At 62.9% G+C, this 57,216-nt stretch carries 52 protein-coding genes (1 of these 52 cut by a window edge); 22 read left to right on the top strand and 30 right to left on the bottom strand.

Going from position 1 to position 57,216, the window contains the following annotated elements; translation table 11 throughout:
• A protein-coding gene (locus G3N95_RS28080) for a mandelate racemase/muconate lactonizing enzyme family protein (protein WP_205973348.1) crosses the window boundary here: on the top strand, positions 1 to 1,153 show its 3' portion. The gene continues 65 nt to the left of window position 1, outside the view; only the last 1,153 of its 1,218 coding nucleotides appear in the window; the start codon falls outside the window, past its left edge; the stop codon is at positions 1,151 to 1,153.
• 55 nt (positions 1,154 to 1,208) lie between these two features.
• Positions 1,209 to 2,876 (top strand): GMC family oxidoreductase N-terminal domain-containing protein, encoded by a 1,668-nt coding sequence (locus tag G3N95_RS28075; RefSeq protein WP_205973347.1) that lies wholly within the window; start codon positions 1,209 to 1,211, stop codon positions 2,874 to 2,876.
• A gap of 84 nt (positions 2,877 to 2,960) precedes the next feature.
• Here G3N95_RS28075 and G3N95_RS28070 read toward each other — a convergent pair whose 3' ends face one another.
• Positions 2,961 to 3,554, bottom strand: a complete 594-nt coding sequence (locus G3N95_RS28070; RefSeq protein WP_205973346.1) for a YigZ family protein — start codon at positions 3,552 to 3,554, stop codon at positions 2,961 to 2,963.
• Between the two features lie 316 nt (positions 3,555 to 3,870).
• Here G3N95_RS28070 and G3N95_RS28065 point away from each other — a divergent pair, with 316 nt between their 5' ends.
• Complete coding sequence (locus G3N95_RS28065; protein WP_241018992.1) at positions 3,871 to 4,221, top strand: DUF4258 domain-containing protein; 351 nt, start codon at positions 3,871 to 3,873, stop codon at positions 4,219 to 4,221.
• Positions 4,222 to 4,230: 9 nt separating this feature from the next.
• On the top strand, positions 4,231 to 4,665 hold the full coding sequence (locus G3N95_RS28060; protein ID WP_205973345.1) for a helix-turn-helix domain-containing protein: 435 nt from the start codon (positions 4,231 to 4,233) through the stop codon (positions 4,663 to 4,665).
• Positions 4,666 to 5,029: 364 nt separating this feature from the next.
• Here the strand turns inward: G3N95_RS28060 and G3N95_RS28055 are convergent, their stop codons facing one another.
• The 4 genes from G3N95_RS28055 to G3N95_RS28040 form a co-directional block, all read right to left on the bottom strand.
• Positions 5,030 to 5,236, bottom strand: a complete 207-nt coding sequence (locus G3N95_RS28055) for a hypothetical protein (RefSeq protein ID WP_205973344.1) — start codon at positions 5,234 to 5,236, stop codon at positions 5,030 to 5,032.
• Between the two features lie 341 nt (positions 5,237 to 5,577).
• On the bottom strand, positions 5,578 to 5,802 hold the full coding sequence (locus tag G3N95_RS28050) for a hypothetical protein (protein WP_205973343.1): 225 nt from the start codon (positions 5,800 to 5,802) through the stop codon (positions 5,578 to 5,580).
• 177 nt (positions 5,803 to 5,979) lie between these two features.
• Positions 5,980 to 6,264 (bottom strand): hypothetical protein, encoded by a 285-nt coding sequence (locus tag G3N95_RS28045; protein WP_205973342.1) that lies wholly within the window; start codon positions 6,262 to 6,264, stop codon positions 5,980 to 5,982.
• 91 nt (positions 6,265 to 6,355) lie between these two features.
• The gene (locus G3N95_RS28040) at positions 6,356 to 6,625 is read right to left on the bottom strand and encodes a hypothetical protein (protein WP_205973341.1); all 270 of its coding nucleotides are present in this window, start codon (positions 6,623 to 6,625) and stop codon (positions 6,356 to 6,358) included.
• Positions 6,626 to 7,019: 394 nt separating this feature from the next.
• On the opposite strand from G3N95_RS28040, the gene G3N95_RS28035 reads away from it, so the two are divergent.
• Positions 7,020 to 9,146: a serine/threonine protein kinase gene (locus G3N95_RS28035; RefSeq protein WP_205973340.1), complete on the top strand. Its 2,127-nt coding sequence runs from the start codon at positions 7,020 to 7,022 to the stop codon at positions 9,144 to 9,146.
• A 42-nt stretch (positions 9,147 to 9,188) separates the two neighbouring features.
• Here G3N95_RS28035 and G3N95_RS28030 read toward each other — a convergent pair whose 3' ends face one another.
• Positions 9,189 to 11,090 carry an SUMF1/EgtB/PvdO family nonheme iron enzyme gene (locus G3N95_RS28030; protein ID WP_205973339.1) on the bottom strand — a complete coding sequence of 634 codons (1,902 nt, stop codon included), beginning with the start codon at positions 11,088 to 11,090 and terminating at the stop codon, positions 9,189 to 9,191.
• A 262-nt stretch (positions 11,091 to 11,352) separates the two neighbouring features.
• Between G3N95_RS28030 and G3N95_RS28025 the strand changes: the two genes are divergently transcribed.
• From G3N95_RS28025 to G3N95_RS27985, 9 genes are all read left to right on the top strand, one after another.
• A complete protein-coding gene (locus G3N95_RS28025) occupies positions 11,353 to 11,778 on the top strand; it encodes a DUF4399 domain-containing protein (RefSeq protein WP_012403145.1) in 426 nt (141 codons plus the stop codon).
• Positions 11,779 to 11,844: 66 nt separating this feature from the next.
• Complete coding sequence (locus G3N95_RS28020; RefSeq protein WP_205973362.1) at positions 11,845 to 12,270, top strand: DUF4399 domain-containing protein; 426 nt, start codon at positions 11,845 to 11,847, stop codon at positions 12,268 to 12,270.
• Positions 12,271 to 12,592: 322 nt separating this feature from the next.
• Entirely contained in the window at positions 12,593 to 12,862 is a 270-nt protein-coding gene (locus G3N95_RS28015; RefSeq protein ID WP_205973338.1) for a hypothetical protein, read from the top strand.
• A gap of 354 nt (positions 12,863 to 13,216) precedes the next feature.
• Positions 13,217 to 14,626, top strand: a complete 1,410-nt coding sequence (locus G3N95_RS28010; RefSeq protein WP_205973361.1) for an efflux transporter outer membrane subunit — start codon at positions 13,217 to 13,219, stop codon at positions 14,624 to 14,626.
• A gap of 248 nt (positions 14,627 to 14,874) precedes the next feature.
• Positions 14,875 to 17,433 (top strand): FHA domain-containing protein, encoded by a 2,559-nt coding sequence (locus G3N95_RS28005; RefSeq protein ID WP_205973337.1) that lies wholly within the window; start codon positions 14,875 to 14,877, stop codon positions 17,431 to 17,433.
• Complete coding sequence (locus G3N95_RS28000) at positions 17,411 to 18,784, top strand: HlyD family efflux transporter periplasmic adaptor subunit (RefSeq protein ID WP_205973360.1); 1,374 nt, start codon at positions 17,411 to 17,413, stop codon at positions 18,782 to 18,784. The genes G3N95_RS28005 and G3N95_RS28000 overlap by 23 nt, the downstream gene beginning before the upstream one ends.
• A 98-nt stretch (positions 18,785 to 18,882) precedes the next feature.
• Positions 18,883 to 19,635 carry a peptidylprolyl isomerase gene (locus tag G3N95_RS27995; RefSeq protein WP_205973336.1) on the top strand — a complete coding sequence of 251 codons (753 nt, stop codon included), beginning with the start codon at positions 18,883 to 18,885 and terminating at the stop codon, positions 19,633 to 19,635.
• 34 nt (positions 19,636 to 19,669) lie between these two features.
• Positions 19,670 to 22,726, top strand: a complete 3,057-nt coding sequence (locus G3N95_RS27990) for a peptidase domain-containing ABC transporter (protein WP_205973335.1) — start codon at positions 19,670 to 19,672, stop codon at positions 22,724 to 22,726.
• A complete protein-coding gene (locus G3N95_RS27985; RefSeq protein ID WP_205973334.1) occupies positions 22,723 to 24,075 on the top strand; it encodes a sigma-54 dependent transcriptional regulator in 1,353 nt (450 codons plus the stop codon). The genes G3N95_RS27990 and G3N95_RS27985 overlap by 4 nt, the downstream gene beginning before the upstream one ends.
• Positions 24,076 to 24,099: 24 nt before the next feature.
• On the opposite strand, the gene G3N95_RS27980 is transcribed toward G3N95_RS27985, so the two are convergent.
• Positions 24,100 to 24,870, bottom strand: coding sequence for a protein phosphatase 2C domain-containing protein (locus G3N95_RS27980; RefSeq protein ID WP_205973333.1), 771 nt, complete (start codon positions 24,868 to 24,870; stop codon positions 24,100 to 24,102).
• A 5-nt stretch (positions 24,871 to 24,875) separates the two neighbouring features.
• Entirely contained in the window at positions 24,876 to 25,160 is a 285-nt protein-coding gene (locus G3N95_RS27975) for a hypothetical protein (RefSeq protein ID WP_205973332.1), read from the bottom strand.
• 451 nt (positions 25,161 to 25,611) lie between these two features.
• On the opposite strand from G3N95_RS27975, the gene G3N95_RS27970 reads away from it, so the two are divergent.
• Both G3N95_RS27970 and G3N95_RS27965 read left to right on the top strand, forming a co-directional pair.
• Positions 25,612 to 26,142, top strand: a complete 531-nt coding sequence (locus G3N95_RS27970) for a lecithin retinol acyltransferase family protein (protein ID WP_205973331.1) — start codon at positions 25,612 to 25,614, stop codon at positions 26,140 to 26,142.
• Positions 26,143 to 26,222: 80 nt separating this feature from the next.
• The gene (locus G3N95_RS27965) at positions 26,223 to 26,465 is read left to right on the top strand and encodes a hypothetical protein (protein WP_205973330.1); all 243 of its coding nucleotides are present in this window, start codon (positions 26,223 to 26,225) and stop codon (positions 26,463 to 26,465) included.
• Positions 26,466 to 26,537: 72 nt separating this feature from the next.
• Here G3N95_RS27965 and G3N95_RS27960 read toward each other — a convergent pair whose 3' ends face one another.
• The 3 genes from G3N95_RS27960 to G3N95_RS27950 form a co-directional block, all read right to left on the bottom strand.
• Positions 26,538 to 26,789, bottom strand: a complete 252-nt coding sequence (locus G3N95_RS27960) for a DUF2866 domain-containing protein (RefSeq protein WP_205973329.1) — start codon at positions 26,787 to 26,789, stop codon at positions 26,538 to 26,540.
• A 373-nt stretch (positions 26,790 to 27,162) separates the two neighbouring features.
• The gene (locus G3N95_RS27955) at positions 27,163 to 27,492 is read right to left on the bottom strand and encodes a hypothetical protein (protein WP_205973328.1); all 330 of its coding nucleotides are present in this window, start codon (positions 27,490 to 27,492) and stop codon (positions 27,163 to 27,165) included.
• A 39-nt stretch (positions 27,493 to 27,531) separates the two neighbouring features.
• Positions 27,532 to 29,274, bottom strand: coding sequence for a hemagglutinin (locus tag G3N95_RS27950; RefSeq protein WP_205973327.1), 1,743 nt, complete (start codon positions 29,272 to 29,274; stop codon positions 27,532 to 27,534).
• A gap of 429 nt (positions 29,275 to 29,703) precedes the next feature.
• Here G3N95_RS27950 and G3N95_RS27945 point away from each other — a divergent pair, with 429 nt between their 5' ends.
• Positions 29,704 to 31,317, top strand: a complete 1,614-nt coding sequence (locus G3N95_RS27945; protein ID WP_241018990.1) for a tetratricopeptide repeat protein — start codon at positions 29,704 to 29,706, stop codon at positions 31,315 to 31,317.
• A 30-nt stretch (positions 31,318 to 31,347) separates the two neighbouring features.
• On the opposite strand, the gene G3N95_RS27940 is transcribed toward G3N95_RS27945, so the two are convergent.
• Together G3N95_RS27940 and G3N95_RS27935 are read right to left on the bottom strand one after the other, a co-directional pair.
• Positions 31,348 to 33,084 (bottom strand): penicillin-binding protein 2, encoded by a 1,737-nt coding sequence (locus G3N95_RS27940; RefSeq protein WP_205973325.1) that lies wholly within the window; start codon positions 33,082 to 33,084, stop codon positions 31,348 to 31,350.
• Between the two features lie 300 nt (positions 33,085 to 33,384).
• The gene (locus G3N95_RS27935; protein ID WP_205973324.1) at positions 33,385 to 34,926 is read right to left on the bottom strand and encodes a methyl-accepting chemotaxis protein; all 1,542 of its coding nucleotides are present in this window, start codon (positions 34,924 to 34,926) and stop codon (positions 33,385 to 33,387) included.
• Between the two features lie 1,115 nt (positions 34,927 to 36,041).
• Here G3N95_RS27935 and aepX point away from each other — a divergent pair.
• The 3 genes from aepX to G3N95_RS27920 are packed head-to-tail and all read left to right on the top strand — an operon-like array spanning position 36,042 to position 40,020.
• Positions 36,042 to 37,748 (top strand): phosphoenolpyruvate mutase, encoded by a 1,707-nt coding sequence (gene aepX, locus G3N95_RS27930; RefSeq protein ID WP_205973323.1) that lies wholly within the window; start codon positions 36,042 to 36,044, stop codon positions 37,746 to 37,748.
• Complete coding sequence (aepY, locus tag G3N95_RS27925; RefSeq protein WP_205973322.1) at positions 37,745 to 38,929, top strand: phosphonopyruvate decarboxylase; 1,185 nt, start codon at positions 37,745 to 37,747, stop codon at positions 38,927 to 38,929. Before aepX ends, aepY begins: the two co-directional genes overlap by 4 nt.
• Entirely contained in the window at positions 38,929 to 40,020 is a 1,092-nt protein-coding gene (locus G3N95_RS27920) for a 2-aminoethylphosphonate aminotransferase (protein ID WP_205973321.1), read from the top strand. Before aepY ends, G3N95_RS27920 begins: the two co-directional genes overlap by 1 nt.
• Here G3N95_RS27920 and G3N95_RS27915 read toward each other — a convergent pair.
• Positions 40,017 to 40,967: a LysR substrate-binding domain-containing protein gene (locus tag G3N95_RS27915; protein WP_205973320.1), complete on the bottom strand. Its 951-nt coding sequence runs from the start codon at positions 40,965 to 40,967 to the stop codon at positions 40,017 to 40,019. The genes G3N95_RS27920 and G3N95_RS27915 overlap by 4 nt on opposite strands.
• A gap of 410 nt (positions 40,968 to 41,377) precedes the next feature.
• Here G3N95_RS27915 and G3N95_RS27910 point away from each other — a divergent pair, with 410 nt between their 5' ends.
• Both G3N95_RS27910 and G3N95_RS27905 read left to right on the top strand, forming a co-directional pair.
• Positions 41,378 to 42,133, top strand: a complete 756-nt coding sequence (locus G3N95_RS27910; RefSeq protein WP_205973319.1) for an EAL domain-containing protein — start codon at positions 41,378 to 41,380, stop codon at positions 42,131 to 42,133.
• A gap of 74 nt (positions 42,134 to 42,207) precedes the next feature.
• Entirely contained in the window at positions 42,208 to 42,510 is a 303-nt protein-coding gene (locus G3N95_RS27905; protein WP_241018989.1) for a hypothetical protein, read from the top strand.
• Positions 42,511 to 42,590: 80 nt separating this feature from the next.
• Here the strand turns inward: G3N95_RS27905 and G3N95_RS27900 are convergent, their stop codons facing one another.
• The 16 genes from G3N95_RS27900 to G3N95_RS27825 all read right to left on the bottom strand — a co-directional run bounded on the left by G3N95_RS27900 (position 42,591) and on the right by G3N95_RS27825 (position 57,211).
• On the bottom strand, positions 42,591 to 43,820 hold the full coding sequence (locus tag G3N95_RS27900; protein ID WP_205973318.1) for a porin: 1,230 nt from the start codon (positions 43,818 to 43,820) through the stop codon (positions 42,591 to 42,593).
• Between the two features lie 107 nt (positions 43,821 to 43,927).
• On the bottom strand, positions 43,928 to 45,433 hold the full coding sequence (locus G3N95_RS27895; protein ID WP_205973317.1) for an aldehyde dehydrogenase family protein: 1,506 nt from the start codon (positions 45,431 to 45,433) through the stop codon (positions 43,928 to 43,930).
• Between the two features lie 24 nt (positions 45,434 to 45,457).
• Complete coding sequence (locus tag G3N95_RS27890; RefSeq protein ID WP_205973316.1) at positions 45,458 to 46,012, bottom strand: cytochrome c; 555 nt, start codon at positions 46,010 to 46,012, stop codon at positions 45,458 to 45,460.
• Complete coding sequence (locus tag G3N95_RS27885; protein WP_205973315.1) at positions 46,009 to 46,506, bottom strand: cytochrome c; 498 nt, start codon at positions 46,504 to 46,506, stop codon at positions 46,009 to 46,011. The genes G3N95_RS27890 and G3N95_RS27885 overlap by 4 nt, the downstream gene beginning before the upstream one ends.
• Positions 46,503 to 47,048, bottom strand: a complete 546-nt coding sequence (locus G3N95_RS27880; RefSeq protein WP_028369511.1) for a methylamine dehydrogenase light chain — start codon at positions 47,046 to 47,048, stop codon at positions 46,503 to 46,505. Before G3N95_RS27880 ends, G3N95_RS27885 begins: the two co-directional genes overlap by 4 nt.
• Before the next feature lie 41 nt (positions 47,049 to 47,089).
• Positions 47,090 to 47,716 (bottom strand): methylamine dehydrogenase accessory protein MauD, encoded by a 627-nt coding sequence (gene mauD, locus G3N95_RS27875; protein ID WP_201651100.1) that lies wholly within the window; start codon positions 47,714 to 47,716, stop codon positions 47,090 to 47,092.
• Complete coding sequence (locus G3N95_RS27870; RefSeq protein WP_205973314.1) at positions 47,713 to 48,279, bottom strand: MauE/DoxX family redox-associated membrane protein; 567 nt, start codon at positions 48,277 to 48,279, stop codon at positions 47,713 to 47,715. The genes mauD and G3N95_RS27870 overlap by 4 nt, the downstream gene beginning before the upstream one ends.
• A 7-nt stretch (positions 48,280 to 48,286) precedes the next feature.
• Positions 48,287 to 49,444: an amine dehydrogenase large subunit gene (locus tag G3N95_RS27865; protein WP_205973313.1), complete on the bottom strand. Its 1,158-nt coding sequence runs from the start codon at positions 49,442 to 49,444 to the stop codon at positions 48,287 to 48,289.
• Between the two features lie 219 nt (positions 49,445 to 49,663).
• Positions 49,664 to 51,382, bottom strand: a complete 1,719-nt coding sequence (locus G3N95_RS27860; RefSeq protein ID WP_205973312.1) for a tetratricopeptide repeat protein — start codon at positions 51,380 to 51,382, stop codon at positions 49,664 to 49,666.
• Between the two features lie 94 nt (positions 51,383 to 51,476).
• Positions 51,477 to 51,800: a hypothetical protein gene (locus G3N95_RS27855; RefSeq protein ID WP_205973311.1), complete on the bottom strand. Its 324-nt coding sequence runs from the start codon at positions 51,798 to 51,800 to the stop codon at positions 51,477 to 51,479.
• 67 nt (positions 51,801 to 51,867) lie between these two features.
• Positions 51,868 to 52,830, bottom strand: coding sequence for a vWA domain-containing protein (locus tag G3N95_RS27850; RefSeq protein ID WP_205973358.1), 963 nt, complete (start codon positions 52,828 to 52,830; stop codon positions 51,868 to 51,870).
• Between the two features lie 8 nt (positions 52,831 to 52,838).
• Positions 52,839 to 53,399 carry an MxaK protein gene (locus G3N95_RS27845; RefSeq protein WP_205973310.1) on the bottom strand — a complete coding sequence of 187 codons (561 nt, stop codon included), beginning with the start codon at positions 53,397 to 53,399 and terminating at the stop codon, positions 52,839 to 52,841.
• Positions 53,396 to 54,394, bottom strand: coding sequence for a vWA domain-containing protein (locus G3N95_RS27840; RefSeq protein WP_205973309.1), 999 nt, complete (start codon positions 54,392 to 54,394; stop codon positions 53,396 to 53,398). The genes G3N95_RS27845 and G3N95_RS27840 overlap by 4 nt, the downstream gene beginning before the upstream one ends.
• Positions 54,391 to 55,296, bottom strand: coding sequence for a hypothetical protein (locus tag G3N95_RS27835; RefSeq protein WP_205973308.1), 906 nt, complete (start codon positions 55,294 to 55,296; stop codon positions 54,391 to 54,393). Before G3N95_RS27835 ends, G3N95_RS27840 begins: the two co-directional genes overlap by 4 nt.
• The gene (locus tag G3N95_RS27830; protein ID WP_205973307.1) at positions 55,293 to 56,195 is read right to left on the bottom strand and encodes a DUF58 domain-containing protein; all 903 of its coding nucleotides are present in this window, start codon (positions 56,193 to 56,195) and stop codon (positions 55,293 to 55,295) included. The genes G3N95_RS27835 and G3N95_RS27830 overlap by 4 nt, the downstream gene beginning before the upstream one ends.
• Complete coding sequence (locus G3N95_RS27825; protein ID WP_205973306.1) at positions 56,192 to 57,211, bottom strand: MoxR family ATPase; 1,020 nt, start codon at positions 57,209 to 57,211, stop codon at positions 56,192 to 56,194. The genes G3N95_RS27830 and G3N95_RS27825 overlap by 4 nt, the downstream gene beginning before the upstream one ends.
• Positions 57,212 to 57,216: the final 5 nt, after the last annotated feature.

Below are 57,216 nucleotides of genomic sequence, written 5' to 3'. Positions count from 1 at the left end.
CTGGATCTTCGTGAAGCTCAAGACGGACTGCGGTATTGAAGGCATCGGCGAAATCTATTCGGCGACGTTTCATCCGAATGCGATGGGCCCCATCATCGACGATGTGTTCTCGCGTTATCTGCTCGACAAGGACCCGCACCACGTCGAACGCCTGTGGCGCGAAGCGTATTCGAGCGGCTTCACGCAGCGCCCCGATCTGACGATGATGGGCGTCGTGAGCGGCCTCGAAATGGCGTGCTGGGACATCATCGGCAAGGCGGCGAACAAGCCCGTGTACGAGCTGCTGGGCGGCCGCGTGCATGAGCGGCTGCGTTCGTACACGTACCTGTATCCGAAGAACCGTCGCGGCGAATACGACTACGACGATCCTGATCTCGCTGCCGAATGCGCGGCGGAAAACGTCAAGCGCGGCTTTACGGCGGTGAAGTTCGACCCCGCCGGTCCTTACACCGCCTACTCGGGCCATCATCTGTCGCTCGAAGTGATGGACCGTTGCGAGACGTTCTGCCGCAAGGTGCGGGAAGCCGTGGGCAGCAAGGCCGATCTGCTGTTCGGCACGCATGGGCAGATGGTGCCCGCGTCGGCGATCCGTCTTGCAAAGCGACTCGAAAAGTACGACCCGCTGTGGTTCGAAGAGCCCGTGCCGCCGGGCCAGCACGATGCCATGGCGGAAGTCGCGAAACACACGAGCATTCCGATTTCGGCAGGCGAGCGCCTCACCACGAAGTACGAATTCCACAAGCTGCTGGAAGCGGGCGGCGCGTCGATCCTGCAACTGAACGTGGCGCGCGTCGGCGGTCTGCTCGAAGCAAAGAAAGTGGCGACGCTCGCCGAGGTGTACTACGCGCAGATCGCGCCGCATCTCTACAACGGTCCCGTCGGCGCGGCCGCCAGCATCCAGCTCGCGGCGTGCACGCCGAACTTCCTGATTCAGGAAAGCATCGGTACGTGGGGCGGTTTCCACGCGGAAGTGCTCAAGACGCCGATTCGCTGGGAAGACGGCTACATCATTCCGTCGACGGAACCGGGTCTCGGTATCGAACTGAATATGGAAGTCGTGCAGCAGCACACGCCGTACACGGGCGAACGTCTGCATCTGCAGATGGCGTCGAAGCCCTCCGACGTGAAGGATCTCGCGCCCGCCAAAGGCTAAAGCGCGAACGGCCTCAACGTATTCCACGTATTGGACGCCTGCGGGCGAATAGAGCATGAATTACGACTACATCATCGTCGGTGCGGGATCTGCGGGCTGCATTCTCGCCAACCGTCTGTCGGCGTCGGGCCAGTACTCGGTGCTGCTGCTCGAAGCGGGCCGGGCCGACGATTCGTTCTGGTTCAAGATTCCGGTGGGTTTCACGAAGACGTACTACAACGAAACCTATAACTGGATGTACTACAGCGAGCCGGAGAAAGAACTCGACAACCGCTCGCTGTATTGCCCGCGCGGCAAGGTGCAAGGCGGCTCCGGCTCGATCAACGCGATGATCTACGTGCGCGGCCAGGCAAAGGACTACGACGACTGGGAGCAGGCGGGCAATAGCGGATGGTCGTATCGCGACGTGCTGCCGTATTTCCGCAAGCTGGAATCGCATCCGCTCGGCAACACCGAATACCACGGCGCGAATGGTCCGATCGGCATTTCGCCGATGAAGGATGCCGTGCATCCCATTTGCCACGTGTTTCTCAAGGGTTGCGAGCAGGCAGGCTACAAGCGCACCGACGACTTCAACGGCGCGCAATTCGAAGGTGCGGGTATTTACGACGTGAATACGCGTAACGGTCAGCGTTCGTCGAGCAGCTTCGAGTACCTGCATCCCGTGCTGGATCGCAAGAACCTGACGGTCGAGCGCGAAGTGCTCGTCACACAGGTGCTGTTCGACGCGAACCGACGCGCGACGGGCGTCGTCGTCAAGCAGAACGGCAGCGTGCGCCAATTCACGGCGATGCGCGAAGTGATTCTGTCGGCGGGGGCTGTCGATACGCCGAAGCTGCTGCAACTGTCGGGCGTCGGCGACAGCGCGCTGCTTGCGGAACATCGTATTCCGCTCGTGCGTCATATGCCTGCTGTCGGAAGGAACCTGCAGGATCATCTTTGCGTGAGCTTCTACTATCGCGCGAACGTGGCGACGCTGAACGACGAGATGCGGCCGCTGCTGGGCAAGATCAAGCTCGGTTTGCAATACCTGCTGACGCGCAAGGGTCCGCTGGCGATGAGCGTGAATCAGTCTGGCGGATTCTTCAGAGGCAGCGAGAACGAGGCATTGCCGAATCTGCAGCTCTATTTCAATCCTCTGTCGTACCGCATTCCAAAGAGCAACAAGGCGAGCCTCGAACCGGAACCGTATTCGGGCTTCCTGCTGTGCTTCAATCCTTGCCGTCCGACCAGTCGCGGCTCAATCGAGATCGCGTCGAACCGCGCGGAAGATCCCGCGAAAATCCGCATCAATGCGCTGACGACGCAAAAGGATATCGACGAGGCGATTCAGGGTTGCGAACTGGTGCGCAAGATCATGTCGACGGCGGCGCTCAACGAGATCACTGTCGAAGAGATTTCGCCGGGCCCGCAAGTGAACGATCGCGAGAGCTTCCTGCAGTACTTCCGCGAGCAGTCGGGTTCGATCTATCACCTGTGCGGTTCGTGCGCGATGGGACCGGACGATCAGACCTCGGTCGTCGACGAGCGTCTGCGCGTGCATGGCATGTCGGGGTTGCGGATCGTCGATGCATCGATCTTCCCGAACATCACGTCAGGCAATATCAATGCGCCGACGATGATGGTCGCGGAAAAGGGTGCAGAGATGATCCTCGAAGACGCACAGGCAGCGGCGGGCGCGCAAGCGCTGGAATCGGCGAAGGTGTTTGCTGCTGCGCACTGAACGCTCGAAGATCGAAGACGGCTGAGAACGGCCGCGTGCGGGGAGTACTTCTCCGGCACGCGGCCGTTTTGTTTTTTGGTTCGCTCAGGCAGACTCAGGGAAAATGGCGCGCCCTTGTGTGATGTCGCGCAGCGCTTCGCGGGCGTTATCAATTGCAGTGACGGGCATGCGTATCGTCAATTGCACACTCATGCCATACGCGCTCGCTTCGAGCACGTGATTCTCCTGCTCGATCCAGCGGCGCACGCGTGCTTCGTCGGGATAGCCGATCTCGACTTCCAGCGTCGCAAGCGCGATCCGCTCGACACGCGGTGCGTCCTGTAGCGCCGTTGCAATCGCATCCGTGTAGGCGCGTACGAGGCCGCCCGCGCCGAGCTTCACGCCGCCGTAATAGCGCACGACAGCGGCCAGCACGCCGTCCAGATCGTGATGACGCAGCACTTCGAGGATCGGGCGCCCTGCGGTGCCGGACGGCTCGCCGTCGTCCGACATGCCGGACTGGCCGCCCGCCAGCAATGCCCAGCAGACATGCGTGGCCGCCGGATGCGCTTCGCGCAGACGTCGCAGTTCGTCCATCGCGGCGTCGCGGTCGGCGACGGGGATCGCGTAGGCGATGAAGCGGCTTTTGCGGATTTCGAGCTCTGCCTGGAGCGCGGAGGGAAGAGTGAAGGTCGGCAAGGCGGCGAGCGTCGTGAGGTCGGTTCGGGTCTGGGCCGCTATCTTAGCGGATGGGCATGCGCAGCCCTATTTTGACGCATCCGGAAAGAGTCCTTTGTTAACTTGCGTAATGACGCAACGGGCGCCCTGGCTGATAATGCATCGCATGGCGGATCTAGCTCTGGCTGGGGCGATGCCGGACTCCTCATCCGGCGCGATCCGTCTCCTTCTACGTTCGATCCCGGCCTGTTGCGCGGCGTGTCGTTCTGCGCGCGCCAGTTCGTTGGCGGGTAAAGCGCGAAGCATTTCACTACCCCTTTCGTCAGTGAAGTTCCCCTTGCCTTCTCTTGCGCTACCCATAATAATTATGGGTATATCGATCCAGCCCATTCCGCTCAAGCTAAACGACGCCAACCTCCAACGGTTGATCCGTGAAGCGGCAGCCGATACGGCGCGCGTATTCTTCTGCAAGCACGCGAAGCAGCGGATGAAGCAGCGCAGGATCACGCCGACTCAGATCTACGATTGCCTTCGGCGCGGCGCAGTGTCAGAGCCGGCGCATATGAATTTGCATGGGAGTTGGCAATGCACGCTCGTCTGGCGTCATGCCGGCGACGATGTATCAGTTGCCGCAGCGCTGGAGCGCGACGACGAAGGCGATTGGATCGTAGTTGTCACGGTGTTTTGAGGAACGGCCATGTACCACTACACAGAAGCAGGGCTACAAAACGTGTGGCTGGCAAACGGCTACAACGTAAGGAAGACAAAGTACGGCGAGGCGGTATCGATCGAAGATGCGGATGGACTCCATCGCGCCATCGGGCGCAAGCTCGCGTGCAAGAGCTATCTGACAGGAGCCGAGTTTCGGTTCCTGCGCAAAGAGTTAGATCTCTCTCAGCACCGTCTGGCAGATTTGTTGGGGACGACTGAGCAGACAGTTGCTCTTTGGGAAAAGCGAGGCAAAATCCCGAAGACCGCTGACCGGATGTTTCGTGCCATTTACCTCGAAACGGTAGACGGCAACGTCAAGCTGAAAGAGTTGATCGAGCGTATCGCTAACCGGGATCGCAAGGTTGAAGAAAAGATGATCTTCCAGGACACGGACGCCGGCTGGTTCCCAAAAGCCGCCTGATCGAAACCGCCTCATGGGCGGTTTTTTTGTTTTGGGACCGTCGCAGCACTCGGTAGTGGAAAATGCGGCAGCCCACGCGATAGGGACCCATTGATGTCTCCGCGAAAGTCGCTATGTTTCGGTGAGGTTTCTTTCTAGCAGAGTGCTCATGCGGGCATGCAGTGCTTCAGTCCTGGCGATGCGCATTTCCGCTCCGGTGTTGGTGACGTCGCTCTTGCGATAACGCTTTTGCTGTGACGGCAGCGCGTCTGTAGCGCCCATGAAGATTACGCATGCAGATGCGTCAAGTTGGCAGGAGCCGAGGCGGCGCACAAGGTCTCTCCAGCCACGACAAACAAGAGAGACCTCCTGCACGACGCGCCGCTCAGATCATCGTCCCCTTGATCCGTCCTTCGAAAATAGCGCAGTTGATGCCGAAGTCATCGACGGTACCTGGCCGTGTGCCATCGACAGTCACGGCAACGCTCGCTCCACCGACGATGCGTTTCATCTTTTCCGGCGTCAGTGCGGTCTCATTCCGTTCGAGATCGGTAGGCGCGGGTAGATCCTTGATGATGACAGTGGCTTTCATGGCAGTTCTCCTGATGCGGGTTTGACGAGCACGATTCGGCGCTCGCTTTTCATGCCGCAACGCATATGCCGATTTGAAGCCGCAATGTGCGTCAGCACACATTGCGCTTCAAAAGCGCCGCCACATAAGGGAATAACGCGCGGGGCCGACGTGTATACGCAGGGTTGACCGGGATAGCAACGAGAAAGTGTTGGCGAGGGCCGCACCGCTACACGCGCAGAGTTGGCGGAATAAAACAGACGCGCTGGGGAGTCGGGCGGTTTGCTCTAGCGGGCGTGGACACGCAAGCACATGCCGCCAGCCATCAGGCAAGCGGCATATGACGAGAAGCGAGACAGCTGTTATTTGCGCAACAGGCTCTGCGGCGGTATGCGTTCGTCGACGGGCTGGCGTGCGGCCGTCGGGAAGCCCACGGGATAGTCGACGACGCGCGTCGCCGCCGGCAACGCCTGCGCGGTGACGCCGAAGAAGCGTCCACCCGTTCGTGCGCCGCCGACGATGGCGGTCATGGCCGCGCGATCGAGTTCGACGCTTTCGGGAAGATCCTTGATGATGAGCTTGGGCATGGCCGTTCCAGAAGAAATATCGCGTAGTGCCGTCGCGACCGATGTGCGCTTCGATCGATGACGGCAACGCGTAGGACTCGAACAACCAGTATAGGTAATTCAGGCTCGCTGCGGTGTGGGCTGGCGAGCATTGCGGACGCTGTGCGGAGGCCCCCGGTCCTCCACGACAGCGCGCTGTCACACCAGAGCGTTCGTATTGGCCACAAGCTTCGGGCTGAGGTTGATGCTCGGCAGCTTCACGCCGGGGCCGACGATGCTGCCGTTCAGCGTTTCGACGTTGATGAACTGCGCCTGCGTGATGTTCTGGTTGATGCCGATGTTGACGTTGGCGACGGGGCCGAGGCCCGCGAGCCACGAGTTGCCGGTCAGGCCGGGCGTTCCCGTACCGCCCGACACGGCGGACATTTCGTGGCGGCCGAGCGTGCGCTGGCCGTCGATATCGCGAATCATGATGGACGACATAATCGTTCTCCAAGGAAATAGGTTGGCAGCTGTTTGCCCGGAAGCGCCGGACAAGTGGCGCTCCCGGTCCCCGTCGACTGCGTGTGGTGTCTTACGAAACGGTGACGTTGTTGTTCGCCTTCATCGTCGGCTTGATCGTGGTCGGCAGGTGCGAAACGAAAGCGTTGTTGTTGTCGCTCACGTTGTCGATATTCAGGCCTTGATTTACAAGTTGCTGGGCGCTGACCGTCTTGCTGTTGTCGAAGTCGAATTTGAGGCTGGGGAAGTACGGGTAGCTAACGAAGCCACCGCGAACGGCCTTCATGGCCTTGCTGTCGAGTTGTTCGGTAACGGACAGGTCTTTGATCATCAGTGCGCTCATGACAGTTCTCCTAAGAGGGAAGCGAAGGTTCGCTAAGGTGTTTCGGTTTGGGTTCGAGCATCTTGTCTGCTCGAGCCTCACTAACGCATAGGCTGTGCCAGTCATGCGAGCAGGTCGGCGAAAAAATGCGCAAGCCTTGCTGCACAAGGCTTCGCGATACAGAGGGTGTTTGGGGCAGAGCGCTTCGAGCCAAAGCGGTACCGGAAAGCTGATGGCGAGCGGCCAACTGAGCGCTCGAAGCTGTTGGATGCATCGCGACACATGACACCCGCCGTGTCGCGGGCCAATCCTGGTTTGCGAAAGGCATACGTGCGGGCTACTATCGAACGAGCACATGTAATTGGTTACGACAGGGAAATTCTTCGATCAACGGGAGCTGCAGCGCTTTGAACACATGGCCAGCCTTGCGCACGTGATTCGGGACTTTCAGAGCGGCGCGCTTACGCAGGACGCGTTCGTCGCTCAACTCGACAGCACGCTCACAACGGAAGGTGTCGGCTCGGCTCGTCTGCTCGAAATACTCGGCGAAGCGCAGGTCAGGAAGCCGTTGCCTCCCGATCTCTACGCGGAAGTGCGCCGCCGTATCGAACAGATGCCCGTGTCGCATCTTGCCGCGGCGGGCGGCGAGGAAACGCGCATGCAGACGGTGCCCGAGCATCTCGTCTCGCCGCCGCCGGGCCGCACGAATGACGTGCCCGCCTCGAACCTGGATCAGGTGAAGGGCACGGGCGATACGCTGAACAACCGCTTCGTGCTCGAAGAATGTCTGGGTGTGGGCGGCATGGGCACCGTGTACAAGGCGCTCGATCTGCGCAAGCTCGAAGCGTCGGACCGCAAGCCATACCTCGCGATCAAGGTGCTGAATACGCAGTTCCGCGGCAACCCCAAGTCGCTGATCGCATTGCAGCGCGAAGCGCGCAAGGCGCAGGTGCTCGCGCATCGCAACATCGTCACCGTCTACGACTTCGACCGCGACGGCGCGATCGTCTATCTGACGATGGAGTATCTGTCCGGCAAGCCGCTCAGCCAGATACTGCGCACGCCGGATTTCAAGGGCATGCCCGTTCAGTCCGCGCTGCCGATCGTCCGCGGCATGTCGAGCGCGCTCGCGTATGCGCACGAGCGCGGCTTCGTGCATTGCGACTTCAAGCCCGCCAACGTGTTCCTCACCGACACGGGCGAGGTCAAGGTCATCGATTTCGGCATCGCACGCGTGTTTCAGCGTCCCGAGGAAGAGAGCGATGCCACCGTGTTCGATCCGGGCAGCCTCGGCGCGTTGACGCCTGCGTATGCGAGCCCGGAAATGCTCGAACATCTCGAGCCCGATCCGCGCGACGACATCTACGCGCTTGGCTGCATCACCTACGAGTTGTTGACCGGCCGTCATCCGTTCGACCGTCAATCGGCGACGCAGGCACGCGCGTCGAATCGCCAGCCGCAGCGGCCGGACAACCTGGGCAACCGTCAATGGCGCGCATTGCGCGCGGCACTGGCATTCGATCGCAAGGCGCGTACGCCGACGGTGTCGCGCTTCGTCGAAGAGTTCGGTGCGCAGGAGCGTGCGTCCGCGTCGAAGTCCACGGGGAGCACCGATCGCACCGGCATGCTGATGAAGTCCGGTGTGGCGGGACTCGCGCTCGCGTGCGCGGCGGGCGGCGCGCTGTACTTCTATCGCGCGTCGCGGACGCTCGAACAGGAGAATGCAACGCAGCAGACGAGTGCCGCGTCCGATGCGGGTGGATCACAGGTCGGCGGCGCGACCCCTGTGCAGCCCATCACGCCTGTCGTGCCGTCGAAGCCTGAAGTCGCGTCCGCGCCGCCCTCCAGCACGCCAGCGCCGCCGGCGCCTCCGACACTCGCGGCCGTCACCTCGGCGCTCGCGTCGTTACCGTGTTCGGCGCTCGCCTCGCAGATCCAGGATCGCGCGGTACAGGTGCGCGGATTCGTGCCGCAGCATGGCGAAGCGCAAGTCAACGAGCGTCTCGGAACCCTGCCCGGCGTTGCGTCGACGAAGGTCGACGTGCAGCACGTGAGCAGCGACAAATGCGACGTGCTCAAGCAACTCGGCTCGTACTGGACGCATAACTGGCAGGCGGGACACATCGCGTCGCTGACGGCGCGCATGCCAAATGGCGTGCTCACCGAGGGCGATCCGCTCGTCGTCGATGTCAGGACGCCGGGCTACGACTCGTATGTGAACATCGATTATTACGTGCTCGACGGCAGTGTCGTGCATATGGTGCCGGGGCCGCGCGTGTCGGGGAATCAGGCGCCCGCGAACTACTCGGCAACTGTGGGCAGCGGCGGGGACTGGATCATTTCGAAGCCGTTCGGACAGGAGATGGTCGTCCTGCTGATCACGCCTGCACCGCTATTCGATGCGCCGCGTCCCGAAAGCGAATCGCGTGCGGACTATCTGCGCGCACTCGATGCACGGCTCAAACAGCTTGCCGCCAAATACGGCCAGGACCATATCGTCGCGGACTTCGCGCAGATCACGAGCAAGGCGCGCGCGCATTGAGAAAGCCCGCGCCGATCTGCTCGGGCTTCTCGTCAGATCACGTCACTTGAGTTCTTTCACGACGCGAAAGCCGTCTTGCGACTGACGCACGCTCTGGCTGTACTTGAAGCGCGTCGACGTCAGCATGTAGTCACCGCCTTCGCGCCATGAGCCGCCGCGAATCACGCGCATGTTGCAGCCCGGCGCGTCCCACGCATGGCCGTCATTGGGCGCGCCCTGGTATGAGTTATGCCAGCAATCGCCGACCCATTCCCACACGCTGCCGTTCATGTCGTGCAAGCCATTCGGATTCGCCGCGTAACTGCCCACCGGCTCAGGCGCCTCCTTGTGATACGGATCGCCGCAGTCCTTGCAATTGGCCATGCCTTTGCGCATCGAGTCGCCCCACCAGTACTTCGTCGTCGTGCCGGCACGGTCCGCGTATTCCCATTCGGCTTCCGTCGGCAGACGATACGTCTTGCCCGTGACCTTGCTCAGCCATTTTACGTAGGCCTGCGCATCGTCCCAACTGAGATCGCGCGCGGGTGCGTTCTTCACGGAATTGCTTTCCGTTGCCAGCTTCGGGCATCCGTTGACGTCCGCGCAGGCGTTCCATTGCTCGACGGTCACTTCGTATTTGCCGATCGCGAACGGCGCTGAAATGGTCACGCGATGCGGCGGCTTCTCGGAGGGATCGTCGGAATTGCTGCCCATCGTGAAGGAGCCCGCCGGTAGCGAGACCATCATGGGGCATGCCGCGCAGTCCTTGCTCTCGCCGCCAGCGGCTGCGTGCGCGGGCGCCGGCGTGGGTGCCGGAGCAGGCGTTGCAGCGGCCTTAGGCGCGGCTTGCGGAGCGGGCGCTGGTGCAGGCGTTGGCGCCGCAGCAGCAGGGTGCGGCGGCGCGGATGCGGGCGCCGCGTGCGTCGCAGGCGGCGCTGTCTGCCCGGAGGCCTTGAGCCTGTCGATACGCGCCTTCGCGAGCGTCGCAAAGCGGCCATTCGGATACGCCTTCAAATACGCTTCATAGTCGCTCGCGTAATTGCTGTCCTTGATCGATTCCCAGAATGTCAGTTCATATTGCTCGTTGCTGTCTTTAGGCAAGATGCCGCGGCTGTTCAATGCAACAACCAGGTTCGCCTGATCGTCGGCTTGCATCGGCTGATCGACCGAAGCGAAAACACGCAGGGGTTCCGTCAACGACGACGCGGACCACGGGCGTTGCACGCCGTCTGTTTCTTCCGTGACGCGTCGCGCTACGTGAGCGAACATCGTGTCGACGGGTTCATCCGGCGCACGGTGCATTTCACGCAGCCATGCGCCCGTGAAGATGCCATGACGGGTTCCATCGGCGGCCTCGCCGCCTTGCGCCGTCGCGTATGCAATCAGGGTTTGCGCGGGCAAAGACGTCGTGAGGCGGGCGGGCTCGAATGGTTGCGTAAGACATGCATCCAGCACCATCAGATTGAGTGCATGTGCGCGCGGCGCGGCGAGTGTGTCGAACACGCTCGACAGGTCGATGCTGTCCGTCATCAACGTGGCCGGCGCATGCGTATCGGCGGAAGTGGATGCCAGTCGCGTGTTGGCTCCCGCCTGAAAGCCGTGGCCCGCGAAATAGAACAGGGCGATGCCGCCCGGCTGCAAGCGGCGGCGGAAATCGGCGAGTGCGTCACGCATCTGCTGTGCGCTTGCATCGGTGCGAAGCACGACATCGAAGCCTTGCGCGCGCAACATATCGGCGACGCTTTGCGCATCGCGCGATGCATTGGGCAACGCGCCAAAAGAATAGCTCGCGTTGCCGATCACGAGCGCGACCTTGCGTGTCTCCGTTTCAGTGCGGCCGCTCAGCGCATCGTTTGCAGCAATATGGGAAGTGGCATCGCGCGCGCCGTGCGGCAGCGTTTGCGCGTCGGCTCCTCGCATCTGGAGTGCCCCGATCATGCATACCAGCAGGAGTTTTCGCCACATTTTCAGATCCTGGTTGTTCTGGAAGTTCTGGACAGAACCTCGTCATCGGACGAAGCGGCTCGATCATGATCGTTGCCGTTCGCCATGCAGCCCGACACTCGCGATACCGTTGTCAGGCACCCCATCGCGCAGATCACCCTTACAAAAGATAGCACGCAGTGAGAACGTCAGAAGGTTAACGAGCATGGCGTATCTTTTTGACAAGTTACGTCCTAAGCTAAAACGGAAGCAAGCAGCACAGACCCTCCCTGGGAGATGCGCAATGCAAAGAAGAATAAGGCTCGCGGCTATCGGCGCGCTCTTTCTCGCTTCGGCGCAGGTATTGGCAGGCCCGACGCCTTCGCCGCCCGGCGCGGAGACGTACATCATCTGGCCGGCGGACGGCACCGTCATTACGGGCGGCAAGCTCTGGGTGCGAATGGGCTTGCGCAATATGGGCGTGTGTCCTAAAGGCGTCAATGTGCCGAACACGGGACATCATCATCTGCTGATCGACACGGACCTGCCGCCGATGGATCAGGAAATTCCCTCTGACCGGAATCACCTGCATTTTGGCGCAGGCGAAACGGATGCGCGCATCGAACTGCCGCCCGGCAAACATACGCTGCAACTGCTGCTCGGCGACTTCAACCACGTGCCGCACAATCCGCCCGTCTATTCGAAGAAGATCACCATCATCGTGAAGTGAGCACGCGTGCGCGCATGCGCCTGCATGCCCGGCGCGCACCACGCAAGACGGAGAGCATCAGCCATGATCAGGAACGTTGTTGCCGCTGCGGCGCTTGCCGCTCTCGCTTCGATGAATATGGCGTTCGCCGGGCCGACGCCGGCACCCAAGGATGCCCACGCCTATATCGGCTATCCGAACGACGGACAGGTCGTGCCCGCCAACAAGCCGTTTCGTGTGTGGTTCGGCTTGCGCTACATGGGCGTCGCGCCCAAGGGCGTCAAGTATGCGAACACAGGCCACCATCATCTGCTGATCGACACGGACTTGCCGCCGATGGACCAGGAGATTCCATCGGATCGCCAGCATCTGCATTTCGGTGCGGGCGAAACGGAAACGACGATTACCTTGCCGCCCGGCAAGCACACGCTCCAGTTGCTGATGGGCGACGAAAATCACATTCCGCACGACCCGCCGGTCTATTCGAAGAAGATCACAGTGATCGCAAAGTGAACGAACGTGTGTGCTCAATAGCCGAGTGTTTTAGCGCTGTTTTCATGCATGTTCCCGGTGATGTCTTTAGCAATCCAACAGTTTCGCGTCGAATGTTGGCCGTACGACGGCACCTGGTGGTCTGATCAAAGCCCATGAAATTCGTATGCGCAAATGCGGTCTGACTCACAACCCAATGGCAGCAAGGCTTCGCAGGTTTTTCGCGGTTCTGGCAGGGCAATTGGCACAGCCTATGCGTTAGTAAGGCTCGAGCAGACAAGATGCTCGAACCCAAACCCGAAACACCTTAGCGAATCTTCGCTTCCCTCTTAGGAGAACTGTCATGAGCGCACTGATGATCAAAGACCTGTCCGTCACCGAAGAACTCGACAGCAAGTCGATGAAGGCTGTCCGCGGCGGCTACCTCGCCTATCCGTACTTCCCGAGCATCAAGCTCGACTTCGACAACAGCAAGCACGTCGACGCACAGCAGCTGATCTCGCAGCAAATGAACATCAGCAACGTGAGCGGCAACAACAACGCGTTCGCGGAAGGCCTGGACACGACGATCAAGCCCACGATGACGGCCAACAACAACGTCACCGTGCACTAAGCACACGGCGTTATCCGCGGAGGTTCAGACCAGCCTCCGCGGGCTTCCTCAACGGTACGGAAGCAATCTGCATCACACGTCGTCAAAAAGATCGAAAAGCCAATCGTCCTGTCCACACGACCGCCGCGTCACCGCACGCATTCCACGCCGAACGAAATCCACCGACATCGATAGAGATGCCGCGCTGGACGTGCTTTACTTGAAAGGCGCGCTCTGCACGTGCAGTACAGCCGGGAAAGATCGGAGAATATCGTGTCTGCGTTGCCTGATTCGTTCGTCGCCTGCTGTTCGAACTTCGACTCGCCGGCCCGCCGTCACGCGGATGTCCGTCGCGAAGGGCAGCGCAAGCGTTCCATCGTTGCCGTTGCACGCGCATTCAGTGCCGCTGCCGCTTGCGCGGCGTTGCTCGCGGGCTGCGTCGACGTTCATATGGCCGACTACAAGCGTCCCGACACACCCGCCAAGGCAGCGTGGTCCGACAAGACGGGCTCGCTCGTTTCGCCCGCCGACACCATCGTGCCCGACTGGTGGAAAGGCTTCCAGGACCCGTATCTGGATGACTTGATCGCCAAGGCGATTGCAGGCAATTTCGACATCAAGGTACTGGCCGCGCGCATCGACGTAGCGGGTGCGCAGATCGGCGAAGCGAAGGCGGGCGCACTGCCTACGGCGGATCTCGGCGCAGGCGCCAATTTCCAGAAAGTGACGGGACAGCCGTTCACGAAGCAGTACAACGTGGCGGGCCAGGTGAACTGGGACATCGACATCTGGGGCAAGGTCGAAAAGGGCGTGCAGGCGCAAAAGGCCGAATTCCACGCAACGGAAGCCGACTGGCGCGCGGGCTATCTCGAGCTGGTGTCGAATGTGGCGAGCACGTATTTCCAGATTCTCCAGTTCGACGACCAGATCGTCGCGCAACAGAAAATGGTCGACGAGAACCGCACCATTCTGTCGATCTTCGACGGCCAGAGCCGTAACGGCCTGATTCCGAAGACGCAGGTGATGCGCCAGCAGGCAGAGGTCAATCGTCTAACCAAGGATCTGCTCGATCTGCGCCGTTCGCGCAGCCTTGCGAATAACGCGCTGTGCACGCTGATCGGCGTGCCGGCGGGCGAATTCACCGTGCCCGTCGGACACCTGCAGCAGCGCGTGCAATTGCCGCCCGTGCCGGGTGGACTGCCTTCGCAATTGCTGTCGCGCCGGCCCGACATCGTTGCATCCGAATTGCGCGTGCTCGAAGCGTACAACCTCGTCGGCGAAGCAAAGCTCGCGCAACTGCCGACCATCAGCCTGACGGGACATGGCGGTACGGCGAGTTTCGCGCTGTCCGATATGCTGAAGTCATTCACGTTCGGCTTCATGCCGAGCATCAATATTCCGCTGCTGGATCCGAGCGTGCGGGCTCACGTGAAAACGACGGAAGCGCAGACGACGGTCGCCGAGCAGCAATACCGGCAAACCGTGATGGGCGCATTCGAAGAAGTCGAGAACGCACTCGTCAATCTGGATTCGCACAAGCAGCAGCGTGTCGAATTGCAACAGGAAGTACAGCGCCTGAGCGTCGTCAATGAGCAGATGCAGTCGCAATTGCGCGAAGGCATCGTGTCGCAACTGGAAGTGTTCGAAACGGAACGCACGCTGCTTCAGGCGCAACTCGATCTGCTGACGAATCACCAGCAAATACTGTCAGACACGGTACAGCTTTATAAGGCGCTCGGTGGCGGCTGGCCCGCGGTCAATGTGCAGGCTCAAGTGAAGGAATGAAGCGACGCAGCGGAACAAGGCCAAAAGCCACGGCTGGAAAACGCTGGCACGGTTCTTAAAGGAAGGCTCAAGGAACCGCTTGCCGTATTCGACCGCATTAGCCGTACCCATAATTGACTAACACCATGCGTGACTTAAAATTCCTGATTAGCCGCTCATATCGTCAGAGGAGCGGCTGCGTCGAATACGCCTTGGTCGCCGCGCCTGTTGAACGCTCTGTTCGTGTCCACGCTTAGTGATGCAAAGAGATGAATCCCGGCGAAGCTCCGATTGCTGAGATGCGGGCGGCTCTGGACAAGGAGTTCGATGTCCTGCTGCTGCCCGTCTCGCACGCGTCCCTCGGCCCCATCCGCATCGTCGACGATCTGTTCGCGATCGGCCGCAGCGAGGCGCCGTTTGCCGACTATCCGCGCGATCTGATCACGCGGCTTTCGCGGCGTCACGCGCGCATCTTTAGCGAGCATGGCGCGGTCTATGTGGCCGATCTCGACAGCAAGAACGGCACGACCGTCAACGGCATTGCCGTGCGGCAAACGCCGTCGCGCGTGCGCGCCGGCGACGAGCTGTGCTTCGGCGGCGACCTGACGTATCGCGTTGCAATCGAGCCGCGCCCGTTCAGTTCCGCCTCTGCACGCGGCGTACAGCATCTGACGCTGACGCTCGAGCCACAGCGTATCGATCTGGGGCTGGAGCCGATCGACATCAGCGCGTTTCCGTTCCTCGTCAGCAAGACGGACGAGCTTTTCGCGCGTTATAAGGACCGTTATCCGCATCAGGTCAATTACATTTCGCGGCGACACGCGCACATCTTTTTGAAGAGCGGCGAGCCGTGGATCGAAGATCTCGGCAGCACCAACGGCACGTTCGTCAATCACAAGCGTCTCGGCGAATCGGCGGTCGCGCTGCAAAACGGCGACACGATTGGATTTGGCGGCGATTATTTCGTCTATCGGGTAGCACTGGCGAAATCGTTCGAAATCGAGCCTACCGTGACCCAGATGACGCCGCCCGCCGCCGCGCTGGGCGTGCCCGTGAGTGCCGTACCCGCAGCACCTGCAGCACCTGCGATGGCGATGCCAGCCGAAGATCCCGACAAGACGACCTTCGTCGGCGCGGCGCACTCGTTTCTCGACATCTTCTGCGTCGATCGCGCGTTGCAGCGCGAAGACGAAGTCAACGAGAACGCGCCGCCTTTGACGCCGGATGAGTCGACCGAAACGCAGGCAGGCCGTCCGCGCCGCCGCTGGCAACTGGTGATGCGCGAAGTGATGCGCACGTTCGCTGGCGGCGACCGCACGACGGTGCATCGCATCGGCTGGGGAGGTCTGGCGGTGCTTGTCGTCGTCGCAGGCCTTGCCGTCATACTTTACATGCGCGGTGCGGCGGAACGCGAAGTGAAGAACCTGCTCGCGGCGGGCGAATACGAAGAGGCGGCGGATGCGGCCACATCGTCGTTGCGACGTCATCCCCTCAGCGATGCAATCCGGACGCTCGCCAGCGAGGCATTGATGAAGGCGCGCGCGCCCGGCTGGCTGGCGGCGTTGCAGGCGAAGCAGTTCGATCGTGCCGCGGCGCTGATCGAAGGCATGCGCGCGTCGAGCGGGAACAACCCCGATGCGCTCGCGCTCATCGATCAGCTGAAGTGGGTCGGCGACCTGGAGAGTTTCGTCGTCGGCCGTGGCGGTCCCGATGCCCCCATTCGCATCTATAGCGATGAAGGGCGCATCTCCAATCTTTTGAAACGCTGGAACGACGACGCGAAAGGACATCAGCGGATACTCGATCGCATCGCGTCGTATGTGCCCGAATTTACCGAGCCCTATGCATTGGCGATGAGCCATCTGCGCAAGCTGCAAAGCGACGATTCGGTGTACCTCGCCGCGATCGAGCGTCTCAATTCGACCATCGCGACGGAACTGGCGGGTGATAAGCCGGATGCACTGCCCGCCGTGCTCGACGACTATGCGCAGCGCTATCCGCGTCTCGCCGGACTCGACGTGGCGAGAGCAGACCTGCGCCAGTACACGGATATCTTCAACGAAATGACGGCGCGTCACCTCACACCGCTGCTGCCGCTGATGAAACACGCGAACTTCAGGACGCCGCCGTTTCAGGCGCAGTACAGGCAGTTGAGCGAAAGCCGTCTGCCTTCCGCCGATGTGATCGCGAGGCACGACGCAGCGAGCGCCGCATGGCAAAGCGGCGACAGCCAGCAGGCGCTGGCCGCGTTGCAGTCGATGCCGGTCGGTCCGTGGTCCGATGTGATCGCCGCCGAACTCGCGCACAAGAAAGCGCTGCTCGATCAGTTCACCGACCTGCAGAAGAACCGTGGTTCAGGCGATCGCGACGACAAGCTGCTGTCCTTTTACGCCAGTCTCGACCCCGTCGAAGATGCGTACTACGTGCGTGCCGTTCAGGGCGATGTCAACGCACTGCGCGACAAGGCGCTGGCCCGCGCGCAAGACCTGATCAACCGGGCGCAGACAGCGTGGCGGCAGTATCGCGCGAATGGATCGATCGGCGGCACGCAGCGGCTGGAGTCGGGTATCTCCGATGGTTTTCGCAATCAGGCGCGCCTGCTGTCGGGCGCGAACACGTCGGCACAACAGGGCATGCGCGTGTATACGCAACTGAAGGCGCCGCATCCGGACGGTTCGGACAAGTTGCTCGACGACATCGACGCGGAAACGCAATTGCAGCGCCGCTCGCTGCAGGAACTGCGGATGGTGCTCGAGCCGGGCTTGCTCAAATCCAAACTCGCGTTGATTGGAGGCAGTGACGAAAGTGAAGCGCGACAATCACCCTAAGCCGCTCTACGAAGCGCTCGAAGATCACAGCGCCGAGGGCGTGGAGATTCTCACGGCGGAACCCGTGCGCATCGCGCAGGCGCTCGTGCTGGCGATGGTCGGGCTCGTCGTCGCGGGTCTGTTGTGGTCGTTCTTCGGGCGCGCGGACGTGATCGTCACGGCGCAGGGCACGCTCGCGCCGGAATCGGACGTGCGGCGCATCTATGCGCCTATCGACGGCGAACTCACCGACCTGTATATCGCCGAAGGGCAGCCGGTTTCGAAGGGCGACGTGCTCGCGCGGATCAACGCGCGCGGAGCCATCGAAGCGGCCACCAATGCGCTCCAGGCACAGCTGAAACTCGAAGACGCCGAGCGCGAGTGGAAAGAGTTTCCGCAGAAAAAAGAACTGATGGAACGCAAGGCGGCCGCGCTTAAGGATCAGCTCGAAGTCGAAGAGCGTCTGCACGAAAACCGCATTTCCGAAGGGACGACGAAGCTCGCCGAAGGCCAGAAAGCGCAACTGGAAGAAGCGCGCAGCACGCTCGACAACGCGCGCCGCGCACGCGATGCGGCGCGCCAGGAAGCGGACAAATACGCGCGCCTGTTCGCGCAGCCCGGCGGCGGCGGTGTCGCCGAGTTGCAGGTGGAGGCGAAGCGCAATACCTACATGGAAGCGGAAAACGCGTACCGTGTCGCGCAATCGCGACTCACCGAACTCGACTTCAAGCTGAGTCACGAATATGCAGAAGCGAACGCGCAACTCGAAACGAGCGGCCAGCAGGCCACGACGCTGCAGCTTCAATACGATGATTTGATCCGCGACATCACCAGCACGGAAGAGAAGCTGCGCCTGCAATTGCAGACGGCGCGCCTCGTGGCCGAAGCCGCCGCGCGCATCCGCTTCGAGAACATCGACAAGGACAACTTTCTGCTGATACTCGCGCCGACTTCGGGCGTCATCACGGATGTCACGTCGACGCAAACGGGCGACAAGATCCAGGCGAATGCGCCGCTCGGCGGCATTGCGCCGAAGGACGCGCGCCCCGTTCTGAAGATCGAGATTGCCGAGCGCGACCGCGCGTTCCTGCACGAAGGCATGACCGTCAAGCTGAAATTCAACGCGTTCCCGTATCAGCGCTATGGTCTGATCAACGGCACGCTCGCGTACATCTCGCCGGCGACCAAGCCGTCGGGGCAGGACAAGCAGCCTGTCTATGAAGGCCGCGTTCAACTCGACAAGAACTACTACCAGATCGCAGAAAACCGTTATCCGCTGCGTTACGGCATGACGGCGAGTGCCGAAATCGTCGTGCGCGAACGGCGATTGATCGATCTGGGGCTGGACCCGTTCAGGCAACTGGCCGGATAGGTGGACCGTTATCTGAATGCGCTGCATCGCAAGCTTGACCACGAGTACAACCGCCAGCCCGCCTGTTCGTTCGGGCCACCACTAGAGGAGCGGACGAGATGACCGCGATCGTACGAATCGATGATGAAGTCGTGGATGTCGGCGAATTCATACGTCTACTGAAACTCACGGGCCAGTTCGAGAGCCTGATCGAGCAGATGGTGCGCGACAAGCTGGCCGTGCACGCCGCGAAGAAGCACGGCGTGACCGTGAGCGCCGATGAGATCCAGGAGCGCGCCGACCAGTTCCGCCGCGTGCGGGGGCTGCATCGTGCGGCCGACATGAACCAGTACCTCGATACGCTGAAGATCACCCTCGACGACTTCGAGGCGTTCATCACGGACGGCCTGTACCAGGAAAAGATGCTCGACAAGGTGGGCAGCGACGGCGAGATCGAAGAGTACTTTTCGATGAATTCCCCCAAGTTCGACGCGCTGGAAGTAAGCCACATCCTGCTCGACGACGAAGGCAAGGCCAAGGAAATGATCTCGTATCTGCACGACGATCCCGACGCATTCGCCGAGATGGCGCGCGAGCATTCGATCGCCGATACGAAAGATTCGGGCGGCGTGATCGGCAAGGTGTTGCGCGGTTCGCTGAAGCCGGATATCGAGGCGAAGATCTTCAATGCAGGGGTGGGCGATCTGCTGGGGCCGTTCGCTTCGCCGGACCGCTCGTGCTTCGAGATCTTCGCGGTGACGGCGAAGTATCCGGCGCAGCTCGATGCGGATGTCGCGTCGGAGATCAAACGGCTGTTGCGCGAACAGTGGCTGATGACGCGCGCGCAGGAACACATCATCGAAGCGCTCTGACTGACACGCGCTGTTGCCGGGGACCGCAAGCATCATGGATGCACCGCAAACCACGCCTTCCACTGCCGACTTCCTGTCGACGGTCGAGATACTGTCGCCGTTCACGCGCGAAGAACTCGAACGCATCGCGGAGCATGTGCAATCGCGCTTCTATTCGTTTGGCGAAACGGTGTGCAACGTCGGTGATCCGGCGGACGGTCTCTATGTGATCAAGTCCGGTTCGGTGCGTATCTTCACCGAAGAGCACGGTAAAGAGATCAGCATGGGCGTGCGCAAGACGACGGAGGTCTTCGCCGACATCGCGATGCTGCGCGCCTACGTGCATGAATCGTCCGTGCGCTCGTCGGGCAAGACCGAACTGCTGTTCATTCCGCGCGCGGCGATCGAGTCGATCATCGCAGGGAATCAGGCGGCACTCGCATTCGTCGCGAGCTATGTTGCGATCAATTCGGCGGGCGGATTCGTTGCCCAGCTATTCGATCTGCGCGGCAAGCTGAACAAGCAGGAACTGGAAGAGTATGTGCGCAGCGTGGGCGTCAAGCGCGTCGCCGCGGGCAAGGAAATTCTCAAGCAGGACGCGCGCGACGACCGGCGGCTTTATGTGGTGCGGCAAGGCGAAGTGCGCATCGTGCGCCACGAGGACGGCAACGACTACACGCTCGCCACCCTGCGCGAAGGCGAGATCTTCGGCGAGAAGGCGTGCCTGATGCGGCAGGAGCAGACGGCGTCGGCGATCGCGACGACGGATACGCGGCTGCTCGTGATTCCCGAGCGCACGGTGCATTTCATTCTCGAACGCAATCCCAAGTTGCGCGAGGTGCTCGACGAGCGCATCAAGTATGCGGACCGGGAACTGGACCGGCAAAAGCGCATCGAGCAGCGGCGCAAGATGCCGCTGCGACTCGATCTGCACACGAAGCCGGAACTGGGCGAACGGGTGATCCGCCGCTTCGGCCTCGTCGAACAGGCCGAGGAGATGGACTGCGGTGCCGCTTGTCTCGCGATGATCTGCAAGCACTACGGCATTCCGATGACGCTCGGCAAGCTGCGCGAACTCGCGAATGTGACGACACAGGGCGCGACGCTCGACAGTCTGGCCCGCGCGGGTGAATCGCTCGGCTTCTCGGCGCGCGGCGTGCAGTGCACGTTCGATTCATTGCGCGGCTTCGATCTGCCGTTCATCGTGCACTGGGAAGGCTATCACTACATCATCGTGTACGGCGTGTCGAAAGATCACGTGTGGCTCGCCGATCCCGCGCTGGGCTTCCGCAAGCTAAGCCTCGAAGATTTCGAGCGCGGCTGGAGCGGCACCTGTCTGTTGTTCGCGCCGGGGCCGAATCTCGTGCAGCTGTCGGCGTCGCGTTCGCCGTGGCTGCGCTTTATCGGCTATCTGACGCCGTACAAGAAAATCTTGCTGCATCTGTTCCTCGCGACCTTCGTGATCCAGGTGCTAGGCGTGATTCCGCCGTTGATCATCCAGAACATTCTGGACGGCGTGATCGTGCATCAGAACATCAGCCTGCTGCATCTGCTGATACTCGGTCTGATCATTTCAAACGTGTTCTCGCAGCTGATGTCGATGATCCGCGCGTACCTGTCGAACTTCATGGTGCGCAACATGGACTTCGCGATGATGTCGCAGTTCTTCAGGCACACGATGTCGCTGCCGTTCTCGTTCTTTGCCAAACGCAAGACGGGCGATATTTTCGCGCGCTTCCAGGAGAACCAGACGATCCGCGCGTTTCTGACCGAGTCGACCGTGACGACGGCGCTCAATCTGCTGATGGTATTCATCTACTTCGCGATCATGTTCTTCTACAACGCGAAAATGACCTTCGTGCTGATCGCGTTCGTCATCCCCATCATGGCGCTCACACTGATCGCGACGCCCAAGATCAAGAACTATGCGCGTGAGACATTCGCGGCCGCGACGGATTCGAAGTCTTTCCTGATGGAGGCGTTGTCTGGCGTCGAAACGGTGAAAGGCATGGGCATCGAACGGCCCGTTCGCTTGCGCTGGGAGAAGAAGTACGCGAAAGCGCTCGAAGTGCAGTACCGCGCACACGCCTTCAACATTCTGATCGGCTTCATCAGCCAGTTGCTGAACGCGGCGACGACCATCGCGATTCTTTGGGTCGGCGCAAATCTCGTGCTCGCGCGTGAGATGACGATCGGTCAGCTCATTGCGTTCAATGCATTCATGGGCAGCGTGCTGTCGCCGTTGATGGGGCTCGTCGGTTTGTGGAGCATGCTCAACGATGCGGGTGTCGCGATGGAGCGGCTGGGCGACGTGCTGGATATCGAGCCCGAGCAGAAGCCCGAGGATCTGCCTTCACGCGTGATGCTGCCGGACCTGCAAGGCGAGATCGGCCTGAACGGCGTCTACTTCCGCTATGGCGACACCGACAGCGCGTACGTGTTGGAGAACATCAGCTTCGATATCAAACCGGGCGAACTCATCGCGATCGTCGGACGAAGCGGGTCGGGCAAGACCACGCTCGCGAAGCTGCTGGTCGGTTTCTATACGCCGAGCGAAGGCAAGATGACCGTCGACGGTTACGACATGAACGTGATCGACAAGGCGTTCTATCGCGCGCAGATCGGCTATGTGATGCAGACCAATCTGCTGTTCTCCGGCACGATTGCGGAGAACATCGCGAGTGGCGACGACACGCCTGACCGGCGCCGCATCGAGGAAGTCGCGAAGATGGCCGACGCACACGCATTCATTGCGAAGCTGCCGCTCGGCTATGAGCAGATCGTGGGTGAACGCGGCATCGGCTTGTCGGGCGGGCAAATACAGCGGCTGTGCATCGCTCGCGCGCTGTATCACGATCCGCGGCTGCTCGTGTTCGACGAAGCAACGTCGGCACTCGACACACAATCGGAAAGCAACATTCTCAGCAACATGCACGACATCCTCAAGGGACGCACGGCCGTCATCATTGCGCACCGGCTCAGCACGATCATGCGCGCCGACAAGATTCTGGTGCTCTATGAAGGCGCGATCGTCGAGCAGGGGCGTCATGAGGAACTGGTCAACCGGAAGGGCATGTACTACCAGCTCGTCCAGAAACAGCTGAGCGCATGATGAAGATACTTGACCAGCAGCCTGATGAAAGCGGCTCGGCCCTCTCGTATGCGGGGTTGATCGAGAAGATCGAGATCCTGCGTTCGACGCTGCGCTGGTCGTCGCGGCTCGAAAGGGCGGACATCGAAAAGCTCCTGAAACAGGCGAGTTCGTTGCGCGACGAAGTGATGCAGATGTCGCACAAGGAGCGCTTCGTGCAGGCGGCCGTCGTCGAGCCATTGCGCGGCGACCAGTCGCGCGGCGCGCGACGCCAGGCGCTGCTTGCGCGCAGCTTTATCTTCGAGGGCACGTTCGGCGACAATCCGAAACTGCTGGAAGCACTCGAAATTTCGGAGAAGGCCGCGCCGACCGATCTGCCCGTGTTGATCGACGGCGAGAGCGGTACCGGCAAGGAGCTGATGGCAAAGGTCATCCACGCGAACGGCAGTCGCTCGGACAAGCCGTTTATCTCCGTCAATTGCGGCGCGATCCCCGACAATCTGCTGGAGTCGGAGCTGTTCGGGCACAGAAAGGGCGCCTTCACGGGCGCGACAAACGATCGTAAAGGCAAGTTCGAAAGCGCGCATACGGGGACGATCTTTCTCGACGAAATCGGCGAGTTGCCTTTGACGGGGCAGGTGAAACTGCTGCGCGTGCTGGAAGCGCATGAAATACAGCGCGTCGGATCGGACGAACCGATCGGCGTCGACACGCGCATCGTCGCGGCGACCAACCGCAATCTGCGCAAGTTGAGCGAGCAGGGCACGTTCCGCGAAGATCTTTTCTACCGGCTCAGCGTCATTCACGTGACATTGCCGCCGCTGCGCGAAAGGCGCGATGAAATCCCTCTGCTCATTCAATACTTCGGCGATGAAGCGGCGGGCGCGCTGAAACGCCGTCCGGTCAGAATCACGCCTAAATTGAGGGACTTTCTGCTGACGTATGCGTATCCCGGCAATATCCGCGAACTGCGCAACGTGATGTACCGCATCTCGTGTCTGGCGGGCGATATTGCCGACGTCGATCATCTGCCGACGGATATGCGGCCCACGTCACCCGTTGCGGCATCGATATTCGGTGTCGCGAATGAAGCGGCGAACGGCACGGCAAACGTGACGAACCTGCTGTCGCTCAGCGACGCGAAGCGCGCCGCCAGCGACGAAGCCGAGAAGGCCTTCCTGCAACGCGGCTTGCAGGAAGTGGGCGGGACGGTCGCGGAACTGGCGCGCCGCGTCGACATGAACCGTTCGCATCTTCAGATGTTGCTGAAGAAGCACGGCCTGCATTCGAAGGATTTCCGGCGCGCGCACGCGCAAGCGAATGCGCGCAAGGACGACGAGGAAGCGAACGACGAAGCCGACATAGGATGACGCGCCCGTCGCCGGATCGACGTATCAGGGTGCCGGATTGAGCAGCGTTTTGTCTGATGCTTGCGGGTCTTCCGCCTGTACGACGACGGCCGTGATGTTGTCGCGTCCGCCGCGCGCCAGCGCGATATCGACGAGTTCGCCGGGTGCATGAAGGCAATCGACGCTTGCCAGCGTCTGCTGGATTTCGGCGTCCGTCACTTCGTTGCTCAGGCCGTCGCTGCACAGCAGAAACACATCGCCGTCCGCGACTTCGATCGCGTCTTCGTCGAGATCGAGATGATCGGTCGCGCCGACGGCTCGCGTGATGATGTTGTGTGCCGGATGATTGCGCGCTTCCTCATCGGTCAGATGGCCGGACTGCCGGAGTTCTTCCACCTGGCTGTGATCGCGCGTCAGCTGGCGCAACTGCCCTTGCCGCAACAGATAGATACGGCTGTCGCCGGCCCACAGGTAGCCGCAGAAGCGGTCGCACGCGAGCAGCACGACAACGGTCGTGCCGATACGCTGCACCTGCCTGCGGCTCGCTTCTTCACGCAACTGACGGTTTGCGTTCTGCAGGCGCACCCGCGCATCGGCGATGCAATGCTTGATTCCTGTCTGTTCCGGCAACTGGCCGAGTGTCTCGATCACGAGCTGGCTCGCGAGATCGCCGACATCGTGTCCGCCCATGCCGTCAGCCACGGCCCAGCGGCCGTGCTGCGGCTGGTCGAGGCAGGCGTCCTCGTTGATCTCGCGCACGCGGCCCGTGTCGGAGCGCGCTGCGGAAGCCCAGCGGAATTGGCTGATACAGGTCACGGCATCTAAGCCCGGTTCGTACTGTTGGCGTCAGGAGTCACGTTGATGCTCGAGTTGTTGCCGGTGTTGCGAACGTCGACCGTCTGGAACTGGTTGATCATCTGGTTAGCATAGAAGTTGTTCGTGACGTCGTACAGGTTCACGACAGGGCCGACGCTCGGCGTGTCGTGCACATACGGCGTGATCCAGCCGAATACCCACGGCGCGCCGCCGCCGCCGCTGATGGCGGACATGGCCTTGCGATCGAGCGCGAGGTTGTGAGGAATGTCGTCGATGGTGATGGATGCCATGGTGTGTCTCCGGTTGGCCGCCCGTCATGCGGCCGCAATTCAAAGGGAAGTTGCGACATAAGGTGCAAGGGCTGTGCCAATTTGCGGCGCGTGCAGGCACTTTTTCGCGGGCGCTTGCTGGGCGGGCGATAGCGGAAGCACGCGCGCATACGCGTCGCGCGCGAGAGGCGCAACACGTTGGCAGTCGTCCAACAGCGCCGCGCGGCAAGCGATGGGATAGCCAACACATTCCTCTCACCTGCGCGGCTCGCGCGAGCGGCGAAATGTGATGGTGCGTGGACAACACAATCGCCAGAAATTCTGTTGGTCGAATCCCTACACCGAACCCTCGCAGATCACCCGTTCATGGCTAAATTCCAAGATAAATCATGAGCTTAGCGTTCATGGCCCGGTTGATGCAAAAGAGTCTGCAACAGTGTTGGCCTTTTGAATCGGATACCGGGACAAAGCCATGAACCGCAACCTCCAACAATCAGGCAGTGAACAAGGTGCAAATCGCGCGGCAGCCTATGCATCCGCAGATGTCGCGCTCGACGGTTCCAGCGACGAACCCGCACTCGGTGCCCATCTGATCACGCAACGCCGCGGCTACGAACACCACGGCATCTACGCCGGCGGCGGCAAGGTCATTCACTACGCAGGTTTCGCGAAGTCCGCACATCGCGGTCCCGTCGAAGAAGTGGCACTCGAAGCCTTTGCCGACGGTCATGCCGTTGCCGTGCGTCCGCATCCGTTTCCGAAGTTTTCCGGCGAAGAAACCGTGCTGCGCGCCCGCTCGCGCCTCGGCGAAAACAGCTATCGCCTGCTGACGAACAACTGCGAGCACTTCTGCGCATGGTGCCTGCTCGGCGAAAGCCGCAGCGAACAGGTTCATGCATGCCTCACGCATCCGCGCACCGGCGTGCATGCCGTGGTCTGCCTGATCAGCGCATTTGTCGCCAACCGGATGAAAACAGGCCGTGCCGTTGTTAACGCAGCATGAGCATCGAAATTGAACAGTGACGATTGAAGTTCACGGCGCGGAATGCCGTAAAAGCGATCAGGAAAGCGAAGGAGACCACCATGAGCCCGACCGGAAAAACCCTGCACTGGGCAGTCGACAAATGGCTCGCACCGACACCCGCGATGCCCGCGCGCGTCGTGAGGTTCTGCCGCTCGCAGATGCACCGTCGCTGTGTGTGCGTGGAGGCGGTGCGCCCCAACGGCCTGCTGTCGATCTTTTTCTTCCGTCACGACGACGGATCATGGAATGTGTTTCCGCCCGCCCAAGCGCGGCCGGCGATGTCTGCGTGGAGGAATGCGTGATGAAGAACGGCAACCAGGCATCAAACGCCCGTGGCGCGCGTATCGAGCGCCTTGCGCTGTGTGGCGCGCAGGCTATCCGCCAGGCTGGCAGAAACGCCGCCCCGGCACGTGCGACATCACGGCCTCGGCAATTTGAAGAGGCGTGCTCTCGGCAGGCACGACGCGCCGGAAGGATTCAACGTCGTGCCTGAAGGACCATTCGACGAGCCGGTACGAGCGTCCCCACGGATGCTGTATCGGCGGCGAAACGGTGCAGCTGTGAATGGCGAGTGTTTGCGCGCCGTTCAGCGCGCGTAGATGTTCCAGCACCGTGTCCTCGACCATCGTGTGTCTCCTTTCCTGCAAGCAAGCGCGCGATGCTACGGTGAAAAAACGATTCACCCCCCGGCGGATAAAAAAATGCCGCCGATGCTCAGGCGGCTCAACAGCTTTGCATGGGACCCGAGTAAGGCGCTAAAGCGCCAACCCGGATCGACAGCTTTGCATGGGACCCGAGTAAGCCGCTAAAGCGCCAACCCGGATCGGATCGACAGCTTTGCATGGGACCCGAGTAAGGCGCTAAAGCGCCAACTCGGATCGACAGCTTTGCATGGGATCCGAGTAAGGCGCTAAAGCGCCAACTCGGATCGACAGGGGATGTCGAGCCGCATCTTTACAGCAAAGAATTAAACGAGACTTAAGGCAAGTTGCGAGTTCGTCACGGCGCAGACGCTGGCATGGCGGGCGCGACCGTTTGCAACGACTCCACATGCACGGCAGGCAGTTGCGCCCCATGCATCTCCGCTCGCGTGATCGTGCCGTGCACCTTGACCTGCTGGTTTTGCAGCGACATCGCCTGCTCGCGCGTCACGCCTTCAAGCTCGAACACACCGCGCACATCGTAGACGACGGGCACGATGAACGGCTCGTTGCCACGCAGCGCGAGCCGCCCCGACAGATCGACGGGTTCGCCGCTGTGCAGCGTCGCGGCGCAGGCCGCATGCATCAACGCGAGCGCGGCGAGCGCGAAATTTCGTTTGAACGTCACGGGCAACCCCTGCGATGGACTCGATTCATTGAATCACACTCAGTCGACGACGACGGATAGCGTCGTCCCCACCGGCACGCGAACGGTTTCGCTATACGTACCGCTGACACGCGAACGCACGACGGGAAACGTGCCTAGCGCGGCGAGCGTCGCGGGCACGGAGGTCGGCAACGCGCGCGTCGCGCCGTTGTAGAGCGAAGTCGGATCGATGGCGGGCAACGCGAAGCCACCCTCGCTGCGTGCCGGAAACGTGAAGCCGGTAACGTTCGACGACAACGGCACCAGCCCGCTCGCCGCCGCTGCGAAGTCGCGCAACGTCGACGGCACCGTCGCGCCGGCCCGCGCGTTGCCGATCACTTCGTTGAGGATATCGATGGATGCCGTGTGGTTCTTGTTGGTCAGCAACGACTGATAGAACGAGAGCCCGAACTGACGGTTCATGAAGCCGCCGAACGAACCGTTCACCGCATAGGTTTCGCAATCGGTTCCGTACGGCGTCCACGTCGTCAGTCCGCAGTTGTAGCTGCCGTGGCCGCCATACGTCATGTACGTCACGAAGCGCGCGTCGCGGATCGCGTTGTAGCCGGGCACGATCGCGCCGCTCACCCAGTCCTCCATCATCATCGCCGTCATTTCTTCGAGCCACGGCTCGAACGCGTATTGCGCGCCCATTTGCACCGAGCGGCGATAGAAGTTCTGCATGTGCATGCTTTCGTGCGCCATCGTCGTCAGCATCTGGTTCATGCCGTACGTGCCGCCCAGGTAGAGCGTTTCCGAGTCGAGGTAGAGCGAGATCGACTGATTGCTGTATGCGAGCTGGCCCGCGCCCGTCTTGAAGTTGTTGAGCGCCCAGAAGTAGCCGAGCAGGCCGTAGGGCTGGCCGTTGTGATCGAAGTTCATCACGACGAGATCGATTGGCTGATGCGTGCCGTCGATCAGACTCGACTGGTTGTTCGGCCCATACAGCTTGCCGCCGACGCGCACCAGCATGTCATAGATGCCGCCCGCCTGCGCATACTGCGTGATCAGCGAACTGATGATTGGCGGCGAGATCTTCGACGCGCCGATTTCGCCCGATTCGACCCACAGGTTGACGATGGTCCCGTCGGAGGTGGTGGCCGTCTGTTCGAGCGTCGTCGTGCGCGGCGAGTTGTCCGCGTAGTAGAACGTGCGCGTGTCGCCGACCTGCCAGGTGCCGGCGCTGTAGAACGCGCTGGTCGTCGCACCGCTCGTCGCGCCGTTCGTCGAATAGCGCGCGGTTGCCGTGGCCTGCTGGTTCGTCGCGAGCTGCGCCCAGCCCTGGTAGTTGAAATCGCGGATCGCGGCGAGCGTGGCGCTTTCGCTGCTCGTCGTCGAAGACGTCGCCGTTGCCTGCGATTGCGCCCGCATGACCGAGGCCGACATGTTCGCGCTCAATGCAATCGACGACATGGCTTGCGTGCCCGCGCTCTCGTTCGTGAAGACGAGCGTCACGTTCTGCCCGGACAGTCCCTTGATGCTGACGGGCACGTCGATAGCCGATGCATTGGGATTGATCGCTTGCCAGATGCCTGCGCCGCTGCCCGCGTAGGTCGCATCGTCGGTTGCCGAGCAGGCTTCGCAGGCGGCGTGCAGCTTGCCGTCGGCGGCGATGGTCGGCATGCCGCTCGAGGCAGGCGTGCTTTTCGCCGTGTTCGAGACGGCCGTGCTGCCGCTGCCTCCACCACCGCATGCAGTGAGCGCGGCGGCGAGCGTCAGGCTTGCGACGCTTGCCGCTATCGATGTCTTGCGCTGGCTGCCCATCGCAGTGTCCTTCCCGGCGTCGCCGGTTTGTGCGGCGCGGTCGTGCGGACCGGGCCGGCGTGTCAATCGGTGATGTGCGCGAAGCGGACTCGCGAGGTCGACGCACAAGGCGAGACTGACTACGGGAACGCTGGAGCAACGGGCGAGGCGCTTGCCTCTGCTGGAATATCGGCGCTGCGGCGGGCGACTTTAGACACGAAAGCCGCTTAAAAGGAGGGTCAAAACCGCCGTGAACACATCGCGCATGAAATGGGCGTGAGCGCTTTCAACGCAGCTCGGCTGGATGGGCGCATCGCATTCTTCGGTTGATATCGAACGGGAACTTGACGATTCTTTACGAGGGGCCGAATCGCTCGCCAGAGAATGGCCGGCGCGGTGCACGCTGTGCGCGCCGATTCAATACGCCGATCAACTTCCTGTTTCGCCGTCATGCTGCCCACTTTCGATCCGTTTTTGACCTTCCTTCGCCATGCGGTCACTGCGCAGTCGCGCGGCGATGCGCGTGCCCGTGCGCTGTGGCTCGAAGCTGCGTCCTGTCTGCACCCGACGGATAGCGGGTCGATCGACAGGCTCATGCTCGATCTGCTCGAACAGCAGCAGTTCGAGCAAGCGGTATCGCTGGTCGAAGCCGTCGCCCAACTCGAACCGCAGAGCGCGGCGGCAAACATGCGCCTCGGCTATGCGTTGCAGATGGCGAAGCGTGATCGCGAATCGCTCGCGCCCTATCGCCGTGCGCTCGCAATCGACCCTGCGTTTCCGCAATTGCGCAAGAACCTCGCGATCGCGCTGAACCGTACGGGCGCCGCTCCAGAGGAAGAGCGGCAAGTGCTCGAAGCGGCCGTCGCAGCGGACCCGGCAGACCTCGCGCTGTGGTTCAACCTGATGAGCGCGCGGCGCGCATGCTTCGATCTCGACGGATCGCTTGCGGCGGCGACGCGCGCTGTCGAGCTCGATCCGCAGAGCGCGCTCGCGCATGGCAATCTCGCGCAGGCGCTGAAGGAGTCGCAACGCTGGGACGACGCGCTGGATCACGCGAACAGGGCGTGCGCGCTCGCACCCGGCAATGCGTCGCTGCGCACGGGGCTCGGCGTGCTGCATCTGCTGCGCGGCGAATACGCGGAGGGATGGCCTGCGCACGAAGCGCGCTGGAACGATCCGGCGAGCATGCTGACAGAGGGCCGGCCGCTCTTCGGCAAGCCGCAATGGCGCGGCGAATCGCTCGAGGGCAAGACTTTGCTGGTGTGGGGCGAGCAGGGCATGGGCGACGTGCTGCAGTTTTGCCGCTTCATTCCGCTTCTGGCGGAGCGCGTGCATCGCGAGGGCGGGCAGATCGTGTGGAATTCGTTCGCGCATATGGGCGCGCTGTTGCCGCGAAGTCTCGGACAACACGTCGATGCATATTCCGTCACGCGCGATCTTGAATCGTTGCCCGCGTTCGATTTCGAATTGCCGCTGGTGAGCACGCCGCTGATGCTCGACACACGCGTTGAATCGATCCCGCGAGACGTGCCGTATCTGCACGCCGACGCGGATGCGCGCGCGGCATGGCGCACGCGTCTCGCCGATGAAAAGCGTTTGAAGGTCGGGCTCGCATGGACGGGCAGCCTGAATCACGGACGCAACCGCTTTCGCCGCGTCGGGCTGGAGCGCTACGTGCAGGCGTTTCGCGACATCGACGGCGTCGCGTTCTATTCGCTGCAGCCCGGCGCAACGGCCGATGTCGACACGGCGCGCGCAGCCGGACTGCCCATCGCCGACTTCACCCACGAATGGCACAGCTTCGACGATACGGCCGCGTTCGTGAGCGAACTCGATCTGGTGATCAGCGTGTGTACGTCGGCGGCTCACCTCGCGGGCGCGCTCGGTCGGCGCACGTGGGTGCTGCTCGACGTGAATCCCTACTGGACGTGGATGACGGGAAGGCGCGACAGCCCGTGGTATCCGACGGCCACGCTGTACCGGCAGCCGCAATTCGGAGCGTGGCAGCCGGTGATGGAGGAAGTCGCGCGCGACTTGCGCGCTCTGGTTGAAAGCGACGCCTGACGTGGCGCCACGTGTCGACCGTGAGTAACCTCACACATCGGGCGCCTGCGCGACGGCAGAAGCAGGCGCATCGGGCGGCACGCCGAGCAGTTGCAGCGAACCGCCCGTCACCGCGCTGAACACGGGCCCCGCGACTGTGCCGCCATAAAACGCGCGGCCGGCGGGATCGTCGATCATCACGGCAACGACCAGGCGCGGATTGCTCATCGGCGCCATGCCGACGAACAGCGACCGGTAGCGCCCCTTCGCGTACGAACTGCCGACCTGCTTGCGCGCCGTCCCCGTCTTGCCGCCCACGCGATAGCCGTCGATATTCGCCGCGCGTCCCGTGCCGCCTTCGCTCGTCGCCATTTCGAGCATCGAGCGGATGGCGGCCGCCGTCGTGGGCGTCGTCACGCGCGGGTGGGCAGAAGACGTGCGCGTCGGGTCGGCCAGCAGCGTGGCAGGGTGCAGCGTGCCGTCGCCCGCATAGGCCGTGTACACCTGCGCGATCTGCAGGAGCGACGCGGACAGGCCGTAGCCGTAGGCCATCGTCGCCTGTTCGATGGGACGCCAGCGCGCGAACGGACGCACGCGGCCCGCCGCGACACCCGGGAACGTCAGTTCGGGCGCGCGGCCCAGTCCGTATTCCTGGTACTTGTTCCAGATGGTTTCGGCGGGCAGGTTCAGCGCGAGCTTGGCGAGCGCGATATTGCTCGACTTCTGCAAGGCTTCGGCGATCGTCATGCGTCCGTGGTTCGACGTGTCGTGAATCACGGCGGGGCCGATCTTGTACCAGCCGGGCGCCGTGTCGATCATCGTGCCCGGCCGGACGAGGCCGCGGTCGAGCGACAGTGCGACCACCAGTGGCTTGATCGTCGAACCCGGCTCGAACGTATCGACGACGGCGCGATTGCGCAGCTGCTTGCCCGTCAGACGCGAGCGATCGTTCGGATCGAAGCTCGGATAGTTCGCGAGCGCGAGGATTTCGCCGTTGTGCGCATCGAGCACGACGACGCTGCCCGCCTGCGCGCTGTGCTTTGCGACGGCGGCCTTGAGTTGCGCGTAGGCAAGCTGCTGGATGCGCCGGTCGATAGTCAGATGGACGGTTGCGCCGTTTTGCGCCGGCGTGAGCGGGCGCGTGTCCGACACCACACGTCCAAGACGATCGCGGATCACTTCGCGCTCGCCAGGCTCGCCGGACAGCAACTCGTTCGCGGCCAGCTCGATGCCTTCCTGACCGTTGTCCTCGATGTCGGTGAAGCCGACTACGTGCGCCGCCGATTCCCCCTCGGGATAAAAGCGCTTCGAATCCGCGATGCGCGTGATGCCCGCGAGATTCAGCTTGTCGATATGCGCGGCCGTTTCCGCGTCGACCTGGCGCTTGAGCAGCACGAAGCTCTTGTTGCCCGAAACGCGATGCGTGAACTCGGCGAGCGGCATGTCGAGCAGTTTCGCGAGAGGCGGGTATGTGGCTTCGTCGAGCAGTTTCGGCGAAGCCCAGATTTCGTACGTCGCGAGACTCACGGCGAGCATCGCGCCGTGCCGATCGACGATGCGCCCGCGCGTCGCGTCGAGTTCGATGGTGCGCTGATAGCGTTTTTGCCCCTGCTCGACGTAGAAATCCTGATTGACGACCTGCACCCAGAACGCGCGGCCGATCAGCGACGCAAACGCCGCGAACACGAGGATCACGACCAGCTTCGAACGCCACATCGGAAGGCGCGCGACGAGGACCGGATTCTTCGCGACGGGCGCGTACGGATCGTGATTTTTCTTGCGGATCATGAGGGCGAAGCCGGGTGTTCTGATTGCCGGTCCACAGTGAACGTGGACAGATTGTAATAAGAACGTAATCTCGACGCGAGCTTCGCGCAAGGTTTTTGCGCGTCGGGCGACGCTGAAGGCGCGTCAGACGCACGGGCGGCGGGCCGGTTTTGAAAATGCGCGCGCCGTCGCCCGTTCAACTGATGCGTCGTCTCCGACGCGGCGTGTTGACGAGGCGCTCCCAACCGAGCGCCTTCTTTTTGTGTGGGGATTCCCGGCGCGTGAGCGGCGTGGGCGCTCACACGGCGTAGGGCAGTGCGATCAGGCGGGCAGCGAGAAACTCGAAATTGCTTCGCGCAACACGCCGACCTGATCCTTCAGCGAATGGGCGGCTGCTGCGGCCTGTTCGACGAGCGCCGCGTTCTGCTGGGTCACCTGATCCATTTCGCCGACGGCGCGGTTCACCTGCTCGATGCCCGCGCTCTGTTCGCGCGATGCATGGCTGATTTCCTCGAGAATCTCGTTCACGCGACGTACCGACGCGACGATCTCGCCCATCGTCGAACCCGCGTTCGCGACGAGCGACGCGCCTTCCTCGACGCTGCCCGTCGACGTCTCGATCAGTGCCTTGATCTCCTTGGCCGCCGTTGCCGACCGTTGCGCGAGGCTGCGCACTTCCGCCGCGACGACCGCGAAGCCTCGGCCCTGTTCGCCTGCACGTGCCGCTTCGACGGCGGCGTTCAGCGCGAGGATGTTGGTCTGGAACGCGATGCCGTCGATCACACCGATGATGTCGCCGATCTGCTTGGAGCTGTTGGTGATGTCGCCCATCGTGCGGACCACATCGTCGACGACGCGGCTGCCGCGCTTCGCGATATCGGCGGCCTCGCTGGCGAGGCCCGCCGCCGTTGCCGCGCTATCGGCGTTCTGCTTCACGTTCGACGTCATCTCGTCCATGCTCGACGCCGTTTGCACCAGCGCGGCTGCCTGTTCTTCCGTGCGTTGCGAGAGGTCGGTGTTGCCCGCGGCGATTTCGGTGGCGCCGACGTTGATGTTTTCAGTGCCGGTGCGTACGCGCGAGACCGTTTCGACGAGGCCCTTTTGCATCGTGTGCAGCGCGTGCAGCAGGCTGGTGCGGTCGTTGTGCGTGAGCGGCACGGGTGTCGCGAGATCGCCGCGCGCGATACGTTGGGTGGCTTCGACGGCCGTTTCGAGGTCGCCGCCGAGCGTGCGTTTTACGCTGCGCAGCACGAGCACCATCACGACGGTTGCGATGCCGCCGAGCACGAACGTGATTGCGAGCCAGCGCAGCAGGTCGACGTAGAACGCCTTCTGCACGTCGTCCATGTACATGCCCGTGACGAGCACCCAGTCCCACGGCGCGAAGCGCATGGCGTAGCTGGTCTTGGGGACGGGCGTGTCGCTGCCGGGCTTCGACCACAGGTAATCGACGAAGCCGCCCTTGCCTTGGCCGGCGGCGTTGACGATATCGACGAAGAGGTGGTTGCCCGCCGGGTCCGTGAAGCCGGACAGGTTCTTGCCGACGAGTGCCGGTTTGAACGGATGCATCAGCATGACGGGCTGGGAGTCGTTGATGGAGAGATAGCCGTCGGTGCCGTAGCGGATGGCGGCAATCGTGTCGAGTGCCTGCTTCTTTGCATCGGCTTCGCTCATCACGTGTTCTTGCGACAGCGTGTAGTAGCGGTTGACGATCGAATTGGCCTGCTCGACCAGCGTGGTGAGCTGATCGCGGCGGTCGGCGATCATCGACGAGCGGCTTTGCCACGCGCCGAACGCACCGATGAGGACGAGGCCGATCCACAGGATCGCGATCATCGAGGCGAGTTTTTTGTTCAGTGTCATGGTTGGGGTTTGCTATTGCTTTTTGCTTACGCAGCGGCTGAGGTGGTTCTCTGTTTCGCAGCGCGGCGTTTATGGCACTGCTTAATGGGGTTTACGGCGCGTTACCGATAGCGCATAACGCGGGGAAACCCGTAAGTGGTTTTTTTTGCCTGCGGCGCGGGATGTGGCATCCGCGGTGTGTCTCTGTTCGGTGGCAGGCATCCGCGTTTTGCTTCTGGTTTGCTGGCGTTGCCCCTGTGCGGGGCGGCACTTACTTTCTTTGCCGCCGCAAAGAAAGTAAGCAAAGAAAGCGGGCTCACACCGCCAGCCCGTGTTCTTGCCTGCGGGCCCCCAACGGGTCCCGCACTCCACACGGCAACACATTGTTTTGCGCCCGTTGCCAGCGCGATGAGCGAGCGCATCACCCACTCCAGTCACCCGCAGCCCAGCCAGCGGCAGCGATCCGTCTGCGCCGCCCAGGTGGCAAACGGTGTGTAGGTTGTCGCACCATACGCGTTGGCGCCCTCACGACACCGATCCGCTTTTCAGTCCGGAGTGGTGCACTTCCGTCGCGATGGCCTACACACCGTTTGCCACCTGGGCGGCGGTGGACTTTCGGTAACGCGATCCGTGACGCGGGAGTGTGAAGCGGGGGATGCGTGCAGGTAGAACGCTGGCAACGCGCGTGAAATAGCGCGATGCCGAACGAAGTGCAGGAACTGTTGGGGGCCCGCAGGCAACGACTAGCGCTAGCGGTGTGAGCGGCTTTCTTTTGCCTACTTTTCTTTGCCGCTGCAAAGAAAAGTAGGTGCCGCCCCGCACAGGGGCAACGCTAGCGAATCAGAGACATCACGCGGATGCCAGCGAAGCAAAGGCAACGCTAGCGAACCAGAGCCACAACGCGGATACCAGCGAAAAACAGGCAACACCGCGCCGCAGGCAAAAAAACCGGCTAATTAGCCACATTTTTCACCCAAATTCCATCAATTGCCAAAACCAGGCCTCTTGCAGGCCTCTTCAAAGGCGAGCAGAAATCATTTCCGATATAGTCGCCATTTTTGGTCGGCAGACCGACGCCGCGCGCAGCGCAAAACATCCGCGCATAACAGCAGCGCAAAAAGAAAACCGGAGCCACGATGAACGCACGCGAACCCTCTTTCACCACTCTGTCGCGCAGCGCACGCCTGCGCCAGATGCTCACCAGCAACGAACTCGAATTCCTGATGGAAGCCCATAACGGCATCTCGGCGCGTATCGTGCGCGAAGCCGGCTTCAAGGGCATCTGGGGCTCGGGCCTCGCGATCTCCGCCCAGTACGGCGTGCGCGACAACAATGAAGCAAGCTGGACCCAGGTCGTCGATACGCTCGAATTCATGGCCGACGCAAGCGATCTGCCCATCCTGCTCGACGGCGATACCGGCTACGGCAACTTCAACAACGTGCGCCGCCTCGTGCGCAAGCTGGAGCAACGCGGCATCGCAGGCGTCTGCATCGAAGACAAGGTATTCCCCAAGACCAACAGCTTCATCAAGGGTGAAGCGCAGCCGCTCGCCGATATCGATGAGTTCTGCGGCAAGATCAAGGCCGGCAAGGACTCGCAGACAGACGAGGACTTCTCGATCGTCGCACGCGTCGAAGCGCTGATCGCAGGCTGGGGCATGGAAGAAGCGCTCAAGCGCGCAGAAGCGTATCGCCAGGCTGGCGCCGACGCGATCCTCATTCACAGCAAGCTGTCGCGCCCCGACGAGATTCTCGAATTCGCCCGCGAATGGGCAGGCCGCGGTCCGCTCGTGATCGTGCCGACCAAGTACTACAGCACGCCGACGGAAGTGTTCCGCAAGGCAGGCATCAGCACGGTGATCTGGGCGAACCATCAGATTCGCGCAGCCACGTCCGCGATGCAGGCAGTCGTCAAGGAAATCTACGAGAGCCAGACGCTCGTCAACGTCGAAGACCGCATCGCGACCGTCAACGAAATCTTCCGTCTGCAGAACGCCGACGAATACTCGGAAGCGGAGGAGCGCTATCTGTCGTCGTCGCGCGCGGCAGGTTCGGCTGTCGTGCTCGCTGCGAGCCGCGGCAAGGGCCTCGAAGCCGTCACGACGGAGCGTCCGAAGGTCATGCTGCCCATCGCGGGCAAACCGCTGCTGCGCTGGCTCGTCGATTCGTTCAAGAAGCAGGGCGTCAACGACATCACAGTGGTCGGCGGTTATCGCGCCGACGCAATCGATACGGCGGGCATCAAGCTCGTCGTCAACGAGCGTCACGAGCAGACGGGCGAACTGGCGTCGCTCGCATGCGCCGTCGACAACCTGCAGAACGACACGTTGATCTCGTACGGCGACCTGCTGTTCCGCAGCTACATCGTGCGCGATCTGGTGGAGAGCGAGGCGCCGTTCAGCGTGGTCGTCGATTCGACGACGGTCGACGAATCGGGCGCGGCGAACCAGAGCGTGCGCGATTTCGCGTGGTGCTCGGCCGGCGACGATCGCGGCCTGTTCGGCAACAAGGTGCTGCTGCGCCGCGTGTCGAACAACGAAGCCGACGTGAACGGCGCAGCGCCGAACGGCCGCTGGATCGGTCTGCTCAACGTGCGTGGCGAAGGCCGCGAGCGCCTGCAAGCGGTGATGAACACGCTGCGCGCGCGCCCCGATTTCGATTCGCTGGATATGCCCGCGCTGTTGAACGCCTTGCTCGAAGCCGGTGAAGAAATCGAAGTGCAATACGTGCACGGCCACTGGCGCGGTGTGAACGATCTCGAAGACTTCCGCCGCGCAGGCGACTTCGCGCACGAAGCCACGCCGCTCGCGAAGGGCGATGCAGCGGGAGGCGCCGCTCAATGATCGAGGCAGCACAGTTCGTCGAGGCGGCGCGCGAGCGCGGCTTCGACTGGTATGCGGGCGTGCCGTGCTCGTATCTGACGCCGTTCATCAACTACGTGCTGCAGGATCCGAAGTTGCACTACGTGTCGGCGGCGAACGAAGGCGATGCCGTCGCGTTCATCGCGGGCGTGACGCTAGGCGCGCAGAATGGCCGCCGCGGCGTGACGATGATGCAGAACTCGGGCCTCGGCAATGCGGTGAGCCCGCTGACGTCGCTGACGTGGACGTTCCAGCTGCCGCAGTTGTTGATCGTCACCTGGCGCGGTCAGCCCGGCGTCGCGGATGAGCCGCAACATCAGCTGATGGGCCCCATCACGCCGGCCATGCTCGACACGATGGAGATTCCGCGGGAGACGTTCCCGACGGAAGCCGACGCGATCGGTCCAGCGCTCGACCGCGCGATCGCGCATATGGATGCGACGGGCCGCCCGTACGCGCTCGTGATGCAGAAGGGCAGCGTCGCGCCATACGAACTGAAGGACGCTGGCCGCGCCGTGAAGCGCGAAGCGCGCATTGCACGCGATGTCTCGCGTTCGACGACGTCCGACGCCTTGCCGACGCGCAACGAAGCGCTGCAACGCGTGATTGCGCATACGCCGTTGAATTCGACGGTGGTGCTGGCATCGACGGGATTCTGCGGGCGTGAACTCTATGCAATCGATGACCGCCCAAACCAGTTGTACATGGTCGGCTCGATGGGCTGTCTGACGCCGTTCGCGCTGGGTCTCGCGCTCACGCGTCCGGATCTGCACGTGGTCGCGCTCGACGGCGACGGCGCAGCGCTGATGCGCATGGGCGTGTTCGCGACGCTCGGCGCATACGGTCCTTCGAACCTCACGCACATTCTGCTCGACAACGGCGCGCACGATTCGACGGGCGGTCAGTCGACGGTATCGCCGCAGGTGTCGTTCGCAGGTGTTGCCGCAGCGTGCGGCTATGCGTCGGCAGTCGAAGGCGACGACGTGAGCCTGATCGACGAACTGTTCGCGTCGCCGCTGCTCGACGGCCCGCGTTTCGTGCGCGTCGCGATTCGCCGCGGTACGCCGGACGGCTTGCCGCGCCCGACCATTACGCCGCCCGATGTGAAGACGCGCTTGATGCGCCACATCGCCAACGCCGGCTCGAACCAAGGAGCACGCTGATGCTGCTGATGAATCCTGGTCCCGTCACGCTGACGGAGCGCGTGCGCAACAGCCTGCTGCAAACGGACCTGTGCCACCGCGAAAGCGAGTTCTTCGATCTTCAGGACGAAGCGCGTTCGCGTCTCGTCAAGCTGTACGATCTCGACCCCGCGCAATGGAGCGCCGTGCTGATGACGGGTTCGGGCACGGCCGCCGTCGAAAGCATGATCGCGGCGCTCGTGCCGGAAAACGGCAAGCTGTTGATCGTCGAAAACGGCGTGTATGGCGAGCGTATTGCGCAGATCGCGAAGCAGTACGGCATCGCGCACAGCGTCGCGAAGCACGAATGGATGCAGGCGCCAGACCTCGCGCGCATCGCGGCCGCGCTCGACGATGACAAGGCCATCACGCATGTCGCCGTGATTCATCACGAGACGACGACGGGCCGTCTGAACGACCTGAAGGCATTGGCGCAGGTTTGCCGCGCACGCAACGTGAAGATGCTGGTCGACGGTGTGAGCAGTTTCGGCGCCGAAGAAATCGACTTCGCGGAAGGCACGATCGTGGCCGTCGCCGCGACCGCGAACAAGTGTCTGCATGGCGTGCCGGGCGCGGCATTCGTGATCGTGCGGCGCGATGCGCTGGCGGTCGCGGCAAGCCGCACGTATTACCTCGGGCTCGTGCGTCTCGCCCAGTTGCAGGATCAGCGCAATACGCCGTTTACGCCGTCGGTGCATGCGTATTACGCGCTCGTCGAAGCGCTGCGCGAACTCGACGAGGAAGGCGGCTGGAAGGCGCGTCACGCGCGCTATGCAGCGCTCGCCGAGCAGGCGCGCGCGGGGCTCGCTGAGCGCGGTATCGACAGCGCATTGCCGGCTGCTGAATCGTCGGTTGTGCTGCGGGCGTATCGCTTGCCTGAGGGCGTGTCGTATGAGCGCCTGCACGATGCGCTCAAAGCGCGTGGCTTCGTGATCTATGCAGGGCAGGGCGGCTTGTCGAAAGAGCTGTTCCGCATCTCGACGATGGGCGCGATTCATGCGCCGGACATCGACCGCTTGCTTGCGAGTTTCGATGAACTGATGCGCACGGCTGTCGGCGAAAGCGTCGGCTAGACGAGTATTTCGACCGAGTGCATCGCGCGGCGAATGTGGGGAGACTCCATCCACTTCTCGCCGCGCACCGTTTCAATGAAACACTCTATGAAGCAGCGCGACGCCGCATCGGGCGGCTCGCCGCTGCGCGTGATGATGCCGACGAGCGAATCGTCGAGCTGTTCGCGCAACGGCAGCGCGCACAGATCATCGCGCTGTGCGCACAACTCCACCAGGGGCCACGGAAAAATACTGACCATGTCGGTATACCGGAGCAGCGGAACGGCCACCGCCAGCGAGTGCAGATAGTGAATGCTGCGCGGCACGGGCAAGCCATGCTGCGCGAACATCCGGTACGACGCCTGTCCTTCCGTCTCAGGGTCGAGTGCAACCAGCCAGTCGAGTTCGAGCAGGTCCGCCAGCGAGCGGCTTGCCGCATTCGGATGGCCGTTCCGTGCGACCACTGCGCGGCTCGATGCAAACACTGGCTGGTAAGTGAATGCGCCACTCGCCGTGCCGGGTGACTGCCGGCCGATGTAGATATCGAGGCTGCCGTCGCGCAGGCGCGGATTCGCGATCGCAAGCAACCCTTCGAATAGTTCGAGCTGAATCTGCGGCATACGCTCTCGGAAACGCGCGACCGTCTCCGGCAGGAACGTGAGCGCGACCCATGCGGTCACGGCGACGGAAAGTCTTTTGCGCGTATTGCCGCGCAACGCATCGAGCGCCTCATGGGCGCGTGTCATTTGCGACACGATCAGGCGCGCATGCGTCAACAGGGTTTGCCCGCATTCGGTGAACGTGACCCCGGACGACGTGCGCAAAACCAGCTGCATCTGCGTGGACTCCTCCAGCAACTGGAGGCTTTGCGTGACAGCGGCAGGCGATGTCTCGAGCAGGCGCGCTGCGCCGCGCACGCTGCCCGCGTCCGCCACGGCGACGAGCGCGCGGAGCTGATGCGTTTTCATAAGGTCCCCGATATTCCCGTCACCACGACAGGCGTTCAGTGATGCTTGACGCGTTCAGCGATGGTGATCGTTCCTGGAAAGCGTTCTACAGCCTATCTTTGCGTCATCTGTTCGATTTTGCTGCGCGATGTGTTCGGGCGTTCCGGTGTTCATCCAGCTGGATCCGAATGTACTAAACGCTGCACACAGGTAACCGCATGTTTTGACGTGCTGTGTATTCACAGATGCTTAAGCATAGGAGTGCCGTGATGATTCAACAAGGGTCCGGGCCAGCCGCTGACGGTGCTACGTCTGCGCGGGCAGGGTATACGCGCGTCGCCTGGCCGGGTGCGATGTGCAGTCCGTGGGCGGAGTCATTCGCACAACCAATGGATGGCGAACAGGCGTGTCACGCGAAAATCGAATCCGCATTGCAACAAGCCTTGGCGGCTCGCGAACTGTCGCTTGCGTGGCAACCCGTCGTCGATCGCGCAGCGCGTAACACCGTATGCGCGGAAGCACTGCTGCGCTGGAACCACCCCGAGCTGGGCATCGTCCCGCCCGCGCGCTTCGTGCCTGTCGCCGAGCATGCGGGCCTGATCGAGCATATCGGCGACTGGGTGATCGAACAGGCTTGCGCGCAAGCGGCACAGTGGCGCCTGCACGTGGCGCCCGACCTTTGCGTGGCGGTGAACGTCTCGCCGCTTCAACTCAACAGGCGTTTCGTAAGGAAGGTCTCGCGAGTACTGGAGATCAGCGGGCTGCCGCCTTCCGCGCTGGAACTGGAAATCACCGAGAGCCAGCCGATGCTCGATACGCGATCCGTCGTGTCGACGATAGCGGCCATCGCGAACTTCGGCGTCAAGTTCGTCATCGACGATTTCGGCACGGGCTATTCGTCGCTGTCGTATCTCCGGCGGCTTCCCGTGCATGGCCTCAAGATCGACCGGTCGTTCGTGATGGGGCTGCCGTTTGACAGCAGGTCGGCGGCGATTGTGGAAGGGCTCGCGAAGATCGCGCATTCGATAGCGCTCACCGTGACGGCCGAAGGTGTCGAAACGGACGAACAGGCAACGTTTCTGCGCGAATGCGGAATCGACCGGATGCAGGGCTTCCTGTTTAGCCGTGCGGTCGAGCCCGATGATTTTGTCGAGGATTGCCGGACGCGTTCGAGCCGATGCGAGTGAGCGAGGCGCAACGAGTCCGTCAGGGCAAGCGTGCGATCGGTACGCGATGAAGCAGCGTGAGAAGGAGAGTGAAAATGTTTAGAGAAAAAATGTTCGACGCCGAAGCGGCTGTCACCTTGCTGAACAATTGGGCCTATCCGAAGCTTGTCGACGAATTCGACAGTTCTCTCGATGTTCTGCGCGAAGGCAATCTGCCCTTTACTTATGAGCGAGGCTTCGTCGGCACGCCGGGGATCGACGACATCTCGATGTGCATCGCCGAGTCGCTCTACTTTCGCGACGGTTCGAGAGCGTTGCGCGTGACATCCACGCACTGCGCGAGCGGCTGGTCCCAATGGACGGCGTTGCACCCGCTTCCGCAAGGGAAACTGCAATAAGCTGTGCGTTCCAGATCGAAAAAAAGCGCGTCTCACGCCACGGGCACGAGACGCGCAAATCGCACGCACTTGGAATGCAATCAGAAGTTGTGCTTCAGCCCCACCGTGACCGACACTTGCTTGTCGGTCGTCGAATTCGGCAGATTGGGAATCTGCGCGTAATTCACAGCTTGCCCCGTCACAGGGTCGGTGCCGATTCCGCTGCCCGCCGCCTTCTGGAAAATCCCGACGGCGTAAAGCGTCGTACGCTTCGACAGGCTATACGTCGCGCCCAGGTTCACCTGATGGAACTTCGGCGAACCGCTCACATCGGTCTTCATCGAGTTGTAGATATACGCGGCGCCGAGTGAAAGCGCGGGCGACACGGCGTACGTCGCGTTCACCTCGACGATATCGAAGCGCACATCCGAGCCTTGCGGCGACGTTGTGCTCGCGAAGTACTGGCTATCGTCGAGCTTCGTATGCGTATAGACGAGGCCGAACGTCGCCGGTCCGAACGTGTACGATCCGCCCGCGCCGAACGTCTTCAGCGAGTGCGCGTTCTGCAGTTCGCAGTACATCGCCGTCGGATTCGAGCACGCGAAGTCGCCGATATAACCTTGCTCGCCGCCCAGCGCGGCATCGAGCGGATTGTTCAGGTCGAGATAGCCGATGCCGAACGAGAAGGGCGCGTTGTTGTAACTCGCTGCGACGGCCCAGCCGCGCTTTTGCGAGAAGTCGCCTGCGACGCCGCCCAGCGAGTACGTGCCGCTCACCGAGAAGCCTGCAAAGGTCGGACTCACGTATTGCACGGCATTGTTCAGATTCAGCGCGGCGTTCAGGTTGTCGACATCGCCGATATGCGAGCCGAACAGCGTGGCCCAGTTGTTACTCGACGCATACGGCGCAAGCGCATTCGTGTACGAGTCGAACTGACGGCCGAAGGTCAGCGTGCCGTAGCGTTCGTTCGTGAGTCCGACCCACGCGTTCTGGTTGAACAGCGTGCCGCCTTGCACGAAGCTGCCGGTACCCGTATAGAAGCTGTTCTCGAGCTTGAACGTAACGGCCGTGCCGCCGCCGAGATCTTCGCTGCCCGTCAGGCCGAAGCGCGAAGGCGCGGAATTGCCGCCCGTGAACTGGAAGTTGTGGCCGCCGCCGACGCTGCCGTCCGCATGCGTGACCTGCTGGTTGTTCGTGTACGTGATACCGGCGTCGACATCGCCGTATAGCGTGATGCTGCTTTGCGCCTGCGCGATGCCGGGCGCTGCCAGCGTCGCGGCGAGTGCGGCCACCGCCGCCGCGATCTGGCGCGGCGTCGTCGGATGATTCATGTCTCTTCCCCTTTGTCTCTTGTCTCTGCGGTGCGCGTCTGTTTCGAGCGCGGAGGGCGCTGGCCTTGCCGATGCATCGCGCGTCGGCAAGGCATCGCGTGACCCGCTTACGCGTAATTGATCATCACGGACTTGCTTTCCGTGTACTGATCGACCACGGCGCGTCCCAGTTCACGGCCGAAGCCCGATTGCTTCATGCCGCCGAACGGCAGCGCGTTGTCGAGCAGCGAGTGGCAGTTGACCCACACCGTGCCCGCAGCGATGCGCGGGATCAGTTTATGAACGGCCGACATGTCGTTCGACCAGATGCTCGCGCCGAGTCCATACGGCGTGTCGTTCGCGAGTTGCACGGCGGTGTCGATTTCGTCGAAGGGCATCGCAACCAGCACGGGCCCGAAGATTTCTTCGCGCACCACGCGCATCGTGTGATTCGTATCGACCATCACGGTCGGCTCGACGAAGAAGCCCGGCTTGTCGAGCATCTTGCCGCCGGCTGCCGCGCGCGCGCCTTCCGCGAAGCCCGAATCGATATAGCCGCACACGCGGTCGCGCTGTTTCGCGGACACGAGGGGGCCGATCAGCGTGGACGGATCCATGCCCGCGCCGACCTTCAGGCTCTTTGCAATCTGCGCGACGCCGTCGATCACCTTGTCGAACACCTTGCTGTGGATATAGACGCGCGAGCCCGCCGTGCACACCTGTCCCGAGTTGAAGAAGATCGCGTTCGCGACGCCTTGTGCGGCCTTGTCGATATCGACATCGGGCAGCACGATCACGGGCGACTTGCCGCCCAGTTCGAGCGACATGCGCGTCATGTTGTCGAGCGCCGCGTGGCCGATCAGCTTGCCCGTCTGCGTCGAACCCGTGAACGCGATCTTGTCGATGCGCGGATCGCGCGACAGCGCAGCGCCCGCCGTATGTCCATAGCCCGTGACGATATTGACGACGCCTTCCGGGTAGCCTGCTTCGCGGATCAGTTCGCCCAGACGCAGCGCGGACAGCGGCGTGTCTTCAGCAGGCTTCAGCACGACGGTGCAGCCCGTCGCGAGCGCGGGCGCGAGTTTCCATGCGGCCATCAGCAGCGGGAAATTCCACGGAATGATCGCGCCGACCACGCCGACAGGCTCCTTGCGCGTGTACGCGAACACTTCGCTGTCGGGCATGTACGGCATGCCTGCATCGATCACGCTGCCTTCGATCTTCGTCGCCCAGCCGGCCATGTAGCGGAAGCACTGCGCGGCCATCGAGACGTCCAGGCCTTGCGCGACGGTTACCGGCTTGCCGTTGTCGAGCGATTCGATTTCCGCGAGTTCGCGCGCATTCGCTTCGACCAGGTCTGCAAGCTTGAGCAGCAGACGTTCGCGGTCCGTGGTCTTCATCGTGCGCCACGGGCCTGCGTCGAAGGCGCGGCGTGCGGCGGCGACAGCCTGCTGCACGTCGTGTTCGTTTGCTTCGGGCACGCGTGTGAGCACGCTGCCGTCGGCGGGATTGACGACGTCGAGCGTGCGGCCCGACGACGCGTCTGTCCACTCGGCGCCGATCAGCATCTTCTTCGGCTTCGCGAGGAACGCTTGCGTCGCGTCGAGCAGCGTGAAGGTGTTCTTCGTCTCCATGTTCGTTTCCTTTGAATGAGATGTTCAGTAGCGGTCCGCGACGCCCTTGATGCCGCGCTCGTGCAGATCGCGGATCAGTCCGGCGCGCACGGTCGCGACATCGGAGTAAGCGGGGCGGCGGTGCGCGCTGAGTTCGGCGGCTGTATAAGGCTTGAAATCCTTCGGCAGCGCATCGCGGTTCTTCGTCGTGAGCAGCCAGTTCAGCACGTCGGCGAGTTCCTGGTCGGAGAGCGCCGAGTTCGATGCGCCCGGCACGCGCATCACGTATTCGCGTCCCGCGGGCAGATGCTCGAAGTAGCCGAGCGAATTCGCGAGCGGCGGCACCTTGCCGGAAATGCCGCCGCCCGTCGCGGTATGGCAGCCCATGCAGTTGAGCACCCAATGCTGTTGCGCGAGCGATGTATCGCCAGGGCTTTGCGCATTGGCGGGTGAGGGCGTTACCGACGTCGCGGCGCACGCGAGCAGCAGCATCGACACGCGGCGCGCCGCGTCGATCCACAGCGACACAGCCCGCGCGCCGCGCGCGGGCTGTTGCGTGGGTACGCGCTGGCCGGCACGAGACACGCGGGCGGCGTTCATAGGCCGAGTCCCTTCACGACGGCGGCGCGCTGCGTGTGCACGGCGGCGCTGTCCATCTCCTGCGCGCGTGCGGCCTTGATGTCGGCGGCCGTGAACGGCTTCGCGTCGCCATGCTTCGCGTTGAGATCGAACACGACATAGTTCAACACCTGAGCCAGGTCTTCATCGCTTGCGCTTGCGAAGCTCGGCATCTTGAAGTTGTAGCTCTTGTCGTTCACCTTGATCTCGCCGAACATGCCGTGCACGACGGTCGACGTCAGTTGCGCGCGGCCTTGCGCCGTCGTCGAATACTTGCCGGGGTATTCGGTGAGCGGCGGCGCGAGTCCGTCCTGACCTTTGCCGCCGGCCTGGTGGCACACCGCGCATTGCGCGTCGAACATGCCCTTGCCCGCGGGGTAGTGCACGTTTTGCGCGTGCGCGGCGTTCGTCACCGCGAACGATGCAGCCGCCGCGATGCAGAAGGCCGCGAGTTTTCCAGCGTATTTCACTTTCATTGCTTTGCTGCTCCAAGCAGGACCGACACCGAACAGTGATAGTTCGAATTGCCGTTCGCCATACACCAGTTGATGTCGTTGTCGAGCGACAGCTTGTAAAGCGGCTTCTCGCGTTCGTTGCGGTTGCAGAAGCACTTGCCGCACGAGGTTTTGCCGCAGCAGTCGTTGTACGAGACGATGTAGTCGGAGCCGTCGTGCGGATTGCGGCAGGTGCCGATCCACGTGATCGGCGAGGGTGTGGTGCCCGGCGGGCAACTGCTGGACGTGCCGCCGCAGCAGCTGCAAAGCCATCCGTCGATCGCGCAGTACTTCCAGTAGTCGCAGCTCATCGGATCGTCGCTCGCGCCCGATGCGGCCGCGCCGGATGCGCCCGATGCAGCCGAAGCCGCATCGGCTGCATAGGCGGTGCGATCGACGGGCAGCAGCGGCAGCATCGCCGAGCCGACCAGCACCTTGCCGAGCTTCGCCATCGCGCTGCGCCGCGAACTGCGCTGCGCGACGCCGCGTGCCGACTTCTCGAACCATGAATCAAAAACGCCCATGTGATTGTTCTCCGCTCAGGTTTGTAATCGGGTTCGATGCATCAGGCGTGCTGTTCGTGCTGCTCATGGCGATGATCGCCGTGCACGAACTCCTGCAGCGATGCGACGCCGCGTTCCTTCGCTTCGAACAGGCTTTCCAGATGCTCGCGCGTGTTGACGAGACCCTTCGAGCGGACCTTGCCGCTTTCATCGAGCAGCACGGCATACGGCAACTTGCCGATCTGATACGCCATGCCCAGTTCCTGCGACAGCACATACGGGAAACGGTCGAGATTCTGTTTCTGCGCGAAGCGCTGATGCTCGGCGACATCGCCGTCGCTCGCGAGCACGATGTTGACGGGCGTCGACTCGCTGGCTTGCAGCGAAGGAAGCAGCGGCAGCAGCTTCTTGCAGACGGGGCAGGTCGGCGACAGGAAGAACAGCAGCGTCGCTTTGCCTTGTGCGTCGATACCGCCGACCTTCACTTGCTGGCCGCGAATGTCCGACAGTTCGAAGGTCGGCGCGATCGCGCCGACAGCGGGGCCCTTGTCGATCATCAATGCACCGGCGGGCATGATGCGTTCGTACAGGATGCCGACCTGGCGAACGAGAGCGAGACAGATCGCGCCGAGCGCGAGAACGGCGATCCACAGGAGCGCGGTCGAAACGGTGAGAGCGGTTTGCATCATGAATTCCTCAAGTGAGAGAGGCGCGGCACGTTGGCCAGCAGCACATCGAAAGTGAGCAGTGCGCAGACGATCAGCAGCACGGCGAAGAAGAGCGTCAGGTAGTCGAACCACACGATCGATCGCGTCGCCGGCTCGATGAATGCGGTGGCGGCGAGCGCCGCGAGCAGCAATGCGCGCGCGACATGGAACCAGCCGATGCCGCGCGGTGCGTTCTGCTGCGTCGTCGCTTGCGTCGCCGCGAAACCCGAGCAGCCGCAGTCGATATCCGTGTGGCCGCGCAGGATGTTGAACGCGAGGCCCGCGGCGAATGCGAGCAGCAGTGCCGTCAGCACGATTGCGCCGACGATGCGGGTATCGGGGAACAGCAGCGCGGCGGCGCCGACCGTTTCCGCTGCCGCGATGGCGAAGGCGGCGGGCGCCGTCAACGCATCGGGCAGCAGGCGGTAATCGCCGAGCGCCTGACGGAACGCGGCAGGGCGCCGCCATTTGGCGACGGCGCCGAGCAGCACGACGATGGCCGTGCTGGCTTGTGCGCCCGTCGCGAGTACAGGATCGAGCATCATGTCGGCCTCACGGATTGACGAGCAGCGACGACGTATTGCCGACCTGCTTTTCGACGTTCTGCAGCTTGCCCGTGCGCGCATCCATCACGACGAGATCGGACGTGCCCGTCAGACCGTAGAGCAGTGGCTTGTCGTCTTCGCTGACCTGGATCGATGCGACAGCGTCGATCTTCTGTTGCGAGAGGTCCCAGCGCGCGATGCGTTTTTTCGTCTGCAGGTCATACACCCAGATTTCCGTGCCCGGATCCTTGTGCGAGCCTTCCTCGCCCTTGTGCATCGCGACGTAATAGCGATGCAGCCTGGCGTGCACAGCCGTCTGCTGCATGCCGCCCGGACGCCAGCCTTCGGCGCGCTCGGCGTCCGTCAGCAGCGACCACGGCTTGCCGAACACGGGCTTGTCGCCGCGAAAATCGGCGCTGCGCACCATGCCGTGGAAAGTCGTGAACAGATAGCCGCCCTGATACGGCGACGCGTTGATGTAAGCGGGATCCTTGTCGACGTCGATGAACGCATCGGACATCACGCGCTTCGTTTCCTTGCCGTTCGCATCGAGCGTGACGGTGAGCGCCTTGCCGCTTTCGCATAGTCCCGTGAAGCGGTCGTTACCCGACGGATACGCGAGCACGCAGGCGGCCATGTCGACTTCGGAGAGCACCTTCTTCGACGCGACGTCGATCACGGTCACCGATGCGGCGGGCGTGATGTTGGTCACATAAAGGCGCTTGCCGTCCGCGCTGAACGTCGTGTTGTACGGCGAGGGCACGTGCTGGCCGTGCTTCGGCGGAATGACGATTTCGCCCGTGTGATCGAGCGTCGCGTTGTCGGTCAGTTCGACGACGTCGGTGCGCGTACCGTGCGAGCCGCGTGCGAAGTACGTGGTCGACACGTAGCTCGTCTTGTGGTCCGGCGAAATCACGAAGCCGGGTGCGAAGCCCGCGTCGATCTGGCCAAGCAGTTTCTTCGCGTCGGCGTCGTACAGATAGATGCGCGCATCCGTCATCGACGGCATCGAAATGTCGACGACGAACACTTCGTGCGGATGCCACGCGGGCAGCTTCTGCACGGTCAGCTCTTCGGGCTTTTCGATTGCGTGCGCGCTGCCGATGCAGGCCGCGGCAAATGACAGCGTCGCCGCGATGGACGCGGTTCGTCGCCTTATTCTCATGTCGCCTCCAGTTGAGATATGGAATGTGTGAGGCGACTTTAGATCGACGAAAAATCGGGCCAGCGCCGAAACCGGCAACGCGTGCGTGCCGATTTGGGATATTGGTAGTCTCGCTGAAAGGGATGTAGGGCTTGTGTTGGCTTGCGGGCGGTGCGGCTGTTGGGGGTTAGGGTTTGTCTGAGGTGCCGGTCAACGCCGGCTTTTTTGCTCCGAGACGCCCTATCCGGCCGCGGATGTCTGCGCCGCCAACGCTTCGCGCACCGCCGCAATCACGCTGTTCCAGTCGCCCAGGGCCGGCTGCCTGAACAGGCGCGCGCCCGGATACCAGGGGCTGTCCGTGCGATCGAGCAGCCAGCGCCAGCAGGTATCGAAGCGGTTCATGATCCACACGGGCGTGCCCGTCGCGCCGGCGAGGTGAGCGACGGCCGTGTCGACGCTGATCACCAGATCGAGATTGTTCACGAACGCCGCCGTGTCGGCGAAGTCTTCGAACTCGTCCGTGTAATCGACGATCCGTCCGGCGAGTTCGGGGTTGCCGGTCAGCTGCTGCGCAGATTGCCCCTTCTGCAAGCTGTAGAACCGCACGTGCGGTATGTCGAGGATCGGCGTCAACATGTCGAGTGCAATCGAGCGCCGCGCATCGGTCTTTCTCAACTCGGCGACATGCGGACGATTGCCGCCCGCCCACACGAGCCCAACCTTCAGTGTGTGCGGCGCATTGCTCGCCAGGCGCTCGCTCCAACGTTTCGTGTCCGGCTCATCAGGATAGAGATAGGGTGTACCGGCAGGGATGCTGTCTACGCCCGTTCCGAACGCAAGCGGCAGACTGAGCAACGGAGCATGGCAATCGAAGGCGGGCAACGGTTGTCCCTGTTCGATGAGTTCGGTGACGCCATCGAGCGTTCGCAGCAAGCGCATCAATTCCTGCGGGACTTCGAGGATCACCTTCGCGCCCATCGCCGCGACGAGCGGGACATAGCGGCAGAACTGCAAGGTATCGCCGAGCCCTTGTTCTGCGTGCAGCAGGATGGTCTTGCCTTCGAGCGGAAACTGGCCGAGCCATGGCGCTTGTGCGAAATGGCGCTGGGCACCTTGCATCCGGTGACGCTGCCAGCGCCATTCGTATTCCTGCCAGCCTTCGTCGAGCCGGCCCATCTGCAACAGGCAGAGCGCGCGGTTCCAGTGCGCTTCCGCGTGGTCCGGGTTCAACGCGAGTGCGTGTTCGTACGATTGCAGCGCTGCTTCGTGCTGTTTGAGGTCGATCTGCGTGAGGCCGAGATTGCTCCATGCGTCGACGAACGAAGGCGCCAGTTCGAGCGCGCGACGATAGCTGGCCTGTGCATCCAGCGGACGGTTCAGATCGCTCAATGCGTTCGCGCGATTGCTCCATGCTTCGGCGTAACCGGCCTGCAACGCGATGGCCTGATCGCAACGAGCCAGGGCATCGTCCGGACGATCGAGGTCCCGCAGCACACATGCGCAATTGTTCCAGGCCTGCGCGAGCGCGGGCTGCAACGCGATCGCCATTTCAAAACTCGCGAGTGCTTCAGCCGGACGGTCGAGTCCCGCGAGCGCATTGCCGCGGTTATTCAGTGCATCGGCGAACCTGGCCTGCAACGCCAATGCACGGTTCGCGCTTGCCAACCCTTCGTTGAAACGGCGCTGGGCGTTGTACGCGTAGGCGAGGTTCGAGTGAAGCGGCGCCTGCATGCCGTTGATCGCGATCGCCTTCTTCAACAGTTCGATGCCCTCGTCGACGCGCCCCGCCTGCAGCGACAGCGCGCCCAGCAACTGGATTGCGTCGAAGTGTTTGGGCCGCAACGCGAGGATCTCGCGGTAAAGCTCTTCGGCTTCTGAATGCGCGCCGTTCTGCTGCATCGCGATGGCCTGCTGCAGCATCGCGTCGATCTGGCGCTGCTGGTTTTGTGTTTTGCTCATGAGCTGCACAGCTGCTGGGGTTGGGCGACTTGCCGGTCCCGATTATCCCCGAAAAGCGCTTGACACGACCTGCCCCTTCGCGACTGGAAGGACGCTATTTGTTGTTGCCCGCGCCCGTGCCGTACAGGCCGTTGTCGAAGCCTCCGGCGCCCTCGGGTTGGCGCGCCGCCTTCGACTTCGTGTTGCGGCGCTGCTCCGGTTTGGCTTCATGCGCTTGTGGCGTGTTCGATTCGACTGTGTGCGGTGCGGGCGTTTGAGGGTTCGTGCCCATCGGCGCAGTGCGGCTTTCCTGCGGCGGCGAGCCGTTTGGCGCGGTGATCTGCGCATCGGCGAGAGCGGACAGCGACAGCGCCGCGCAGAATGCGCCCGCCGATGAAAGGGCGCGGCGCGAGAGGGATGAAATCAGGATCGGGTACATGAGCGCTTGTCCTTGCAAAATGATGACAAGGACAGCAGTCCGCATGCCTGCATCGAACATCGAGCGCTCAATAAGCGCGTACCGGAATGGAGCGCGGGCCGACGGCCTTATCCGCAGTCGCGGTTCGTCGCGCCGGAAGAAAGCGCCACACCAATAGAACGAGCGCGAGCAGCGCGGGTACCCAGCGGATATCCGTCGCAACAGGTGTCGGATGTGCGTAGCGTGCGTCGGTCAGCGGCGCGCGCAGCGTAGTCGGCGCGACGAGCCGTCTGTAGCCGAAGCCGAGATGCCCCGCCACGGCCTCCAGATACGTCTCCCTGAGTTGCGACAGTTCTTCATGGCTTTCGGCGACGGCGGGTGCGCCGGGCTCGGGACGCACCTGCCTCACTTCGTCCGCCTGCCAGTAGCCGGTGCGCACGCCATCGGCATTGGTCTTCGGAATCGGCGCCGGCTGATCGCCGCCGACGCCGATCAGCCAGCCATGCACGAGTCCCTGCGGTATGTCGCGCACCGTCGTTTCGTTCGGCGCGACGGGCGGCGCTTCCTGGCCGTCGGTGATGAACACGACGTCGGTGTTGTGGGCGAGTTCCGTCGCGGCGCGGATCGCCGAATAGATGCCCCCTTGCGCGATCACGCTGCTGTTTATCCAGCGCATGTTCCCGCCGATCTGATCCAGCGACGAAAGCAGCGCGTCGTAGTTGCTGCATAGCTCGACGGGCGCGACGAGCAGCAGCGAGCGCTGGTTCGTGAACACGCTCCAGCCGATTTCCGAGCCGCACGGCAGGTGCTGCAACGCGTCGCTGATCGCGGCCTTCGCGAAGTCGATCCGGCTCACGGGTTTGCCGCCGAGCGAAACGTCCTCGACATCCATGCTCTGCGTGATGTCGAACGTAACGACGTAGCGGAATACGGGCCTTCTGAATTCGACGGGCGGCATCAGCACGGCCGCGGCAAGCAGCAGCGCGGCGAGCGGGAGCTGCCACCAGCGTCCGCGCAAATAGCGCCGCCACGGCCGCGCGTCGCGCTTCATGGCGGCTTTCACGGCAATTCCTCCGGTGCCGCGCCGCGCACGTTGATGTTGTGCTGTTCCTTGACGTCCTTCGTGTCGTCGGCGGTGTCCTGCGCTTCGGGCGCGAGCCGCAGCGCGCGTTCGAGGTTATAGCGCGCGTCCCAGTTGCCTGGGTCGATGCGCAGCACTTCGCGATAGCGCGCCTTTGCGGTTTCGAGCATCGGCGGCGAGCGCACGGGGCCTTGCGCATCGTCACCGGCGGCTTCGCGCAGATACATGTTGGCGAGGTCGTAGAGCGCGAGGCGGCCTGCTTCGCTCGACGGTGCAACACGCGACAGCTCGTAGTACAGCTTGCCGGCTTCGGCATGCTGGCCCGCGCGCGCGAGCGCGACGGCTTGCGCTAGGCGCACGGCCGGGTCGTTGCTGTCGCTGGTCGACTTGCTCCACTGTTCGCGTGGCTGCGTGCCGATCGCGGCCACTTCGCGATTCGATTCGGCAACGCGTTGAACGCGCACCGCGTAGTATCCGGCGACGAAGGCGCAACACAGCGTCGCCGCGCCGAACATCAGATGGATGGGCAGCCGCTTCATCGCAGGCTCCGTCTTTGCATGAACCACACGCCGACCAGCAGCGCGCAGCAGAACAGGGCCGTCGCGTAACACCATGCGCTGCGGTCCTGCCGCGGCAATCGCTCGACGAACGACACGGGCGCGTTTTCCGTGCGCGCGATATCGCTCATCGCGCGTGCCACTTGTTGCGGGCTGTCGGCCTGATACAAACGATAGGCCGTCGGCAGCGAGAGGAAGAAGCGATGCAGTTCGGCTTCGGGCGAATGATCGGCGTCGGCGAGGCGCACGTGCAGGTCGGGACTGTAGATGCCGCTGCGCAGATAGATGAAGTACAGCGCGACGCCGTTACGCGAGAGCCCGGCGCGGATGTGCTCGCGCGCCACGTCGTCGAGCCGCGCGCCGCCGTCCGATACCAGCACGATCGCGCGGCTGCTGGTGCGCGGACGGCCGTCGAACAGTTCGACGGCGGACTGGATGCCGCGGTCGAGCAGCGTGTCGGGCGTGCCGCGTCCCACGCCCGTTGCGGCGATCGCGGCATCGATCACGGTGCGGTCGCGCGTGAAGGGCACGGCCAGCATCGGGTGCGTGCCGAACAGCATGAACGCGAGGCGGTCGTTCGCGCGTTGTGCGACGAACGCGGTGATGGCATCGCGCGCCATCTGGTTCTTCGTTTCGCCTGCCGTGGGCGCGTCGGCGACGTTCATCGAACCGCTGCTGATCGCCTGATTCATGCTGCCGCTGCCGTCCATCAGAATCAGAATCTCGGCACCTGTACCCGTGATTCGCGTTTGCTCGCCGGAAAATCCCGGTCCCGCGAGCCCGACGATCACGGCTGCGAGCGCGATCACCGCGGCCGCGCGCCAGATGATCGCGACGACACGGCCCGCGCGATCGTGTGGCAGCCACGCGACCCATGAATAAGGCAGCGTATCGATGCTTCGGCGCAGCAGCGGCAGTGCCGCGAGCGGCAGCAGCACGAGCGCCCACGGATAGAGAAAGTCGGGCGGCGTGCTCATCGGTGATGGCGCTTTTCCGCGCGATACAGCGCGCGATACAGATCGCGCAGCGAAAACGGCGTCGCCACGGGCACGTCGCTGAAGAAGCGGTCGGACGAACGCCGGAAGAATTGCTCCAGTTGCGGTTGAAGCTCGCGCAGATGCGGCGCTTTCTGCGCAAGGTCCGGCACCGAACCGGACAGCACGACGCGTCCTGCCGCTTCATCGAGCGCGCGATGCAGACCGCGCCATGCTTCGGGGTTCGCATCGAGTGCGGTGTCGTTCTCGCGGCCGAAGCGCGCCCATGCCTTCGCGAACGGAAGCTGCCGCGCGTCGCGCGCGTTTCGCCAGAGCCACCAGCCGAGCCACGCGACGATCGACACTGCCGTCAATACACTCCATACGATTAACGCGCGTTGATCGTGTGCCGTCGATTCGGGTGCGAGCAGGCGGTCCGGTTGAAGTCCCGCGAGACGCTGCGCATCGGCGATAGCCAATGGTGCGAGCGGACCGATCGACAGCGGACCTGGCGCGACTTCGAGCGTCTTGCCGGACGCGAGGCGCAGTTGCAGCGGTGGCGTCGTCGTGATGGTCGGCCCGCGCGGCGAGTTCATCACCTGATAGTCGAGCACGAGCCATCGGCGGCCGTCGGCATCGGTTCTGAACGACGGCGGTCGGCGTTCGAGCCATGCGTCGACGCGGCCCGTCGACGGCATCACCGACAGTTCGTCGGCGCGTGCGCCCGAATCGAGCAACACCTGTTGCGTCACGATGTCGCCGAGCACGTGACCGAACGCGCGCGGTTGCTGCACGGTCGCCGGTTCTGCCTTGACGTGCGAGCTGATGGCCAGCAACGCGAGCACCAATGCGGATGGCAGGCGTCGGTGTGAAGGCCGCGTTGGGTATGTGCCGAAGCGCGTCATGCCGTCATCTCGAGAAAGTAGCGGCTGAGCGCTTCGGCATCGAACGCGCCCTGATTGAAGAACGGACGGATGCCGTGACGCGCGAACAGCGTGGCGAGTTGCGCGCGACGCTCGGCCACGGCGCTGTGCCAGCGCGCGCGAACGGAATCGCGCATCCACATCGAGCGCATTTCGCCCGACTCGACATCGACCAGCGACATCCAGCCGTTGTGCGACGGCGGCTCGACTTCGGCGCGGTCCCACAGCACGACGGGTACGACCCACGCATGCGTCAGCGTATCGAGCAAGGCAGGCAATGCGGCGAGCGGCCAATGAAAGTCGGACACCAGAAAGACGAGGCACGCGCGGCCGGCAAGACGCGTGGCAACGTCGCGCAAGCCGCGATCGGGTGAAGGCGCGCGTGAAGACGGGCGTGAAGAAGAGCGTGAAGAAGAGCGAGTCTGATCCGGCGCACAGTCGCGCAACAGCTCCGCCATCAGCGAGCCCATGCCGCGCGCGTGCCGTGCGGGCACGAACAGGTCTTCGCGCGCCTCGCCGTCGAATGCGAGCATGCCGACGGGATCGCCGATACGAAATGCGCTGTGTCCGAGCGCATCGACGAACGCCGCGGCCACCTCCAGCTTCGTGCTGCCCGCGCCGAAGCGCATCGAGGCCGACACGTCGACGACGGCATGCACGGGCACGGCCACGCGCTGCCGGTGCACGCGCACGAGCCATTCGCGCTGCACCGTGCGAACGCTTGCGCGCACATCGATCCGGCGCGGATCGGGATGATCGAAGAGCCGCGTGTGCGCGGCGAACTCCTGGCCGATGCCGACACTCGAGCCGCGATGCCCACCGGGACGTGCGCCCGACACGCGCACGGGCAGCCGGTACTGAAACTCCGCTAACGTATTCACGGCGCGGCGATCCGCGAAACGAGCTGTGCCATCAGCGCATCGGCGAGTTGCTGGCGGCGCAACTCGTAGATAGGCGTGAAGTACACGCGATGGCCGAGCGTCGGCAGCAGCACGCGGTGAATGTCCTCGGGCGTCAGATACGTGCGTCCGTCGAGCCACGCGACCACGCGCGCCGCCCGCAGCAGTGCGCTCATGCCGCGCGGACTCGCGCCTGCGAGGATCAGGCGCTGCATGTCGACGTCATCGAGGGCGATGCCGAATTGCAGCGGGTTTTCGGTCGCGCGCCAGATGTCGAGCGCGTAGCGTTCGATCGCCTCGCTCGCGTGGATCGTGCGCTGGATGCTCGCGGCGATCGCGTTCAGGCGTTGCCACGGCAGCACGTCGGGTGTTACGCGCGCGAGCAGCGCGTCCGTGTCGTGGAAGTCGGGATCGAAGACGAGTGCGCGCCGCGCGGGCGCATCGTCGGGCGTCGACATATTCAGTTCGAACATGAATCGGTCGCGTGCCGCCGCCGCCAGTTCGAAGGTTTCTTCCTTCTCGACCTTGTTGCGGTCGGCGAATACGGTCATGTGCGGAAAGCGGTACTCGCGATCGAACGCGAACACCGAGCGCTCGGCCATCGCGCGCAACAGCAGCGATTGCACCTGCGGACGCGCGCGGTTGATCTCGTTGAAGAAGAAGGTCGCGAGCCGTTCGCCATGCTTGATCAGCGGACCCGGTTCGATGCGCGGCCGGCCCTCGGCATCCACGTACGTGTGATAGACGAGATCGCCCGGCATCAGGTCGATCGTGCCTTCGACGCGCTCGAAATCGCCGCCGATCGCCCGCGCGAATGCGCGCAGGATGGTCGTCTTGCCGACGCCCACGCCGCCTTCGAGCAACACGTGGCCGCGCGCGAACAGCGCGACGTTGATGAGCCGGATGGTGTCGGGCTGCCCGATGACGGCGTTCTCAACCTGATGCTCGATATCGAGCGCGAGCGTGCGCCAGTCTTCGTGTAGCTCTTCGCGGTCCATCGGAT

This window comes from Paraburkholderia sp. Tr-20389, assembly GCF_017104565.1.
GTDB lineage: Bacteria > Pseudomonadota > Gammaproteobacteria > Burkholderiales > Burkholderiaceae > Paraburkholderia.
This window is presented reverse-complemented; position numbering and strand designations above follow the sequence as displayed.

Bases quoted from the DNA above. Each gene is read 5' to 3' on its own strand.
- G3N95_RS27995 (WP_205973336.1), top strand. From the start codon at position 18,883: ATGACCGCGATCGTACGAATCGATGATGAAGTCGTGGATGTCGGCGAA.
- G3N95_RS27950 (WP_205973327.1), bottom strand. From the start codon at position 29,274: ATGGGCAGCCAGCGCAAGACATCGATAGCGGCAAGCGTCGCAAGCCTG.
- G3N95_RS27850 (WP_205973358.1), bottom strand. From the start codon at position 52,830: ATGAAGCGCGACGCGCGGCCGTGGCGGCGCTATTTGCGCGGACGCTGG.
- G3N95_RS28015 (WP_205973338.1), top strand. From the start codon at position 12,593: ATGAGCGCACTGATGATCAAAGACCTGTCCGTCACCGAAGAACTCGAC.
- G3N95_RS28025 (WP_012403145.1), top strand. From the start codon at position 11,353: ATGCAAAGAAGAATAAGGCTCGCGGCTATCGGCGCGCTCTTTCTCGCT.
- G3N95_RS27940 (WP_205973325.1), bottom strand. From the start codon at position 33,084: ATGATCCGCAAGAAAAATCACGATCCGTACGCGCCCGTCGCGAAGAAT.
- G3N95_RS28040 (WP_205973341.1), bottom strand. From the start codon at position 6,625: ATGAGCGCACTGATGATCAAAGACCTGTCCGTTACCGAACAACTCGAC.
- G3N95_RS28050 (WP_205973343.1), bottom strand. From the start codon at position 5,802: ATGCCCAAGCTCATCATCAAGGATCTTCCCGAAAGCGTCGAACTCGAT.
- G3N95_RS27855 (WP_205973311.1), bottom strand. From the start codon at position 51,800: ATGTACCCGATCCTGATTTCATCCCTCTCGCGCCGCGCCCTTTCATCG.
- G3N95_RS27935 (WP_205973324.1), bottom strand. From the start codon at position 34,926: ATGACACTGAACAAAAAACTCGCCTCGATGATCGCGATCCTGTGGATC.
- mauD (WP_201651100.1), bottom strand. From the start codon at position 47,716: ATGATGCAAACCGCTCTCACCGTTTCGACCGCGCTCCTGTGGATCGCC.
- G3N95_RS27965 (WP_205973330.1), top strand. From the start codon at position 26,223: ATGAGCCCGACCGGAAAAACCCTGCACTGGGCAGTCGACAAATGGCTC.
- G3N95_RS27825 (WP_205973306.1), bottom strand. From the start codon at position 57,211: ATGGACCGCGAAGAGCTACACGAAGACTGGCGCACGCTCGCGCTCGAT.
- G3N95_RS27985 (WP_205973334.1), top strand. From the start codon at position 22,723: ATGATGAAGATACTTGACCAGCAGCCTGATGAAAGCGGCTCGGCCCTC.
- G3N95_RS27885 (WP_205973315.1), bottom strand. From the start codon at position 46,506: ATGAAAGTGAAATACGCTGGAAAACTCGCGGCCTTCTGCATCGCGGCG.
- G3N95_RS27970 (WP_205973331.1), top strand. From the start codon at position 25,612: ATGAACCGCAACCTCCAACAATCAGGCAGTGAACAAGGTGCAAATCGC.
- G3N95_RS27960 (WP_205973329.1), bottom strand. From the start codon at position 26,789: ATGGTCGAGGACACGGTGCTGGAACATCTACGCGCGCTGAACGGCGCG.
- G3N95_RS27845 (WP_205973310.1), bottom strand. From the start codon at position 53,399: ATGAAGCGGCTGCCCATCCATCTGATGTTCGGCGCGGCGACGCTGTGT.
- G3N95_RS28035 (WP_205973340.1), top strand. From the start codon at position 7,020: ATGGCCAGCCTTGCGCACGTGATTCGGGACTTTCAGAGCGGCGCGCTT.
- G3N95_RS27920 (WP_205973321.1), top strand. From the start codon at position 38,929: ATGCTGCTGATGAATCCTGGTCCCGTCACGCTGACGGAGCGCGTGCGC.
- G3N95_RS27860 (WP_205973312.1), bottom strand. From the start codon at position 51,382: ATGAGCAAAACACAAAACCAGCAGCGCCAGATCGACGCGATGCTGCAG.
- aepY (WP_205973322.1), top strand. From the start codon at position 37,745: ATGATCGAGGCAGCACAGTTCGTCGAGGCGGCGCGCGAGCGCGGCTTC.
- G3N95_RS27975 (WP_205973332.1), bottom strand. From the start codon at position 25,160: ATGGCATCCATCACCATCGACGACATTCCTCACAACCTCGCGCTCGAT.
- G3N95_RS28030 (WP_205973339.1), bottom strand. From the start codon at position 11,090: ATGTGGCGAAAACTCCTGCTGGTATGCATGATCGGGGCACTCCAGATG.
- G3N95_RS27945 (WP_241018990.1), top strand. From the start codon at position 29,704: ATGCTGCCCACTTTCGATCCGTTTTTGACCTTCCTTCGCCATGCGGTC.
- G3N95_RS27840 (WP_205973309.1), bottom strand. From the start codon at position 54,394: ATGAGCACGCCGCCCGACTTTCTCTATCCGTGGGCGCTCGTGCTGCTG.
- G3N95_RS27870 (WP_205973314.1), bottom strand. From the start codon at position 48,279: ATGATGCTCGATCCTGTACTCGCGACGGGCGCACAAGCCAGCACGGCC.
- G3N95_RS27865 (WP_205973313.1), bottom strand. From the start codon at position 49,444: ATGAGAATAAGGCGACGAACCGCGTCCATCGCGGCGACGCTGTCATTT.
- G3N95_RS27880 (WP_028369511.1), bottom strand. From the start codon at position 47,048: ATGGGCGTTTTTGATTCATGGTTCGAGAAGTCGGCACGCGGCGTCGCG.
- G3N95_RS27895 (WP_205973317.1), bottom strand. From the start codon at position 45,433: ATGGAGACGAAGAACACCTTCACGCTGCTCGACGCGACGCAAGCGTTC.
- G3N95_RS27905 (WP_241018989.1), top strand. From the start codon at position 42,208: ATGTTTAGAGAAAAAATGTTCGACGCCGAAGCGGCTGTCACCTTGCTG.
- G3N95_RS27915 (WP_205973320.1), bottom strand. From the start codon at position 40,967: ATGAAAACGCATCAGCTCCGCGCGCTCGTCGCCGTGGCGGACGCGGGC.
- G3N95_RS28045 (WP_205973342.1), bottom strand. From the start codon at position 6,264: ATGTCGTCCATCATGATTCGCGATATCGACGGCCAGCGCACGCTCGGC.
- G3N95_RS28060 (WP_205973345.1), top strand. From the start codon at position 4,231: ATGTACCACTACACAGAAGCAGGGCTACAAAACGTGTGGCTGGCAAAC.
- G3N95_RS28055 (WP_205973344.1), bottom strand. From the start codon at position 5,236: ATGAAAGCCACTGTCATCATCAAGGATCTACCCGCGCCTACCGATCTC.
- G3N95_RS27890 (WP_205973316.1), bottom strand. From the start codon at position 46,012: ATGAACGCCGCCCGCGTGTCTCGTGCCGGCCAGCGCGTACCCACGCAA.
- G3N95_RS27835 (WP_205973308.1), bottom strand. From the start codon at position 55,296: ATGACGCGCTTCGGCACATACCCAACGCGGCCTTCACACCGACGCCTG.
- aepX (WP_205973323.1), top strand. From the start codon at position 36,042: ATGAACGCACGCGAACCCTCTTTCACCACTCTGTCGCGCAGCGCACGC.
- G3N95_RS28005 (WP_205973337.1), top strand. From the start codon at position 14,875: ATGAATCCCGGCGAAGCTCCGATTGCTGAGATGCGGGCGGCTCTGGAC.
- G3N95_RS27990 (WP_205973335.1), top strand. From the start codon at position 19,670: ATGGATGCACCGCAAACCACGCCTTCCACTGCCGACTTCCTGTCGACG.
- G3N95_RS28075 (WP_205973347.1), top strand. From the start codon at position 1,209: ATGAATTACGACTACATCATCGTCGGTGCGGGATCTGCGGGCTGCATT.
- G3N95_RS27900 (WP_205973318.1), bottom strand. From the start codon at position 43,820: ATGAATCATCCGACGACGCCGCGCCAGATCGCGGCGGCGGTGGCCGCA.